This window comes from Pseudomonas sp. FEN (genome assembly GCF_904067045.1).
GTDB lineage: Bacteria > Pseudomonadota > Gammaproteobacteria > Pseudomonadales > Pseudomonadaceae > Aquipseudomonas.
On sequence record NZ_CAJFDC010000015.1, the window covers coordinates 115,343 to 159,643 of the forward strand.

Consider the following 44,301-nt stretch of genomic DNA (forward strand, 5'->3'; position numbering starts at 1 on the left):
CCCGCCTGGAACAACTGGCGCCGCAGCGGCACCAGTTCACCCGTCAGTTCCAGTTGCAGGAACAGCTGGCGCCACTGGCCGCGCAGATCCAACGGCATACCGATCAACAGACCGATCTGCTGGCTCGTCAGCAGCAGTTGCAACAGAACCGCTCGAGTGCCCACGATCACTTGAATGCGGCCCTGGTCCGGCAAAGCGACAGCGCCCCACTGCTGCGCCAGGCGTTCGATGAACAGGCCACGCTGACCCACCTGGGCAAGGACCTGGGCGCCGCCGAACAACAGCAACAGGCCGCCGAACGGGCCAGCGCCGAAGGCCACGCGCAGCTCAGCACCCTGCTCGAACAACAACAGCAGGTTGCCACGCGCCTGGAGCAGATCGCCGAACAGTTGCAGCACAGTGCCGCCCTCGCGCCGCTGAGCGATGCCTGGCATGCCTATCGCGATCGGTTGCAGCAGGTGATGCTGATCGGCAATCGACTGAACCAGGGCCAGCGCGAGCTGGCACAGCTGCAAGCACGAGCCGGCCAGGCCGACCAGCAACTGGCCGAGCAACGCGGCGCCCTCGAAGTGCTGTACAGCGAAGCCGGGGCGGAGCCGGCCGCCGTCGGCGAACAGATCCAGATTCTCGGCAGCCTGCTGCAGGACAACCGCAAGCAACTGCGCGCCTTCGAGGAACTGCAACGGCTGTGGACTCGCCAGTGCGAGTTGGAGCTACGCGCGCAACAGTTGCAGGAGCGGCAGCAGAGCACCCAGCAGCAACGCGACGAGCTCAATCGCGAGGGTCTGCAAGCCCGGGACGCACTCAAGGTCGCCGAGCAGACCCTGAGCGTTACCCGGCAATTGCTCGAACGTCAGCGCCTGGCCCGCAGTGCCAGCGTCGAAGAACTGCGCGGACAGTTGCAGGACGACCAACCCTGCCCGGTGTGCGGCAGCCAGGAACATCCCTACCATCAACCCGAGGCGCTGCTGCAGAGCCTGGGCCGCCATGACGAGAGCGAAGAAGCCGCGGCACGGCAGGTGGTCGACACGCTGACGGAAAAACTCAACCAGCTTCGGGAAAAGGTCGGCGGGCTGATTGCCCAGCAGAAAGAACTGCTCGCCCAGCAGGAGCAATTGGCCCAGCAGCATCGGGAACTGGCGCCAAGCCTGCAAGCGCATCCGCTGCACGGCGCGCTGCAGGAGCAGGACAGTGCCCGCCGCGAGGCCTGGCTCAGCCAGCAGTTGAACCAATTGCAGCAGAACATCAGCCAGGATGAGCAACGGCAGACCGCCCTGCTCACCCTGCAACAGGACGCCGCGCGACTCCAGCAACAGTTACAAGCGGCCGTCGAAGCCAGCCAGGCCGCGCACCAGCAGTTACTCGATCAGCAGCGCCAGATGGGTACCGATCAAGAACGCCTGGAACAGGAACTGGGGGCCTTCGCCAGCCTGTTGCCGAACGAGACCCTGCAAGGCCTGCGCAATGATCCGGCGGCGACCTTCATGCACCTCGATCAACAGGTGACGCAACGCCTCGGCCAGCTGGAACAACAGCGCGAGGAACAACAGGAACAGCGCGAGCGCCAGGAACGGATCGAACTGGAACAGGTGCGCCAGCAAACCCGCGAGCAGCAATGCGCGCAGTTGAAACAACGCTGCGCGGTATTGCTTGAGCAGCAGCAGGCCAGCCAGCACAAGCTGGTCGGTTTGATTGGCGAACACACCAGCGTCGAAGCCTGGCAGCAACAGCTGGAACAGGCGGTGGAACAGGCGCGGCAGGCCGATGCTGCGGCCAACCAGCAGTTGCAGGCGCTGGGCAGCCAACTGATCCAGCTCGGCGCCGACCTCAAAGCCCTCCAGGAGCGCCGCCAGGCCCTGGAACAGGAAAGCCTGGAACTGGCGCGGCTGGTCGCGGACTGGCGCGCCCGTCACCCCGAACTGGACGACGCCGGCCTTGAACAGCTGCTGGCTTGCGACGATGCGCAGGTCAGCCAGCTGCGCCAGCAATTGCAGCTCAGCGAAAAAGCCGTCGAGCAAGCCCAGGTGTTGGTGCAAGAGCGGGAAAAACATCTGCAACAACATCAAGCCCAACACAATGGCAATCTCGACGCCCCGGCGCTGGACGCGGCCTTGAGCGAACTGCAGGCACTACGGGTGGCCAGCGAACAGCATTGCGCGGAACTGCGCGCGCAACAGAGCGAAGACCAGCGGCGCCAGGACGCCAACCAGACGCTGCAGCAACGGATCACCGAGGCTTACGGCGAATATCAGCGTTGGGCGCGCCTCGATGCCCTGATCGGCTCGGCCACCGGTGACCGCTTCCGCAAACTGGCCCAGGCCTACAACCTCGACCTGCTGGTGCACCATGCCAATACGCAATTGCGCCAGTTGGTGCGGCGCTATCGCCTCAAACGCGGCGGCAGCATGCTCGGGTTGTTGGTGATGGACACCGAGATGGGCGACGAACTGCGTTCGGTGCATTCGCTGTCCGGTGGCGAAACCTTCCTGGTCTCGCTGGCCCTGGCATTGGGATTGGCATCGATGGCCTCGAGCACGCTGAAGATCGAATCGCTGTTTATCGACGAAGGCTTCGGCAGCCTCGACCCCGAGTCCCTGCAACTGGCGATGGATGCGCTGGACGGCCTGCAAGCCCAGGGGCGCAAGGTCGCGGTGATTTCCCATGTGCAGGAAATGCACGAGCGGATACCGGTGCAGATCCAGGTGCGGCGCCAGGGCAACGGGCTGAGCACCCTGGAGGTGAAATGACCTCCGCCACCCTGTATTCGTTCCGCCGCTGCCCCTACGCCATGCGCGCGCGTATGGCGCTGCGTTATTCGGGCGTGGCGGTGCATATCGAAGAAGTCAGTCTCAAGGACAAGCCCGCGCAGATGCTCGCGCTGTCGAGCAAGGGCACGGTGCCGGTGCTGGCCTGTGCCGATGGGCGGGTGATCGAAGAAAGTCTGGAGATCATGCACTGGGCCCTGGCCCAACACGACCCGCAGGATTGGCTGCTTGGCCGCGATCCGCCGGCGGCGCGGGCCACGGCGTTGCTGATCGAGGAAAATGACACGGTTTTCAAACAGTGGCTGGACCGCTACAAGTACGCGGTGCGCTACCCGGAGTTTGCCATGGAGCATTATCGGCAACAGGGTTCGCAGTTCCTCTTGAAGCTGGACGGTCTGCTTGCGCGTAACGGCCATCTGTTGGCCGAACACCTGAGCCTGGCGGACATTGCGGTCGCCCCTTTCGTGCGCCAATTTGCCCATGTGGATCAGGTGTGGTTTGCGCAAGCGCCGTACAAACATCTACAGGCTTGGCTGGAACAGTTCCTGGCTTCGGAACTGTTCAATGCGGTCATGGCCAGGCGCTGATGTGGGCTTGCTCACTTAATCGCATTCAATCCGAAACGTGCAACTTAACCTGAGCCAGGACGCATACCTTGTGGGAGTGGTGTGAGAGCGGTGCCTGCCGGCGAAGCTTTTGGTGGCCTCAAAGGCCTCTTCGCAGCGGTCCAACTCCCACAAGGTATGCGTCCCGGCCTAATGCTCAGTGCTGGGCTTTGTGATCCAGCGCGGCGTAGAAGTTGGCGCTCTGTTGCAGGTATTTCTGGGTGTAGCTCTGGGTGTGGCTTTTCGGGCTGTTGATTTCCACGTTGGCGCTGGCAGGCAGGGCTACGGTGGCGGAAACAGCGGAAGCGGCGATGATGGAGAAAAGATTGAAGTTCATGCGGGTAACCCTCGATGTCAGTTGGCTTGCTTGCCCTTTCAGGCCGTGAGTCAAAAGTACATCCGAGGGCTGGCATCGTTGAAATTCATTGCAGCAGTAGCGGATATCAGCGTCATTAATAGAAACGCAAGTGCCTGATTCATCAGGAGACGTGGTCTATTGTCGCAGCTCGCGCACCTTGGCCAACGAAGTGAAGCAATGTGGCAAACAGCTTATTCTTCTTCGTCGCGACCGGTGAAGGCACTCATGCAGACCAGGCGATGCTCACTGTAATCGTCGCTCAGGATCCAGCTTTGCAGCGCCGCGTCGAAAGTGGCCGCCTCGAGCTGGGCACGGGTGAAACTCCAGCGCTTCTCGGCCCGGCCATCCATGCATTCGATCAGCAGGCGGCTGTCGTCGAGGGTGAAATCGAAGGCGTGCAGGCCGTCGACTTCGAGCATGTTGCAGGTTTCCAGGGCACTGAGCAGGGTGTCGGTTGCAGCGGTCATGATGTTCTATCGTGTTTGGGGAAGTGCTCATGATAGGCGATATTGCCCCGCAGCGGCGCCATAACCTGTGGCGAGCGGGCTTGTCGGAACGCCGCACCGCCGCGTTCGGCTGCGAAGCAGCCGTAAATCGGCTACCGCGTTCTGCCTGATAGCTTGCTGTAGCCGGTTTTGGGGGCGCTTCGCGCCCCAGCGCGGGCAAGCCCGCTCGCCACAATGGATCTGCGTTCGATCACTCAATGGGAAAACAACGACCCGCCGACCTTGCCCGCCAGCTTCTCAGGCTTGATCAGGAACCGCGCCAGCGCCGGCAACAGCCACAGCGCACCGAACATGTTCCACAGCAACATGAAGGTCAGCATCAGACCCATGTCGGCCTGGAACTTGATCGCCGAGAAGATCCAGGTGCAGACCCCGATCGCCAGGCACAGGCCGGTGAACAACACCGCCTTGCCGGTGGATTTCAGCGTCTGGTAATAGGCTTCCTGCAACGGCAGCCCGGCACGCAGGAAGCTTTCCAGGCGACTGTAGATGTAGATGCCGTAGTCCACGCCGATCCCCACGCCCAGCGCCACCACCGGCAAGGTCGCGACCTTCACGCCGATACCCATGAACGCCATCAACGCGTTCCCCAGCACCGAGGTCAGCACCAGCGGCAGGACGATACACAAGGTCGCCGCCCAGGAACGGAAGGTGATCATGCACATGGTCGCCACGCAGATATACACCAGGACCAGGATCGTCAGCTCCGATGCCTTGATCACTTCGTTGGTGGCGGCCTCGATCCCGGCGTTACCGGCGGCAAGGAGGAATTCCAGGCCGTTCTTGTTGTTCTCCTTGGCGAAGTCCTGCACCGCATGCACCGCGCGATCCAGGGTCGCGGCCTTGTGGTCGTTGAGGAACACCAGTACCGGTGCCAGGGAGCAATCGGTGTTGTACAGGCCATCGGCCCGGGCGATGGAGTTGTTCAGCACATCGGGGTTGCGCGACAGGGTTTCCCACTTCAAGTTGCCCTCGTTCATGCCCTTGATCATCTGCTTGGACACGGTCACCAGCGAGATCGCCGACTGCACGCCCTCGGTGTTCTGCATCTTCCACATCAGCTCGTCGATGGGCGCCATGGCCTCATAGTGCGAACAGCCCTCGGGTGGGGTCTTGACCATCACCACCAACACGTCGGAACTGGTGGAGTAGTTGTTGATGATAAAGCGGTTGTCCTTGTTGTAGCGCGAATCGGGACGCAGCTCCGGCGCGCCCTGGTCGAGATCGCCGATCTTCAGGTTGTGTCCGTACCAGAGGCCGCCCCCCAGGGCCAACAGGGCCAGGACGATGGACACCGGCGCGACCTTGGGACTGGCGAAGTTTGCCAACAGGCGCCAGAACGAGTGCTCGCGGGTCGCATCCTTCTTGCTGCGCTCGACGGCCTTCTTGCTGATGCCGACATAGGAGATCGCCACTGGCAGCAGGATCAGGTTGGTGAATACGATCACCGCCACGCCGATGGACGCACCGATGGCCAGTTCGCGAATCACGCCGATGTCGATGATCAGCAGGGTGATAAAGCCCACGGCGTCAGCGAGGATCGCAATCATCCCCGGCAGGAACAATTGCCGGAAGGTCCGTCGGGCCGCCGTCAGGGCGTTGTCGGCGTCGCTGGACTGCAAGGCGATGCCGTTGATCTTCTGCACGCCATGGGAGATACCGATGGCGAAGATCAGGAACGGCACCAGCATCGAGTACGGGTCCAGGCCAAAGCCGAACGCGTGCATCAGCCCCAGTTGCCAGACCACCGCCACCAGGGTGGTGACCAGCACGGCGATGGTGCTGCGGATGCACCAGGTGAACCAGTACAACAGCACCAGGGTGATGATGAAGGCGATACCGAAGAACAGCACCACCATGACCAGGCCATCGATCAGGTCACCGACCTTCTTGGCGAAACCGACAATGTGCACCTTCACATTCGGGTTCTGCGCTTCGAACTTGTCGCGGATCTTCTCTTCGAGCTGGTGGGAGAACTTCTGGTAGTCCAGCGCCAACAACTTGCCCTGGTCCTGCGGGTCCGGGTAGGACTCCAGCAGCGGGATATCGACGATGCTCGACTTGAAGTCGTTGGCCACCAGGCGTCCGACCTGGCCGGACTTGAGCACGTTGTTGCGCAACTTGTCGAGGCTGTCGGCCGAGCCGTTGTAGCTCTGCGGGATCACTTCGCCGCCAGCAAAGCCCTCCTCCGTCACTTCGGTCCAGCGCACGCTGGGGCTCCACAGCGACTTGAGGCCGGAGCGGTCGACGCCGGGAATGTAGAACACCTCGTCGTTGATCTGCCTTAGGGTCTCCATGTATGACGGGGTGAAGATATCGCCGTCCTTGGCCTCTACGGAAATCCGCACGGTGTTGCCCAGGTTGGCGAGGTCGTTGCGGTGCTCCATCATCTTTTCAATGAACGGATGCTTGAGCGGAATCATTTTCTCGAAGCTGGTGGACGGGCGGATCAGCGTGGCCTGCCAGAACAGGAAGGCGCTGACCAGCAGGCAGATAACGATCACTGCCGGACGGTTGTTGAAAATCAGGCGCTCGAGAAACGTCGCCTTGTCCTGATGATGACTTTGATGACTGCTCATGAAGATTCCCGCCTTTCTTGTTATTGGCCCAGCTCAGCGCCGGTCGGCGTGGTGGTGTGGGCGCCGCCCTGGCCGACGAGGATCAGCTTGCCGTTGCCGGCCGCCGTCACCGCCGACAGGGAAATCCGGTCGGGACGGTTGAACACACTGAAGGTCACGCCATCGTCGCTACTGCGGATCACGCTGCCGCCGTTGCCGACGATCACCAGCGAACCGTCGCCCAGCAAGGTCGCGCCGGACAGACCGAACTCCAGGGCACCACGGGTGGCCTTGAGTTCGACCGGTGCCCAGCTGCTGCCGAAGTCAGTCGAGCGGTAGAGATTGCCGCGCAAGCCGTAGGCCAGCAGCGTCGAGGGTTGGGCGGTGCCGATCACGCCGAACAGCGAACCCTGGTACGGGCCTTCGACGCGCTCCCAGGTCTGGCCCCAATCGACGGAGCGGAACATGCTGCCCTGCTCGCCGACCACGAACAGCCCGGCATCCTTGACCGCGGCGATAGCGTTGAGGTGGAACTGGTCGGGGTTGTCGAGGCGCTCGCTGACGTTTTCCCAGTGCTGGCCGCCGTCGCTGGTTGCCAGCAGGGCCCCGTAGGCGCCCACGGCAAAGCCTGTGCTGGCGTCCTTGAACCAGACGTCGAGCAACGGTGCTTCGCGCTTGAGGTCTTCGAACTGGCGGGTCCAGGTGGCGCCGCCGTCCTCGCTGGCGAGGATCTGCGCATCGTGGCCGACGGCCCAGCCGTGGCGCTCATCGACGAAATAGACCGCCGTGAGCATCTGCCGGGTCGGAACCCGGGCCTGGGTCCAGTGGCCGCCCTGGTCGTCGGAAAAGAGGATGTGTCCGCGATCGCCGACGGCCACCAGGCGGTTGCCGGCATGGGCCACGTCGAGCAGCAGGCTCTTGCTGGCCTTGGACGATTCGATGGAGTAGACCGTGTCGGCAGTGCCGGGTGCCGCCGCGTAGGCGCTGGCCGGCAGTGCGGCGAGTCCCGACAGCGCAAGCGCCGTCACCAGCAATGCCGTGCCGCGCCATGTCGGCGGACAGCAAGAACCCGTAGGCCTCACAGGCTCATTCATAGACCTTTCTCCCCATTTATTATTGTCAGGTCGTCCAACCTTTCAGGGTGCCTTCGAGGGCGTTTCATGACTGCCTGGTCGTCTGAAACCAGCAATCTAGAGCCCCTTCTAAAGCTGGAGCTATCCTATAGGGCTTTGGAATCGTCTGACAATCGACGCCACGTTATCTTTTGTTAACCCGGGGCGTTAAGGGCAGGCCTGAATGATGGGGCATCAGGTGAGGTGATGAACAAAGGCCATGTGGCGAGCGGGCTTGCCCGCGTTCGGCTGCGAAGCAGTCGCAAAACCAGAGCACTCGGTTTAACTGACCCATCGTGGCCGCTGGTTTTGGGAGCGCTTCGCGCTCCAGCGGGGGCAAGCCCCCTCGCCACAGGCAAGCCCTCTCGCCACAGGCAAGCCCCCTCGCCACAGGCAAGCTCCTTCGCCACAGGAAAGCCCCCTCGCCACAGGCAAGCTCCTTCGCCACAGGAAAGCCCCCTCGCCACAAGGAGGCCCGCGATCCCGCCAAGTCAGGCCAGGCTTTTGCTGACGACCTCATACACATCGGCCGACAACTCACCCGAACCGCGAATCCGCTCCAGCTCAGCCTTCATCAGCGCTTGGCGGGCGCCGTCGTATTTGCGCCAGCGGGTCAGCGGCGCCAACTGCCGGGAAGCAATCTGCGGATTCAGGGCATTGAGCTGGATCACGATGTCCGCCAGGAAGCGGTAACCGGAACCATCCGCCGCGTGGAAGTTGATCAGGTTTTGCCCGGCAAAGGCCCCGATCAACGCCCGCACCTTGTTCGGGTTCCTGATGGTGAACGCCGGGTGTTCCATCAAGGCCTTGACCCGCTGCAAACCACCGGGCAACACGCTGCCGGCCTGGACACTGAACCACTGGTCCATGACCAGCGGATTGTCCTTGAAGTGCTCGGCGAAACTGGCCAGCGCCAGGGCCTTCTCGGCCTCGAACGGCGAGTTCACCAACACCGCCAGGGCGGTCAGGCGCTCGGTCATGTTGTCGCTGTTCTCGAACTGTTCCAAGGTCGCCGCCAACACTTGCGGCTTGCCGCTGAGCATCAGGTAGGACAGCGCGATGTTCTGCAAGGCACGCCGGGCGAAATGCTCGTTCTCGGCCACATAAGGCGTGGCTTTCGACAACGCGCGGTTGGCCTGGTAACGCTGCCACAAGCCGTCGAACAGCTGCTCGGCCAACTGCCGACGGACGAACTCGCGAGCCGTATGGATCGCTTCGACATCGGCCACTTCGCTGATTTCGGTAAGGTAGGCCTCACCCGGCAGCGAGAGCATTTCGGCGACCATTGCCTGGTCCAGTTGCTCGTTGGCCAGCACGCTGCGCAAGGCCGTGACCAGGCGCGGGTCGAGCACCAGCGCCACGCCCTTCCGATGCTGGGCGATCAGTTCCTGCAACACCTGCACCGACAATTGCTGGCCGGCATCCCAACGGTTGAAACCGTCGCTGTCGTGCTGCATCAGGAACATCAACTGGTCGCGACTGTACGGGAAGCTCAGCTTCACCGGCGCCGAGAACCTTCGCAGCAGCGATGGCAACGGCTTGGCGTCGAGCCCCACGAAGGTGAAGGTCTGTTCGGCCTCGATCACCGAGAGCACGCGACTGGTGCTGCCAGCGCTCGCTTCGCCCGCCAGTTGCAAGGCGATTTCAGCGCCCTGGGCATCCAGCAGGCCGATTTCCAGCGGAATCACGAATGGCAGTTTTTCCTGCTTGTCCGGCGTCTGCGGGCAGCTCTGGCGGAAGGTCAGGCTGTAGGTTTTCGCGGCGGCGTCATAGTCCTCGCTGACCGCCAGGCGTGGCGTACCGGCCTGGCTGTACCAGCGCTTGAACTGGCTGAAGTCGACGCCGTTGGCATCTTCCATGGCCTTGACGAAATCGTCGCAGGTCACGGCCTGGCCGTCATGGCGCTGGAAGTACAGGTCGCTGCCCTTGCGGAAGCCTTCGGCGCCAAGCAGGGTGTGGATCATGCCGACCACTTCCGAGCCCTTCTCATAGACAGTCAGGGTGTAGAAGTTGGAGATCTCGATAAAGCTGTCCGGGCGCACGGCATGAGCCATGGGGCCGGCGTCCTCGGCGAACTGGTGGGTGCGCAGGTAGGCGACATCCTGGATACGCTTGACCGTAGGCGAGTTCATGTCGGCGGAGAAGCCGGCATCGCGGAACACCGTGAAGCCTTCCTTGAGCGACAGCTGGAACCAGTCGCGACAGGTCACGCGATTGCCCGACCAGTTGTGGAAATATTCGTGGGCGACGATGGCCTCGACCCGCTGGTGCGCGGCGTCGGTGGCGGTTTCGGCACGGGCCAGCACGGCACTGGAGTTGAAGATATTGAGGCCCTTGTTCTCCATGGCGCCCATGTTGAAGTCGTTGACCGCGACGATCATGAAGATGTCCAGGTCGTACTCGCGACCGTAGACTTCCTCGTCCCAGCGCATGGACTTCTTCAGGCTGTTCATGGCGTGCTGGCACTTGTCGATGTTTTCCGGCTCGACATAGATGCGCAGCGCCACGTTACGCCCGCTCATGGTGGCGAAGCTGTCTTCGACACACCACAGGTCACCGGCCACCAGGGCGAACAGGTAGGCCGGCTTCATGAACGGGTCTTCCCAGGTCGCCCAGTGCCGACCGTCGTCCTGGGGACCGTTGCCCACCGGGTTGCCGTTGGACAGCAGCACCGGGTAGCGATGCTGCTCGGCGATGACCGTGGTGGTGAACTTGCTCATCACGTCCGGGCGGTCGAGGTAATAGGTGATCTTGCGAAAGCCTTCGGCCTCGCACTGGGTGCAGAACATCGCGCCGGACTTGTACAGGCCTTCCAGGGCGGTATTGGTTTCCGGGTGGATCTTCACGCTGGTGTCGACACTGAAGCGCTCGCTGCCCGGGTGCAGGGTCAGGTGGCTGTCGTCGATCTGGTAATCGGAATTCGCCAGTACCCGGTCGTCGAGTTGCACCGAGAGCAGCTCCAGCAACTGGCCGTCGAGCACCAACGGTGGCAGGCCCGGGCCGCGAGCCGGGTTGCGGCGCATCACCAGTTGCGCATGGACCAGGGTATGGTCCTCGAACAACTCGAAGGTCAGGTGCGTCTCGTCGATCAGGTAGTCCGGTGCCTGATAGTCCTTCAGATAGATCATCTTCGGCTGTTCGGTGCGCATGAGGGCGTCCTTTTACTGATGCACGGCGAGTTGGTAGGCCGTGTATTTACGGATATTGATCACGCCGGTGTCAAAGATCAGGTACTGGCCCTTGATCCCCATCAGCGTGCCTTCGGCAATCGGATCCTTGTCCAGGTTGAAGCTGACCACCTTGGTCGGGTAATGCTCGATCGGGTAACGGATTTCCAACGGCTCGACATCGCGCAACGGCTGGATGGCTTGCAGGCCGAACCGCGTCTGCAAGGCGGTGAAGCCCTCGGCACAGGATTCGAACAACTGCTCGCGCACCGCCTTGAGGTCCACCGCTGGCGCATCGCCCTTGAGCAAGGCGCGCCAGTTGGTCTTGTCGGCCACCTGGCTGCGAAACAGGTCCTCGACAAAGCCGGACTGCTGGCGGGTGGCAACCCGCACGATAGGCAACGCCTGGCTGGCGCCCTGGTCGAGCCAACGGGTCGGCAACTGGGTGGCGCGGGTGATACCGACCTTGATCCCCGACGAGTTGGCCAGGTAGACCACGTGCTCGGTCATGCAGAATTTCTCGCCCCAGGCCGGCTCGCGGCAGGTACCGGCGTCGTAATGGCAGCGCTCGGGGCTCATGATGCAGGTGTCGCACTGGGCCAGCTTGGTCATGCACGGGTAGCAATAGCCCTGGCTGAAGCTGGTCTTGGTCTTGCGTCCACAATGGGTGCAATGAATCGCCCCGAGAAATTCCAGGCGCAGCTTCTGGCCGATCAACGGGTTGACCGGCACCTCGCTGTCACCCAGGCGAAAGGCGTACTGCACGGCCGCGCCCTCAAGGCGCGCCGACATCTTGCTGATTGCACCGCGGCCAAGCTCGATCAATGGATGGCGTCCGACTTGAACAGGATATTGGGCACCGGTTCCGACTTCGAGCCGCACTCCTGCGTGCCCATGTAGCCGGTACGCTGGTCTTCCGGCAGGTTCTGGGTTTCCCAGGCGATCATCGCCTGCAACGACAGCTCGCGCTGTTCGGCGCTGAGCTTGCGCCCGTCGGGCCATTTGCCGATTTCCACCGCCAGTTTCAGGCTCTGGTAGATGTCGGGGGTGATGTTTTCGATCATTTCGATAAAAGAGGACATGCGCGCTCCACGCTTGAAAAAAAGGCGACTAGACGGCCAGTTTACGACGAGCCCAGAGGCCGCCCAACAAACCGGTGAAACATCCGATGAGCAGTCCGCCGACATGGGCTCCGTTGGCGATTTCGCCGAAGCCGATCATCGACACCAGGCCCGACAGGCACAACAGCAGCCAGACCAGCATCATCACCAGCACGCCACGCGGCAGGCGATAGGCCGGGTTCGGCGCCAGCCACTGGTAGATCCAGCAATGTCCGAGCAAACCGTAGAGCACCCCGGACAGGCCGCCGAACAGGGTCGGACCACTGACGTAATACTGCGTGTAGTTGGAGACCAGGCTGAACAGCAGCGTCAGCCCCAGCAGGTTGATACTGCCCTGGCGCCGCTCGATGCGCCGCCCCAGCTCCCAGTACCACATGCCATTCATGGCGATATGCAGGATGCCGAAGTGGATCAGCATCGGCGTCACCAGCCGCCACCACTGCCCCGCCGCCAAGCCATCGGCCAGGGGTGTGAACTGGACGTAGTTGCCGCTCACCCGGAAGTCGAGGAAGGTGAACCAGTGCATGACCTGGAGATTGTCACCCAGCAAGGTCACGGCGGCGACGATCAGGCTCAGCAACAGGATCGTGGCGGTGGCCGGAGTCTGGCGCACCTGAGTGAGAAAGTTCGGTCGGCTCATGGCGACCGGCGGGGCCTCGACTTCCAGGTGGTTGTCCGGATCGCCGCCGGGGAAACGCTGGTACAAGGACAGCACGTCGGCACTGATCGACTCGGGCACCCACAGCACCTGCTCGCCGGCCTCTTCATTGACCCGGTGCGGCACCTGCATGCGCTCCAGCAGTTTGACGAAACCACTCAAGTCAGTGCTCAGCGGCAGGCGTAAGACAGCAGTGGCACTCATCGCAAAGCCTCGGGACGTTCAACATCGACCCAGACGAACTTCTGTGGGTCGAGCGTGGTTTCCTGGTCCAGCCGGTAGGCCGCCAGCTTGCCGTAGAGCACGGCGCTGTAATCCAGGCAGGCCAGGTTGGGACGGATCGGCGCCGGCTTGCCGCTGCGCCAGTAGTGACCGACGAACAGCATCGGCTCTTCGAGGCCATAGCGCAGCAAGGCATTTTTTTCGATCGGCGACAGCGGCTTGGTCGCCACCTGCTCAGGCAAGGCGTCCGGCTGGAAGACGATATCGCCGTAGGTCTGCGGGTCGTCTTCCCAGAATTTGGTGCGGAAGAACGCCCGGGTCAGGCCGTCGCCACCGGTCAGCGTCAGGCCATCCGGCAGGCGCATGTCGGTGCCGCGCAGCAGGCGGTCGAACACCGTGGCGGCAAAGCTGCCGGACAACGCCGAAGCTTTCAGGAACGCTTCGTCGATCCGCCCGTCGGGGTACTGCGCCCGCAGCGGCGCGATCAAGCCGCCATCCCAGCAGGCATGCACCACGCGGAAACGTCCGGCATCGACGAACAACGGCAGTTCGTAGAACCAGGCGAGGAAGTCATGCCAGTCGGCCGGGTGCTGCTCGAACTGGCTCAGGGTCTCCTGGAGCAAGCGGGCATGGCGCGGCGTGTGTTCGCGCACGAACTGCTTGCCGCTGCCCGCGGCTGCCGGGGTGCTCCAGCCCAGGGCGTTGAACTCGTGGTTGCCCATGATGCACAGCGCCTGCCCGGCCTCGACCATGTCATGGACGATATGCAGCGCCTCGCGGATGCGCGGGCCGCGGTCGATGATATCGCCGAGGAACACCGCCATGCGCGACGGATGCCGCCAGACGCCCGCCAGCTTCTGGTAGCCGAGCATGTCCAGCAGATGTTCGAGGGTCTGGGCGCAACCGTGCACATCGCCGATCAGATCGTAGCCACGCGCGGGATCGAGCATCAGTCGCCTCCACTACCGAGCCGACTGCCCCAGCCGAGCTTGGTGCGGCAGACTTCGTAATAGTTGTGATCGAGCGGGTGAATCAGCCGCAGCTTCTGCGGTTTCTTGCTGATGGTCACCGTATCGCCGGGGGCACAGGTGAAATGGTTCTGTCCGTCACAGGAAACCTGCGGGTAGATCTGCATGTCCTTGGACACCACGATTTTCAACTCACTGTTGCCATCCACCACAATGGGGCGGCTGGACAAGGTATGGGGGTACATGGGCACGATCACAATGGCATCGAGCTTGGGATGCATGATCGGACCACCGGCGGACAGCGCATAGGCGGTGGAGCCGGTGGGCGTGGCGACGATCAGGCCGTCGGCCTTCTGGCTGCAGACGAACTGACCGTCGATATACAGCTCGAACTCGATCATCCGCGTCGACTTGCCGGGGTGCAGGACCACGTCGTTGAGCGCGTCGCCCTGGCCGATGGCTTCGGCATGGCGGCGCACTTCGGCTTGCAGCAGAAAGCGGTTCTCCACCAGGTAGTGGCCGTCAAGGACCTTGGCTACTTCGACTTCCAGGTCATCCGGACGGATATCGGTGAGAAAACCCAGGTTGCCGCGGTTGATCCCCAGCACCGGGATATTGTGCCGGGCCAGCGCGCGGGCGGCGCCGAGCAGACTGCCGTCGCCACCGACGACAATCACCATGTCGCAGACTTCGCCGAGCATCTTGCGCGACGAGGTTTGCAGGCCGTGCCCCGGCAGGACCTCGGCGATGGTGTCTTCGAGGATGACGTGCAAGTGCCGCGCCAGCAGAAATTTCTTCAGGCGGCGAACGGTATCCAGCACCTGCGAACTGCCCAGGCGGCCAATGATGCCGATATTGCGAAATTGCTCCATGGGGCTCCTGCGGGGTCTGGGACGGGCAAAGGGGAGATTATGGGCGAAAGCCGGCCCGAGACAAAACCCTTTCAGCTATGCTCGCAGGATGATCCTCTTCCCCGACTTGCTCAACCTGCCCCGACAGTTGCGCCATCCCGAAGTGCGCGACCTGGCCTGGGTCATCCTCGCGCCACCGATGCTGGAAGAGACGCCATGGCCGCAACGCCACCCCTTGGCCGGCAGCGACTGGGTGCGGGCGCCGGAGCGGCTGGAGCACTGGTTGCACGAACTGGACCGCGATCCCGTCGCGCTGCAGGACTGGCTGGTCCGCGGGGCGAGCCGGCGCCTGGGGCTGTATTACGAGCGGTTGTGGCAGTTCGCCGTGCAACAGGCGCCCGGGATCGAGTTGATCGGCGCCAACCTGCCGATCCGCCGCGCGGGCCACACCCTCGGCGAACTGGACCTGCTGTTGCGCGATCGCGATGGCGTGCATCACCTGGAACTGGCGATCAAGCTGTACCTCGGTCCGCAGCAAGGCGGTGGCGAAGATCCGGCGCAATGGCTGGGCCCGGGTTGCCATGACCGGCTCGACCGCAAACTGGCGCACCTGAGCCAGCACCAATTGCCGATTTCCGCCCGACCGGAGAGCCGCGAGGCCCTGGCGGCGCTGGATATCCATCAGTTCAGCGCGCAGTTGTGGCTGGGTGGTTACCTGCTGTATCCGTGGCCCGGAACCGCGTGTCCGCCGCGTGGCGCTCACCCACGACACCTGCATGGACGTTGGCTGCATCAGCGCGACTGGCCGGACTTTATCAAGCGCAGCCCGGCGGGACGCTGGCAACCCCTGCCCCGCCATGCCTGGCTGGCGCCGGCGCACTACACCGAAGCGGATGCCTGGCCGCGGGAACGCCTGGACCAATGGCTGGAAGAACTGGACCCGCATGCGCCGGCACAGTTGCTGGTGCGTTTGACCCGGAATGAGCAAGGCGACTGGGAAGAGGCCGAGCGCTTGTTCCTGGTGGCCGATCTCTGGCCGAATGTGCCGGGTACCGGTTAACCCTGTGTGGGACAGATCTACAATTGACCGATCCGCTGCAAATGCGCGGCATCGATCTCCGCCGGCGACAACGCCAGCAATGCCCGACAGCGCCGTTCGATCTGCGTCACCGTGGCCCTGAACGCCGCCATCACCGCCGCTTCATCGCCCGCCACATGGGACGGATCCTCCAACCCCCAGTGCGCCTTGAGCGCCGGACCGAAATACACCGGGCACGGCTCCCCCGCCGCCTTGTCGCATACCGTGATAACGATATCCGGCACCGCCTCGGCAAACACCTCGGAACCTTTGCTGGAAAGCCCTTCGCTGGCGATCCCCAGCTGTTCCAGCGTTTTCAGGCTCAGCGGATGCACCTGGCCGGACGGAAAACTGCCGGCGCTCACCGCGCGCCAGCCGGCTGGCGCCAGGTGGTTGAACACCGCCTCGGAGAGAATGCTGCGGCAACTGTTGGCCGTGCACATGAACAGGACTTTCATCACAACGCTCCTCGTCAAACCAGCGACAAACGCAAGGCCAGGGCCGCCAGGGTCACCAGCAGCACCGGCAGGGTCAGGACAATCCCGACCTTGAAGTAATAGCCCCAGCCGATGCGGATATCCTTGCGCTCCAGCACGTGCAGCCAGAGCAAGGTGGCCAGGCTGCCGATGGGGGTGATTTTCGGGCCCAGGTCGCTGCCGATGACGTTGGCGTAGATCATCGCGTCCTTCACTACACCGCTGGCCTGGCTGGCGTCGATCGACAAGGCGCCGATCAGCACCGTCGGCAGGTTGTTCATCACCGAGGACAGGAACGCGCTCAGCAGCCCGGCGCCCATGGCCGCGCCCCAGATCCCGTAGCGGGCGAAATGGTCCAGCCAACCGGCCAGGTAAGTGGTCAGCCCGGCATTGCGCAGGCCGTAGACCACCAGGTACATACCCAGGGAGAAAATCACGATCTGCCACGGCGCCTCTCGCAGCACCCTGCGGGTCGAGATCTTGTGACCCCGGGCGGCGATCCCCAGCAACAATGCGGCGCAGGCCGCCGAAATCGCGCTGATGGGAATCCCCAGCGGCTCCAGGGCAAAGCAGCCCACCAGCAGGATGACCAGCACCCACCAGCCGGCGATGAAGGTGGCCTTGTCGTGGATCGCGCTGGCGGGCAGTTCCAACTGCTGCGGGTCGTAGTCACGGGGAATGTCCCGGCGGAAGAACCACAGCAGCACCAACAGGGTCGCGGCCACGCTGACCAGGTTCACCGGCAGCATCACCGAGGCATAGGCATTGAAGCCGATCTTGAAATAGTCGGCCGAGACGATGTTCACCAGGTTCGAGACCACCAGCGGCAGGCTCGCGGTGTCGGCGATAAAACCGGCGGCCATGACGAACGCCAGGGTCGCCGCCTTGGAAAAGCGCAGGGCCAGGAGCATGGCGATGACAATCGGCGTGAGGATCAGCGCCGCGCCATCGTTGGCGAACAATGCCGAGACCAGCGCCCCCAGCAGCACGAAAGCGGCAAACAGTTTGCGACCGCTGCCGCGCCCCCAACGCGCCACATGCAACGCCGCCCAGGCAAAGAAGCCGGCCTCGTCAAGCAACAGGCTGATGATGATCAGGGCGATAAAGGTGCCGGTGGCATTCCAGATGATATCCCAGACCAGCGGGATATCAGCCAGATGGACCACGCCGCAGAGCAAGGCCAGCAGCGCGCCCAGGCAGGCGCTCCAGCCGACGCCCAGGCCCTTGGGCTGCCAGATCACCAGGGTAATGGTCAGTAGGAAAATCAACGCGGCAATCAACATGCACAACAACCTTCAAGGTTAGCAAGAGGGACGGCAAAGGCTCAGCAGCAACGCGCCGGCCGCTCGTTCATGGCCAGCAGCCGCTGGATATCGGCGGCCAGCCAGGGTTCGTTGGCCCGCAGGGTACCCTGCAACAACGTCAAGACCCATTCGGGCAGCCCAGGGTGCAGGCGATAAAACACCCACTGCCCCTGGCGCCGATCGGCCAGCAGCCCGCCCTGGCGCAACTGCGCCAGGTGGCGGGAGATTTTTGGTTGGCTCAACTCCAGGGCGACGGTCAATTCGCACACGCAGAGTTCACCTTCACGCGCCACCAGCAGCACGATCTGGCTACGGGTTTCGTCCGCCAGACATTTGAAGAGTTCCACGGGGGAGGAAAAACCGGACATCACGACGCACCAGAACATATGGAAATCCAAATATATGGATAGTCATATATGAAAGCAAGTCCCAGTCACGAACAACAGGAAGAGAAACCCTGACTTGCGGCAGACAAACCGCTGAAAAAAACATTAAAGTGTTGGCACTCCGTCGCTCAAGAATGGAGGTTCCAGCCCTGATGACCCGAGGAACACGTTATGCCCTGGAAGAACACCGACAGCCGCTATAGCAGCATGTCGATCGCATTGCACTGGTTGATGCTCGTATTGCTGGCGGTGGTCTACGCCTGCATCGAGTTTCGCGGAATTTTCCCCAAAGGCAGCGGTGGTCGCACCTTGATCGTCGAGGCGCACTACATGTTCGGCCTGACCGTGTTCGTGCTCGTCTGGCTGCGTTTGCTCGCGCGCACTCTCGGCGTGGCGCCGAAGATCACCCCCGCGCCGCCGGCCTGGCAGATGCTGGTCTCGAAGCTGATGCACTGGGCACTGTACCTGTTCATGATCGCTACGCCGATCCTCGGCTGGCTGCTCGTCAGCGCGCAAGGGCATTCGGTGATGTTCTACGGCATTGAACTGCCGGCGCTGATGGGCGAGGACGCAGCGTATGCCAAACAGGTCAAGGAGTGGCATGAACTGATCGCCAGCACCGGATACTGGCTGATCGGCCTGCATGCCCTGGCCGGGCTGTTTCATCACTACTTCGTGCGGGATAACACCCTGTTGCGCATGTTGCCCAAGCGTAATGCCTGAACCCGGCCCCTGTAGGAGCAGTAAATGGGGTTACGGGGCAAAACCCCGGCGCCCCTGCAAACCGCCGGTATGCACGAACACCAGTCGCGTGCCCGGCGCGAACCGCCCGGCGCTCACCCGCTCCCATAGCGCCAGCAAGGCCTTGCCGGTATACAGCGGCTCCAGCGGCACGCCACCTTGCTGCTCGCTGCGGGCGATAAAATCCTGCAACTGCGGATCGACCTTGGCAAAACCGCCACGGCTGGCGTCGATCAGTTCAAAAGCCGAACCAACCGCCCCACCCTCCTCCAGGATCGTCGCGACCAGGGACGCCACGCCATGATCGGCCGGCACCGCCAGGGCACCGTACACCGGTCGCTGTCCGGCCTCGGCCAAGACCAGCCCGGCCAGGGTCGTGCCGGTTCCGGCAGCCAGCCACCAGCCGTGATAGTCATCCCAGCCGAGTGCCGGCAACTGCTCGCGCACACTGCCCGGCAAGACCGCGCAACCGCGCGCGCCCTTCAGGCCACCACCACCCTCCGGCACACCGTGCAGATGCGGGTAACGCCGGCGCCATGGCGCCCAGAAGTCCGGCGCATGGCGCGCCCGATAACCGCCATAGCCAAGCCAGTGCAGTTCCATCCCGAAATCCAGGAGGTCACGAACGGTAGGGGTTTGCACCGGATGGCCGCGCAACAGGCCGACGCAGGGGAAGCCGAAACGCTTGCCCGCCGCCGCCAGGGCGTGAAGATGATTGGAATGTGCGCCACCCAGGCTGATCAGGCCCTCGGCCCCGAGCTGCCGGGCCGCCGCCAGATGCTCGGTGAGCTTGAACCACTTGTTGCCGCTGATCAGCGGATCGATCAGGTCGAGACGTAGCACGGCCACCTCGACTCCGGCCCGGGCCAGCCAGTCCAGGTTCAGCGGTTCGAGGGGGGCGTGAGGGTGCCAGTCGATACAGGCCAGCATCGCGGAGCGATCCGTTTGGAGGGGGCCGGCAGTTTATCAGCTCAAGCCCTGTAGCGTTTTCAAGAGCCCCCCCCAGAAAACTACAACTCAGCCGCCAACCGCGAGCCCTGGTTGATCGCCCGCTTGGCATCCAGCTCCGCCGCCACGTCCGCGCCACCGATCAGGTGCACCGTCTGCCCAGCCGCGAGCAGCCCGTCCTGCAACTCACGCAGCGGGTCCTGCCCGGCGCAGATCACCACGTTGTCCACCGCCAGCAACTGCGGCTCGCCAGCGCCGATACGGATGTGCAGGCCCGCATCGTCGATCTTCAGATATTCGACGCTGTTGAGCATCTGCACCCGCTTGTTCTTCAACCCGGTGCGATGAATCCAGCCAGTGGTCTTGCCCAGGCCATCGCCAACCTTGGAGGCCTTGCGCTGCAACAGGAACACTTCACGGGCCGGCGCATGGGGCTCGGCCTTGATCCCGGCCACCCCACCCCGCGCCTCCAGACGGGGATCGATGCCCCACTCCTTCCAGAACGCCTCGCGATCCAGGCTGGTAGCCACGCCTTCATGCACCAGGAACTCGGAAACGTCGAAGCCGATGCCACCAGCACCGATCACCGCGACCTTGTGACCCACCGCCTTGCGCTCCAGCAACACATCCAGGTAACTCAGCACCTTGGGGTGGTCGATGCCGGGAATCGCCGGCAGCCGAGGCGCGATGCCCGTGGCGAGGATGATCGTGTCATAGCCGCCGGCCACCAGTTGCGCTACATCCACTCGCGTCTCGAGGCAGACCTCGACATGGCTGGTTTGCAGCTTGCGCTTGAAGTAACGCAGGGTCTCGAAGAACTCCTCCTTGCCCGGCACGCGCTTGGCGACATTGAACTGGCCACCGATTTCACTGGCCGAATCGAACAACGTCACCTGGTGCCCGCGCTCGGCCGCCACGGTGGCCGCCGACAGACCGGCGGGGCCGGCGCCGACCACGGCGATTTTCTTCACCTGTGTGACCGGCAGATAATTCAGCTCGGTCTCGTGGCAGGCCCGCGGGTTGACCAGGCAGGAGGTCAACTTGCCGCCAAAAGTATGGTCCAGGCAGGCCTGGTTGCAGCCGATGCAGGTATTGATTTCGTCGGCACGCCCCTCTGCCGCCTTGTTGACGAACTCCGGGTCGGCCAGGAACGGTCGCGCCATGGAGACCATGTCGGCATCGCCGGCGGCGAGGATCTGCTCGGCCACTTCCGGGGTGTTGATCCGGTTGGTGGTGATCAGCGGAATGCCCACCGAGCCACGCAACTTGGCGGTAACCTTGCTGAACGCGGCACGTGGCACCTTGGTGGCAATCGTCGGGATACGCGCCTCGTGCCAGCCAATGCCGGTATTGATGATCGTCGCGCCAGCCTGCTCTATGGCCTTGGCCAATTGCACGATTTCTTCCCAGGAGCTGCCGCCCTCCACCAGGTCGAGCATCGACAGGCGGAAAATGATGATGAAGTCCGGGCCCACCGCCTCGCGCACCCGGCTTACGATCTCCACCGGCAAACGCATGCGGTTCGCGTAGCTGCCGCCCCAACGGTCGGTGCGATGGTTGGTGTGGGCCGCGAGGAACTGGTTGATGAAGTAACCTTCCGAACCCATGATTTCGACGCCGTCATACCCGGCACTCCGGGCCAGGGTCGAGCAGGTCACGAAGTCGGCAATCTGTTTCTCGATACCGGCCTCATCCAGCTCCTTGGGTTTGAACGGGTTGATCGGGGCCTGGATCGCACTGGGCGCCACTTGTTTCGGACTGTAGGCATAACGCCCGGCGTGCAGGATCTGCAAGCAGATCTTGCCGCCGGCCGCATGCACCGCTTGGGTGACGATACGATGCTGATCAGCCTCGGCCTGGGTGGTCAGCCGAGCCGCGCCGGAATACACGCCACCCTCTTCGTTGGGAGCGATACCGCCGGTCACCATCAGGCCGACACCGCCACGGGCGCGCTCGGCGAAGTAGGCGGCCATGCGCTCGAAACCGCCGGTTTTTTCTTCAAGACCGGTGTGCATCGAGCCCATCAGGGTACGGTTGCGCAACGTGGTGAAACCCAGGTCGAGCGGGGCCAGCAGATGCGGGTATCGGGCGGCGGTCATAGAAACTCCACAATGGGCAAGATCACGGAATGCGGGAAGCTCTGCGGCTCCCGTCAATGGTATGACTGGCACATTAAAGAGGCCCTGGGCGGGGCTCAATGACCGAAACTTACAACTTATTGATCCAAATGTGCAGCGTCCCCGTTCAGGGGACGCTGCAGTTGCGCTCACTCACCACGATCAGGCGAACAATACCTGCACATTTTTCATGGCGTCATCGGCAAAACCCTGCAGGAATGCCTCAAAGGCCGGGACGTCCTCCTTGCCTCCGGTGTAAGGCTCGCCAATGATGGTCCAGGTCGCCTGGCTCTGATTAGCGCCGTGGGGGACTACCTCCATCACGGCCCAGAGGTTGCCAATGTTCAGTGAGGTGTAAATAAGCGACCAGGTCATGGTCATGCGCTCATCATCGTGGGTATTGAGTTGCTCAATGACCACATTGCCGTCCTTGAAAAGCTTCTTGCGCACCGATCGCACGCCCACGCCAGTCATTTCGATATGGGACAAGGCTGGGATAAATTTCGCGAAACCGCCAAAATCACCCACGACGCTCCACACGCTGCGAGGATCGGCATTGACGGTAACGCTCGCGACGATGGGGTTGCCGACTGGGTTGCGGACCAGGGTATCGGGTTCAAAGTGTTGCATGAAGGAGCTCCTTATGGGATCAGATAAAATCGATTTGCTTGAGGTAATCACAGCCTTTTTGTAGCAGCGCACTGTTCTTCGCCGGGTAATCCTCACCCATGCTCCGAATGCCCGAGAGCGCATTGCGGTACTCGATCATCGAGATGTCTCCGATGTCTTCCTCGAAACCGTTGAGGTAGAAACCCACCACGCCGAATAACGCGTTGTCACTGTCGATGCACGACAGCCGTTGTTGCCATTGAGTGACCGGTACCATCTCGAAGTCGTGGCCGGCTGCGCGGAAGGCTTCCAGGTAGTGGGTCCACGTCAGCGGCAGCGGATTGTGCAGGTTGAACACCGCTCTGGACTGGTTATGGCGACTGGCGTGAAAGGCGATAAAGCGCGCGAGGAAATCCACCGGCATCAAGTCGAAGTTGAGAGCCAGCTCAGGCACTTCCTTCAGCTGTAAAGAGCCCTTGAGCATCAGCATCAAACGGTTCTGATGAGGCTGACAGACCCCGGTGCGGGTGTTGAACGCAATGTTTCCCGGGCGATAGAGATTGACCCAGACACCCGACTCACTCGCATTCCACAAGATGCGCTCGGCCACCCATTTCGAGAGGTTATAGCCATTGCGAATGTAGATCGGGGGCGTGAATGCGGGAGGCTGCTCCAGCACCCGCCCCTCTTCATCCACCGTGCTCGATGCCGACAATGTGGAAATGAAGTTGAAAATCTTCTTGCTGCGGCCCTCGCACAATTGCAGGCATTCCAGCACGGGAGCGACGTTGTCCTTGACCAACGACTCGTAGTCGAGCACGTGGTTCACGTTGGCCGCGTTGTAGATCAACACACCATACTCACGATCGAGCCAGTCATAGTCGGCGTCGGACAAACCAAGGCGTGGCTTGCTGATATCAGCTGCCAGCACCTTGACCCGGCTCAGGTCAAGGTTTTCAAGACGGTTCTCGATAAGGGCATGCTCAAAGCGCTGCTGGGCACTCATCCCCCCCGACTCGCGGACCAGGCAGGCCACCTCGGTGCTGCCCAGCTCCAACAGTGCCTCGACAATGTGCACGCCGAGAAAGCCGTTGGAACCGGTCACGATCACTTTGTGTACATTCCCCAGGCGGCTGATGGGCAGTACATCCAGCTCGGGCCGAATCTTCGCATCCTGCAGAGCCTGCGGGCTGACCGTGGCAGTGGCCTCAATATCCTGATCGACCAGGTTAGCCAGGTTTATCAGGGTCGGTTGTTCGATAAACCGGTTGATCGATACCCCTTTGCCAAAGGCCTCGCGAATCCCCATGAGCATTTGCGACAGCAGAATGGAATGGCCGCCCAAGTTGAAGAAGCTGTCATCCACGGAGATATCCAGCGCCGGCAAATCCAGCAGTTGGGCCCATAGCGCCAGCAGTTGCTGTTGTGTAGGGTTCTGCGGTTCTTTTCGTGGCCCCTGGGTCTTGTAGCTGACCGGCATGTCTTTCAAGACCTTACGGTCGACTTTGCCATTCGTCGTAGCCGGCAACTGGTCCAGTAAACAGTAGGCGCTGGGGCGCATGTAATCGGGAAGATGATTGAGCGCGTAGGCCTGCAACTGTTCACTGGCCTGCTGAGCATCGCCGTGGTGAGGCTGGGCGAAAAATGCCAGGATGCGTCGTTGGCTATCAATCACCACCGCCAACTGACGGAACAGTTGACTGGCCTGCAAAAGATGCTCGATCTCTTCAGGCTCCACGCGAAAGCCGCGGATTTTCACCTGATTATCGATGCGGCCAATGATCTGGATACCTTCATCCGTCCAACGCGCCAGATCGCCTGTACGGTAAAGACGCACGGGCTGACCATCAGGCAGCTCATGCTGGCGATAGCGCTCCGCGCTCATCTGCTCGGCGTTGAGATAACCGGCACCCACGCCAGGGCCAGCGATATGGATCTCGCCGCTGTCGCTTTGTCGTACCGGCTGACCCTGCTCGTCCAACAGATAAATCGCCGTATTGGCGATGGGCACACCGAGGTTGCGGTTGCTGTCGCCGTGTTGGAAGGTACGGCAAGTGGCCAGGATCGTGGTCTCGGTAGGACCATAGATATTGTGCAGCGCACAGTTCCCGACCAATTGCTCAATCACGTGGGGCTCACAGACATCACCACCCGTGACCAAATGCTGCATGCCAAACAGCGACTCGAGCTGGATGATACTCAGCAACGCCGGAGGCAAGAACGCATGGGTGACCTGCTCTTGCCTGATCAGCTCGGCCAGCGCGACCGGATCGCGGCGCTGATCTTCGGTTGGCACTATCAGCTCGGCGCCTTGGATCAAGGTCGGGAAGATATCCAGCAACGATGCATCAAAGTTGATGGTGGAAAACTGCAACGCGCGGCTGTGTTCATCCAGTTGCACATAACGGGCATACCAGGCGCAGAAGTGGCTCAGGTTGTCGACCGTCAGCAACACGCCTTTGGGTTGCCCGGTGGTACCCGATGTATAGATCGCGACACAGGGTGCCGTGCCCATCACCTCCGTCCGCAGCAAGCTCTGGTGGGGGGCCAGTGCAACACGGTTGTAACCCTGCGCACCATGGTGAAAGAAATCCAGGTGACTGATGTCCAGGGTAGCCAACCCCGGCAGCGGGCTGCCAGCTTCTGAATCCTGGATCAGCAGGCTGGCACCAGCGTGTTTCAGTATCGCCGCGCGCCGCTCGGCAGGATGAGTCGGATCCAAGGGCAAATAAACCGCGCCACAGCCGATCACGGCCAGAATAGCGGCATACAGCGCGGTACTTTTGGGCAACGAGATGCCGACCACCGCAGGCCCGGAAGTGGGTACCTGAAGCAGAGGCTGCAGGCGCTCTTGAATGGCCACGCTATAGGCATGCAACTGCGCATACGACATGCCACGCCCATCCACCTTCAAGGCGTTGCGTTCGGCATTGGCCAGCAGGCTTTCGGCCAGGCGCTGGACGAATGGCCGCTTGGCCTCTTCCAATACCACCGCGCTGAAGGTCGCATTATGTCGATGCTGCCACGCCAGACGATCAAGCTGGCTCAAGCTCGACAACGTATCGGGAGCACTGGCCGGGGTGTGCTGCTCATCAAAGTAGCTGATGCTGCGAGAGTAGCGGCCGATGTGCAGGCTGGCCATTTCCACAATCTGCTCGATGGCCTGGTGGCTTGAATCGGCACCGTTGCCGGCGGCATCGCCGACGACTTCGACACACCTCAAGGCCATCCAGTCGCGAGGGTCTGTACGCCCCAGGCAGTGCAGGTGCAAGGGTGCGGCGAGATCACTGAAATCGTCGGACTGCACGCGCAAAGACAGCTGCGGACAAGACGGGTAATGCAGGGAGCACGCCAGGCTGGCGTCATCCACCAGCAAGTCAGGCGTCGGTAACTGGCAATGATCAATAGCTTCTACACTGGTCAGCAGGTGCGCCGTGTGACCCATCTGCTCCAGCTCTTGCGTCAAGCGGGCGAGCGCATGGCTGCGCCCGCACAGAATGATTTCAAGATGTCTCATTGAAGTTCTCCTCTAGCGCAGATAATCGGCAAGCGCTTCCTGCATGCAGGGGGCATCAAGCATGCCGCTGTGTTTGAAGAATCGGATGATGTTGCCTACCAGCGGATGGCTGGGCGTGATCGGAAAACTCATGCCCTCAACCTCCTCTCGCAGCGCCGCCTTGACGGACGAGCTAACCGGCAGTTGATTGATCAATGCGAAATCAAACCCTTGCTGGATCTCGTTCGTCAGATACTCGCCCAGGAATACCGGCATGATCGAGGCCAGTGAGCGCCGGTCCTGCTCACTCGCAGCGCTCCAGTAGATACGCGTCAACTTGGCCCAGAAACCCGAGTGACGACCTTCGTCAGCCAAGTGATCGGCCATCAAGCCCTTGACCGAAGCTTTGACCGAATCATCCCTGGCAAAGGCCGCGACATCATTGGTCAGGGTGTTTTCCGCGACGGCGACGCAGATCAGTTCGACGGCCGCCTTGAGATGATCGGGCGCCAACGCCAGCGCCTTGGGAATCGAGCGACTGAGCTCGATCTCCGTCGGCAGTTCAATGGGCTCGATGGCGGTCAACTCGATGGTCTGCTGCATATAGTCCATCGCCACCAGCGCGTGATAATCTTCATCGACAACTACGGTCATTGCGTCATACCGACAGGCAAACGGGAAGCGGATCGCAAAGTTATCCTTTGCGATACTTCTGGCCGTCTTATCGACAATTTCAGTTTCGAAAATCACCACATCGTTGATAAATTTGTACAGGCTCTGGACCAACACAAAATGCTGCAAGTGGGCACATTCGCGAATAAACGTCGCGCACATCACCAGCGGTTGACGGCTGATTGGAAATATCAGCCGCCCATCATCTTCCAATCGTCGCCTAGGGCGGGTACGGATAGTCGCCCGCTCCTCCCACACTTCCGAAAAAGATTGATACTCTTCGGCTCTCATGAATCATTCCCTTTCTTCATGCAGGTTAGTAATAATGCACTTCAAACAAAAGACAGCCATTTTCCGAACTAAAGGGACCATGTTCGGTATGCGCCGCCCTGAAGAAGTAACTGCCGTCACGGTAGGTTCTCTCGGCACGGTCCTTACTGGCTAATTCCGTTTGATCGCCCTCAATCAAATACACTTCTTCATGGTAGTCATGGGTATAGATCTCACGGGTGCCGCCTCCTGGGTTAAAACGCACCAAGCGTGTACGAATACCGGTCTTGGTGGTCGCGTCCAGGGTGTCCTTGAACACCGTGAGGGTGATACTCCGCTCGGATTCAACCTTCAGCCACTGGGCCTGGTCGGCTTCGATTATTTCGAACTTCATGCCACACACTCACTGACCTTCTCCTGCATGGCTTGACGCAGGTTGTCCCACAACGCCAAACGGCTTTGCACGGCGGCGATGGCCGCGGTGTAGACCTCTTGCTGACGCTGGGCATCGCCATTGACCAAGCGAGCAAGCAGACTTTCCGCCGCCGGGCCGTGGTCTTCGGAATCGACTTCGATATGGCGTTGCAAGTAGTAACGGAACGTCGGCGCATCGCCGGCAGTGATGCCCCAGTCATCAAGAATTCGCTGAAACATCTCTGGAATAACGCTTTCACGCCCGTGCAGGAAGGCTGCGGCCACGCCGTGTGTCGAGGCATTCAGCGCGGTTTCGATGGTATCGGTGACGAATGCGGAGGCCGCCAAACCAGCTCCGCAGCGCGTCAGCGCAGTTTGCAAATCAACACCTTCACGCATCAACTTGACGAAAAACTCGATCTTGTCGGTGCTGGCCCCAACTTCCCGCATGGCATGCAAGTACAGTTCGAAATGGCTGTAGTGACCCCCTTGCAGATTCTGATCCGACTCCTCACCGAGGATGATTTCATTGATCAGATGCGCGGCGGCTGGGTCCATCGGCGGCAGCCAGGGCAAGCGCGTACAGGTCAGGTCCTGTTGCAGGCGCTTGGCCAGGGACATGAAATCCCATACGGCAAATACGTGGGTCTCCATAAAGGCCTGCAATACCGGCAGGGAGTTTATTTCAGAAAAAATTCGGTGCCTGCCAAGTTCAGCTTTCTTCTTATCCAATAACGCCTTCATATCTTCCATCTTGCTCTCCCTATCAAGCTTAAGTTATACCCTGCGTTTCCGGCCCGTGCGCCTGATCCAGGCACAAGCAGACCCCGCTCGCCAATTCCGGCCAGGGCTGAATGATGCATTAGTTGATTACACGGATACGCCCTACCAACTCCAGAGGTAAGTTGGCAAAGCGAGAGGAAACTTAGAGCAAAAGGCGCTGGCCAAGCAAGTGCTTTTTAGAAAATTAATACTAAATATTTTTCAGATTAAAAAACAAAACACAAAAAAGCCCGAACAAAGTTAATTCCATTAACTTCATCAGGCAATAGCCGTCCGCCACCCTTAACAAGGATGCAGACGACCCAGTATGTAGTTGCTTAAAAAAGCAATTTAATAAAGACAGATGTGGGCGGCTTCCCCTTTCACCATGCAAGATCCCTCTTATTGATTGACGATTAACCGCGAGCCACCCGCGGCGTTCCTGACTTTTTAGCCCTTCGATTGCTGACGTAACGCCAGGGCGGCCAATCCGCACACAATCAAGGCGACACACGAAAGGTAAAACGCATCGCTGTAAGCCATCAGATACGCCTCGCGGCGCACGGTGTGGATAAGCCCCTCAAGTACTTGCTGTTGAGCAGGCAGCAATTGGTTGAAAACAAACGCTTCGCTGTCCGCCATGCTGCTACGCAGGCGCTCCTGGAGCGACGGAGAAAACAAGGTGATGGATTCCCCTACTCGCTCGGAATGAAAGCGTTCGCGTATGGCGACGATCTGCGTCAGGCCAGCAGTGCCTACGGCACCGCCGAGGTTGCGCAGCATGGAGAACAGCGCAGAGGCAGAACCCGCCTCATTTTTAGCCAGTCCGGAAACCGCCAGCACCGAGAGCGCCACCATGATCAGCGGTTGTCCGATGCCTCGAACCACGGTGGATGGAATGATCACGTTGGCCGCACTGTCGACGTCCAGGTGCGCGCCGAGATAGCAACCCAGCGCCATGATGAAAAAGCCGCAGGCAACCATGACTTTCGGGTTGAGCCACTTCATCAGGCGCGGCATGAACGGCGCCAGGACCAACTGCACCATGCCGTAGGCAATCAGGCTGATCCCGATCTCTCGGGCGTTATACCCCTGTAGCTGGGAGAGGTAATTGGGGACCAGGAACACCAGGCCGAAGGTGGCCCCGCCGAAAATGAACATGGCAACGCTGGCGACACCAAAATTGTAGCTTTTAAGCAAGCGCAAATTGATGAAGGAACGACTGCCATAAAGCTGTGACAGCACGAAATACACCAGGGCCACGGCGGCGGCCAGCGACATCCCGACGATGAAGTCAGAGCCAAACCAATCCTTGCGCCCGCCTTCTTCGAGCACGATCTGCAAGCCGCCCAGGCCGACAATCATGGCGGCAATACCGCCCCAGTCCCCGCGTTTGAGCAAGTTCAATTGCATGGGTTTGGCATCAATCGACCACGCGACGGCCATCAGCAAAAGCACGCCTGGCGCCAGTTGCAGATAGAAGATCCAGCGCCAGGAATAGGCATCGGTCAACCAACCGCCAATGGACGGCCCCGCGGCCTGGGCCACGCTGTTGGACAGGGAGAACAGTGCCATGCCCATGGCGATCTTGCTGGGAGGCAGCTCGGTGATAATCAATTGGAACGACAAGGGGATCAACACCGCGCCGGCGGCGCCCTGGATGACCCGGATAATGATCATCACCTCCAGGTTCGGCGCCCAGGAGCAGGCGATGGAGGCCAGCAAAAATACAAAGGACCCCACCAGCATCACGCGGCGCAGGGAGAACACCTGTACCAACCAGGCGGTCAGCGGGATCATGACGATTTCAGCCACCAGATAAGCAGTCGATATCCATGATCCCTCCTCGAAGGTCGCGCCCAACGATCCTTCGATTTCCGGCAGCGCGGCGCTCGTCACGTGAACGTTCATGCCCGCCATGAAACAGCCGAACAGCCCCCCGATCACCGCAACCCATGCGCGAAAGGAGACCGTCTTTTCATCGGCGTCAGTCATGCGTATCGCCCTGTCCATTGCGACGGGTATCGACCGTCGTGAGCACGGACATGCCCGGCAAAACAGGAGCACCCTCATCGTGTTGATCAATCATGATCTTCACCGGAAAACGCTGCACGATCTTGGTGAAGTTGCCCGTGGCATTGTCCGAAGGCAGCAAGGCGAACACCGCGCCGGAACCTGGCGAGAAACTGACCACATGACCTTTGAGCTTGCGCCCCGAATAGCTGTCGACACTGATAGCCACCGCCTGACCGGCACGCATATCCCGCAGTTGGGTTTCCTTGTAGTTGGCCACTACGTAGGCCTGCTGCAGCGGCACCACCGCGAGCAGCGGCAACCCCGGGGCCACATATTGCCGGGTACGCACCTTGCGCTGGCCTACGACCCCGTCAATGGGAGCGCGGATCAGCGTGTCCTCCAGGGCATTGCTGGCCAGTGCCAATTGGGCCCGGGCCCGATCGCGCTGGGCAATCTGTTGCTTGAGGGAGGCTTCGGCCAATTGCCGACGGGACAAGGCTACGTTCAGCCGGGTGTCCTGCTGACGCTGCATGGCCTGGGAAATTTCCACTGCCGCATTGGCCTGGGTGTAACTGGCGGTGGCGCTTTCCAGGCGCTGGGCACTGGCGGCGTGCTCGCGGGCCAGGCCTTCGTAACGTTGCCGGTCGAGGCCGGCGCGACGCAGCTCGGCACGCGCACTACGGGTCTGTGCGTCAGCCTGGGCGAGGCCCGCCCGCTGTTGGGCAATCAGACTGTCGGTGACCTGCAGGTTGACCTGTTGTGCAACCACCGCGGCCTCGGTCTCGGCCAGTTCGGCGCGAGCCTGATCCAGTCGGGCCTGATAGTCACGGTCCTCGATGCGTACCAGCACGTCCCCCGCCTTCACCGGCTGGTCATCCTCCACCAGCACCTGAGCAACATAGCCGGACACCCGCGCACTGATGGGAATCCAATCCGCGCGCACATAGGCATCATCGGTCTGTTCCAGATATCGACCGACGCTCATCCAGTAAACCCCGAACGCCAAGGCGCCGACCAACAGCACGCCGCCGCCCAACAGGATCAGATTCCTTTTACGGCGCTGCTTGCGATCATGCATGAGCTGCTGGACCACGCTCTCCTGCTCGCTCTGGAACGCGGTTTTTTCATCAACGGCAATATTCATGGCTGGGTACCGGAAAAGGTGACAGAAGCATGCGAGGACGCATCGACAGAGGTCTCGGAGGAGGCAGACTGCCAACCACCGCCGAGGGCTCGAAACAGGGCGATCTGGCGCTGCAACAATTGGCCATCCGCGTCGGCGCGGGTGGCTTGCAGGCGAATCAGTTGACGCTCGCTGTCCAGCACATCAAGGAAGTCGATCGAGCCGGCGTCGTAATTGAGCTGGGCCAGCTTGAAGGCCTTGCGGCTACCGTCCAGGGCCTGACTCAAGGCCGCGTGGCGCTGACGCTCACCGTCATACAAGGCCAGGGCCTGCCGCACTTCCTTGAGCGCCTTGAGCACGCTGGCTTCAAATTGCGCCACTTCGCCCCGCTCCAGCGCCTGGGCTTGGTTGACCCGTGCGCGATTGGCTTGCCAATTGGGAAATTGCCAGGTGATCAACGGGCCGATGCCGAACATCACCGCACTACTGTGCCCCAGCTCATTCAGCGCATGACTGGACGAGGACAGCGAACCGCCAAAGGTCACCTTCGGGTACAAATCCGCCTGAACGATATCCACCTGCAGCGAGGCCGCCTGCAATACCCGCTCGGCTTGGCGAATATCCGGGCGACGCGCCAACAACCGCCAGCCATCCCCCACCGGCAACTCGGCATTGAGCTGCGGTACGGCTTCACAGGCCGCGGCCGCGGGGTCCTGCTTCAGGTCGGTAACACCGGTCAACATCGCCAGCTCGTACAACGCTACCTGCCGACGCGCTTCGAGCATCGGCAACAAGGCCAGGGTTTCCCCCTGCAGCACCTGCATCCGGGTGTATTCCAGATCAGTCACCAACCCGGCCCGGCGCTGTCGGTCGATCAGCGCAAGGCTTTGCGCAACGACGTCCAGAGAGTCGCGCTGGACCTTGGCTCGCGCGCCCAAGGCACAGGCATTCACATAGGCGCGGGTGGTTTGTGCGGCGACGGTGACGCGCAGCAGATCTTCCGCATCCTGCGCGGCGGCGGCCTGGACCCGGGCGCGTTCGATGCTGTGCTGAACCTGGCCCCAGATATCCACCTGATAGGCCAGTTCAAAGCCGGGATTGAACTGCCACTGCGAGGGGGCATGGCTATCGGTAGCCTTGGCCAGCGTCTGGTCATCGGCAGATTTGCCGTAAGTGGCGCCGAGTGATGCCTGAGTGGATGGCCAGCGCTCGGCGTCGGCCTGCGTGATCCCGGCCAGCATCGATTGGACATGGGCCTGGGCCGTCGCCAGATCCCGGTTATGGAGCAATGCCTGCTCCACCAGGCGGTCAAGTCTGGGGTCGTTGTACAACCGCCACCATCGTTCGGGCAGCGCTTGGGCGGACACGCCTTGAGGCAAGCTGCTCAGGGGGTTGATGCGCGCCAGATGCGGTTGTGCCGGCTGATGGGTGATCCATGTGGAGCAGCCGGTCAAAAGAATGGCCGCCATGCCCAAGAGCGGAATATGGCCGTGCCACGCGGTAAAAAAGGGCGAGCGCATCGCAAGCATCCAGAGTTCTGAGTAGAGACGCAGGTTATGGGAGCGGCCACTCCCGCTTCTCCTGAGTTCCAGACAACCATCGTTTCGATTAGGACAACTGAACAATCTGCCTTTGAAAACCGTGGGGCTCAGCCTCCAAGCCGCCAAACCACAGACATGCCGAGGCATGGTCGCCCGTAAGGGTCGACCATGCTCGGCAAGGACTATTGGATTTCAAGGAAGGAGCTAGACCGAACGGCAATTGCTCGGGGTGTAACCCATGGTGCGCTTGAACATCGCGGTGAATGCACTGGGGCTTTGGTAACCATGCTCCAGCGCCACTTCCAGAATCGACGCGCCAGAAGCCAATCGCTGCAGACTGAGCAGCAACCGCGTGCGTTTGCGCCACTCGCTGTAGCTCATGCCCAGTTCTTTCTGGAACAAGCGAGCCAGGGTCCGTGAACTCATGTTCAGTTGCCCTGCCCAACTTTCCAGCTTCGACTCCTGGGAGGGATTGTCGATAAAGTCGGCACAGAGCGACTTCAGTCGAGGCTCGGCAGGGATAGGTACATGAGCCATTACCGGCTGCGCCCTGGCGAGCTCCGAGAAAATCAGATCGACGATCTGTGCATGGCGCAATCGAGCACCTTCATCATTGAGCTCACCCGCGGCCGCCACGATCAACTCACGCAACAGTGGCGACACCTTGATAACCTGGCATTCTTCCGCCAGGGCGCTGTGGGCACCCGGGGTAATCAGTAACGTGCGCATACGGACGTCGCCCGTCATACGGACCTGATGTTCCCTACCCGAAGGTACCCAGAGCGCATGCCCGGAAGGCACGATCCAGGTCGTGCCAGCTACCGAGACCAGCATCACGCCGTCAATGGCATGCACCAGTTGCCCCTCGGTATGCCGATGCGAAGCAACTATGTCGCCATGACAGTAGTTACCGGCCAGCGCGGCCAGGGCTGTGTGCGCGTTCATCTCAGGACGGCACCGCTGTGCTCAGCACGTTCAACAGCCCAAGGCGCGACGCGCGATTGACTGCGCTGGTCAGCGCCTTGAGGGAAGCCAGCAAGCTGCTGCCGTCACGCGCCGCACCAAACAGCAACTGGTTGCCCACGCGAATCTCGACATAGGCCAGTGCCTCCGCTTGCGCGCCATCGCGGGTAGAGTGCTCGTGATAATCCGCGATATCGAAGATCAGGCCACGATGGGCAAAGGCATCGACCAGCGCCGCCAACGGACCGTTGCCCTCACCGCTCAGGTCGATCCTGTCCCTGCCGGCATGCAGCGTTCCCTCCAGGTAGGTCACATCACCTTCGCTGACCAATTTAGGCTGCGCCAGCGTGTAGGGATTCCCCTGATCCAGGTAGTGCTGGGTAAAACACGCCAGTATCATCTCGCCACTGATCTCCTGACCCGAACCGTCCGCCTCCTGCTGGACCAAGCTGCTGAACTCCATCTGCAACCGGCGCGGCATGACAATACCCTGCTGCTCAAGCAGATAGGCAACCCCGCCTTTACCCGATTGGCTGTTGACGCGTATCACCGCCTCGTAGCTGCGCCCCATATCGGCGGGGTCAATCGGCAGGTAAGGAACTTCCCAGAAGCCGTCAGGGTTGGCCTGGCGCGCGGCAAAACCTTTCTTGATCGCATCTTGGTGCGAACCTGAAAATGCGGTGAACACCAGCTCACCCGCATAGGGATGACGAGGATGAGTAGGCAGTTGATTACAGTGCTCTACTTCGCGCTGTACGTGAATGATGTCCGAAAAATCAAGCTGCGGGTCTATGCCGCTGGTGTAGAGATTCATCGCCAAGGTCAGGATATCGACGTTGCCGGTTCGCTCGCCATTACCGAACAGGGTGCCTTCCACGCGCTCGGCACCGGCCAGGCACGCTTGCTCGGCGGTGGCGACACCGGTGCCCCGGTCATTATGCGGATGAACACTGATGACAACGCTGTCACGGCGACTGAAATGTCGACAGAACCATTCAATCTGATCGGCAAAGACATTCGCGGTAGACACTTCGACCGTGGTCGGCAGATTCAGGATCATCTTGTTGTCCGGGGTAGGCGCAAAGACGTCCGTCACCGCCTCACAGATTTCCAGGCCGAAATCCAACTCGGTGAAGCAAAAGGTTTCAGGGGAATACTGGAAGGTCCACTGCGTGCCTGGATTGTTCTCCATGTGACGCTTGATCTCTCGAGTCGCCTGCGTGGCGATCTCGATGCAACCCGCACGGTCGACGCCAAACACCACATCACGAAACACCGGCGCCGTGGCGTTGTAGACATGCACAATGGCACGCGGAACCCCTTTTAGCGCTTCGAAAGTCCGCTCGATGAGATGGCTGCGAGCCTGAGTCATGACCTGAATGGTGACATCGTCGGGAATCGCGTTACTGTCAATCAGCTCGCGAACGTAGTCGAAATCGGTTTGCGATGCGGCCGGAAAGCCCACTTCTATTTCCTTGAAACCGACCTTGACCAACAGCTCGAAGAACCGGCGCTTGCGCTCCGCATTCATGGGCTCAATCAACGCCTGATTGCCATCACGCATATCAACGCTACACCAGGTAGGCGCCGCTTTCTGGACAAGATTGGGCCATTGGCGGTCCGCCAGGTCCACGGTGGCGAAGTGTCGATATTTGCTGGAAGGATCCTTGAGCATCATGGTGTTTCTCCTTTTTATTTAGAACCGTTTCGTCCGCGGCCGGCCAAGGGGGCTTTGCACCACCGACCTTTGGATCCAATGCTAGTCGAACATAGCTTGATACAAATTGCGAAATCAGATCCGAAAGATAAAAAAAAACACTGAAAACACCAATTACAGGCGATTTTTTGGTTTTTACTCCTACTGGAGTCCGATCAAGACCATCTTGGACGCGTGGCAAGCGGACTTACCTACCTTGGCTAAACCTTCCAGTCCATCGTCAACAGACACACCCTCGGCAATGGGCGCGAAAACGGCTGTGGATCATCAGCCCCTCGCATCTTTTGCCTGAACCCAAGAACGTACAAGCAAATCCCTGGGCGGCTGATTATCGTTACTAAACGGGCTAGGGCCCCACTAGCAGGTAGGGGTCCCAAGCGAGGTAACGGTAAAGGATGTCAGGTCAGGAGCCAGCGAAAATGGAATCAGCAATGCCTCGCAAACGCGCCGCGATCATCGGATCGGGAAGCATAGGGATAGATTTGATGTACAAGGCGATGCGTTCTCATCATCTCGATCTGAGAATGGTGATAGGGCGCAGTCCCAATAGCGACGGTCTGGCCAGGGCCCGCGAATTGGGCATTGCAACCTCAGCCGAGGGGATTGAGTTTTTGGCCGAGCACGGCGATGAGCTCGACATTGTTTTCGATGCGACCTCCGCGCAATCTCACCGGATCAACGACCAGGTGTTTCGCAAGGCCAACCTGTTTGCGATAGACATGACGCCCGCGAAGATCGGGGCGATCTGCGTACCGTCGATCAATCTGGACAGCATGGCCAACGAGCGCAACGTGAATCTGATCACTTGTGGCGGCCAGGCAAGCATCCCATTGGCCTATGCGATCGCTCAGTCTTTCCAGTCCCTGGAATATATCGAAGTCGCCTCGACCATCGCGTCAAACAGCGCCGGTCTGGCGACCCGAGAAAACATCAATCAGTACATTTTGACCACCGAACAAGCCTTGCGGCATTTCAGCGGCGCTGGCATGACCAAGGCGGTTCTGAATATCAACCCGGCCAAACCTGGCATCGACATGCAGACGACAGTGTTCGCCAAGGGCAACTATGAATGCATCGAGAAAGTTCGGGCGAGTGTCAGGCAGATGGTTGCTCGCGTTCAACAATATGTTCCCGGCTACCAGATGGTCCTGGAGCCCATCGAATCGAAGGGCCACCTGACCATGAGCGTGACTGTGCGAGGTAGCGGTGATTACCTGCCGGCCTACGCTGGCAACCTGGACATTATCAATTGTGCCGCCATTGCTGTCGCCGAACTCCATTCTGCTTGCTGGGAGCGGACCGCCGCATGATTACCATTACTGACTGCACTTTGCGCGATGGCAACCATGCCGTGCGACACCAGCTTTCAATAGACCAGATCCGTCAATATGCCGAGCAGGCGGATGCCGCCGGCATCGACATCATTGAAGTGGGCCATGGCAACGGACTCGGCGGCTCTTCGGCGCTGTTGGGGATCAGCAGCGTTAATGACCAGAAAATGCTCGAGACAGCCAGATCAGCGATCCGGCATGGGCGGCTGGGTGTTCATTTCATTCCCGGCTTGGGCAAATCGACAGACCTCGAGCTTGCCATCGATATGGGTGTCGATGTCTTCCGGATCGCCTCTCATTGCACCGAAGCCAACATCACCGCGCCTTATATCGAGTCCGTCAAAAACCAGGGCAAGACCGTTTATGGCGTCCTGATGATGAGCCACATGGCCGAACCGGAAGTGCTCGCCGAACAAGCCTCGCTCATGGCGAGCTACGGCGCCGATGCAATCATTCTCATGGATAGCGCAGGTTACCTTACCCCTGACGATGTGCGCTGGCGGATCCAGGCGATTCAGCAGTTGACCGATACGAAACTGGGTTTTCATGCCCACAATAATCTGGGCATGGCTGTGGCGAACTCAATCGCCGCGGTTGAGGAAGGCGCCGAACTGCTGGACGCCTGCATCAAAGGCTTTGGCGCGGGCGCCGGTAATACTCAACTCGAGACCCTGATTGCAGTGCTCAATCGCCTGGGGTATCGGACGCAGTGTTCATTTGAAGCGGCCGCCAGCCTGGCGCGCTCCTCGGAACACTATCTGGATTGCCTGACTCCGCACATTGGGGCTGCCAATATCGCCAGTGGCATTCATGGCCTGTTCTCCGGTTTTGCACCGCATATAAAACGCGCGGCGGAGCAATTCAAAGTGGACGAATTTCAACTCTATCAACTACTGGGTCAACGCAAGTTAGTGGCTGGACAGGAAGACATCATCATCGAGACCGCGGCCAGACTCTCCACCACCAACTGACTCCACTTCAGGAAGTAAATCGATGTCTTTTATTGATAAGCAGGGCATTCGCGCGCCCATGATTCATGAAAAAGTGGCTTATTGGGCGGCACAAACGCCTGATGCTGTCGCCGTACGCAACGTATATGAAACATTGACCTACTCCCAACTTGATCGTGAATCCTCCGCTCTGGCAGCTTATCTGAGAGCCCAAGGTATTCAGGCGGGAGACCTGGTCGGGATTTTTTTCCAGCCGTCTGTGTCGACCCTGGTCTGCATCATCGGGATTCTCAAATGCGGCGCGGCTTATGTACCGCTGGATATTGCCAATCCAGCCTCTCGACTGATGCTGATGATTCAACAACTGGCGAATCTCAAACTCATCTTCGCCACCGCGCAGACCGCCGAGATCCTCAAGGAAGTACCGCTCGCGGTCGCCGAGATCGAATCCTTGCGCCGGCAACTGGCGCAAGCCCCCATGGCTGAAGCATTTGTCTCGCCGGCCCGGGAGAACGACCTTTGCTACACCGTATTCACTTCGGGTACTACTGGCATTCCCAAGGCTGTCGCCATTACTCATCGCAGCTGGGCGAATCTGATCAACTGGCATGTCAATGAATATGGCCTCGACCAGGAAGCCAACGGCATTTTGGTATCGGCATTCGGCTTCGACATTTCCCAGCGCAGCCTGGTAACACCACTGTATTGCGGCGCGGCAATTTCACTCACCAGCAGTAGCGTGTTTGATGGCTACGAGATTGTCGATCTCATTGAACGTCACCGAATCCGCAGCATTCACCTGGCACCCAGCTCCCTCTATCTGATCATCCAGGCCGGCCAGGCCGGGGACCGCCTGGGGACGCTACGGCATCTGTTTATCGGCGGTGAGGCACTGGCAACCGCCCGGGTGATGGATTGGGCCCGGAAAAAAGGCTCCGCATGCAATTTGATCCACCAGTACGGCGTTGCTGAATGCACGGACGTGGCGACGTCTTACACCATGTCTGACTACCAGACCTATCTGGCCGAAGGCATTCCCATGGGCAACCCTGTTGGTAATTGCCGCGTGGACATTCTTGATGACGAGGATCGTCCGGTTGCCGTGGGAGACATTGGTCAGATCGTGATCTCCGGCATGGGTGTCGGCAGAGGCTATCTGAACAACCCTTCTCTGCAGGCGGAACGTTTCAGGCACGTATCCATCGATGACGTCGTGCGTCTCGTCTACTTCACCGGGGATTACGCTCGGCGCGTGTCGGACGACAAGTCGATCTGCCTGGGGCGACGAGATAACCAGATCAAGATCCGCGGCATGCTCGTGAATCTGTCCGAGATCGAGAATGGGGTTCGCAATGCCTTGCCGGCGATTGAGGATGCCATTGTCTTGAACACCCAGGCCCTCCCTGACCAGGAACCGGAGCTCACCGCCTTCGTGACCACGGCGGACGAACTGCCTGCGCTTCGCGACATCGGTCATCGGCTCGGAACGCTCCTGCCCCGCCATATGCACCCGCGGCGTTACGTGGCCTGCAAGCAGTTCCCACTGACCCAGAACGGCAAAATCGATCGCAAGGCCCTGTTGGGCATGGCCTGAAGAACGCGTACCGCATCATCCCAAAAAGGAAGTATCCAATGACACAGATGGACCAAAAAATTTCTGCCACGACCGGATTACCTGCAAACGCAGTAATCACTGATGACATTCAGAAGGATATCGAGTTCTTCGAGAAGAATGGTTTCATCGGTCCGATCAAACTTTATGAACCGGATGAAGCGGCAGAAATCCTGCGTGCATTACGCGCCGCCAACCATGACCGCTCGCACATTCTGTATGACAACAACATGAACTATGACCGACATTTCGATATTCCCGAATTGTCCCGGCACATCATGCACCCGACCATTCTGAAATACCTTCGCGGTATTCTCGGCGCCGATCTGCTTTGCTGGCGCTCGGAGTGGTTCGCCAAGTTTCCAGGCGGCCGGGGTACTGAATGGCACCAGGTGCGTGACTACAGTTACACCGACGGCAATCCACTGATCGTGCCGACGCAGACCGATTGGAACGCTTACATCGACTTGACGGTGTGGACCGCGTTCACACCCGCGACCAAGGAAACCGCCTGCATGCGCTTTCTGCCGGGTTCGCACAAGAAGTATTACTACGACGAAAAGAAAAGCGTCTCTACTGGCCGCAATGGCGACTACCAGCACACTCAAACCGATACGGGCTTCTTCGGCTACGACTTTTCCGAGTTCAAGGTTGATCCTTCCTGGGATCCGGAAAGTGCAAACCCGGTGGACATGGAACTGCAGGCAGGTGAGTGCGTGATTTTCACCGCATCCTGTGCTCACGCTTCTCACAACAACTCCACCGAGCGGCAGACCCGACTGGCCATTTCCGGCCGTTACGTCCCCACTCACGTGCGAGTTTATCCGGATCTCGAGAAGTACAACGCGCACGGCGAAACATTCGACCTGACTAACTATGCGACGGTGCTGGTGTCCGGTACGGACACTTACGATCACAACAAGATCCGCACGACCAACAACCGCGACCAACTGTTCTCGTTCTCGCAGGCAGAGGAGAAAAAACCATGCTGAACGCCATCCACAAAATCTGCGCCGACGTGCTGAATTACCCGGAACTGAAAATGGACGAGGATTTCTTCGACGTCGGTGGGCACTCACTGATGATGGCGGAGATCCAGCGTCAACTGCATGATGATTTGAAAGTTCACATCAACATGGAGTCGCTGTTCCGCAACTCTTCGGTGATCAAACTCAGTAAGGCTATTCAACCGACTTTGACCGCACAAATGGGCTAACCCCGGGCCGGCCCACGTCAACTGCGTGGGCCGGCCAAACTGGAGACAAGATCATGAAAACTTTCGCGTTGCTGGAGCAGCCGCAAACCGGTGAGGCTGTCGACCTGACCTTCAAACGAGGCTCGCTGTTTGCGGCTTTCATGAGCCGCGCCACCCAATGCGCGGCGGTCAGTGCCGACAAGATCGAGGCGGCCTTGCACCTGAATCGGCTCCTGGAAAATGGCCAGGTGCACTTCAATGCCCTCGAGGATGGTACGGCGTTTGAAGCGTTCTACGGCCCCTCTTGCGATGCCACGGCGCAGATATCGACCCAGATTCCGTTTTGGTCGGAAAAGATCGTCTCTAAAATCCGAAAGACCGTGCGCCAGTCCCAGGGGGCAATCTGTTCGTTGAAGCTGTTCGATTCGCAAGAGTCCATCGACGTTTTCGTTACGGACTGGAGTTCCTGTACGGCAGCCTGTGCCATCGCGGTGCACAAATACCACTGGTTCACACGGCGTCTGGCCGATCGTCCCGCCACTGACAATTACTTCACCGGTGCTTATGTCCGCAATCCGCTGACAGGCGACTTGATGTCCGTCTGGGTTGCGGACTGGGTCAAGCCCGACTTCGGCACGGGTGCCGTGCTGGTGAATCCGGCCCACAACAAGACCGATCTTGATTTCGCCAGAAAAGTCGGCCTGCCGATTCGCTTCAGCCTCTCCCTCGACGCACAGGTGGATGAGCACTCGATGCCGATCCCGCCAGTGCTCAAGACTGGCTATGCCATCCGCACCGGTTGGCTCGATGGCAAACCGGCATCGCAAGTCCACAACGATACGATCAACGCCTTGCTGCGCAAAGGCAGTGCCCGTCTGCATGAAGACAAGCGCATTCCCGGTGAAGCGATTGCGCGAATAGAACAGACCTCGCCAGACCGCGCGCAGCTGTATTGGAGTCCGCAATACGGGACATTCCATCAGGAAGCCAGCCAGGGCCTGCCGGTACGTGTCGACTTCAGTCCAAGCTTCCAGGCGGCCGTGACGACTGTCACGCATCGCCCGAATCATCTACAGGTCGATGCATCGATCCAGAAAAAGAACATCGGTGTGCTTGCCGGACTCATCTTCGACATGGGTGGCATGGAGGCGTTTGTCCCACTGACACTGCTCGAATCCGTCGAATATGCCGGCAGCCGCGGTGAAGGCGATCCAGCGGTGGACCTTGCGCTGCTGGTCGGCGAAGAGCCTGAAAAGGTGCTGGTGATCCGGAAGGCCTTGATTGATCAGATCGACAGTTTCCTCAACGGCTGCCAGAAACTTTCTGCACGCCTGGGGGAAAACGGGACGCTGCCACCGGCGCAAGTGACCGCTGCATTGGTCCAAGGAGATCCCGTCTCCGCCTTCCGTACCTTTTACCAATGGCAGAAGCAGATGGTCGCCAACGACGAAGTAATTGATCAGTCTGCCTACACCTCGATTCTTTCGACGTTGGCCTGCAGTCGGCCTGAACAGGAGTTACAACATGGAAATTTTCCTCTACGCCTTCAGCGTTATGTACAGCCCCGGCCCGGTCATGTGATGGGTTGAACGCCGGACTCACCGGGCAGTTTCGCCGCACGGTCGGTTTCTTCATCGGGGTCGGTTGCGCGATGTTCGCGCTGTTCCTGATTTTTGGTTATACCGGCGAGGCGTTGATTTCGCGTTCCGTGCTGCCTTACCTGGCGCTCATCGGTGGTTGTATACCCTTTACCTGGCCTTCAAGGTCTTTACCTCCAAAGTTGTCCTGCCCGGCAAGGTCGAGGCAAGTCAGCCGACGGACAAACCTCTGACATTCTGGAATGGCTTCCTCATCCAGGCATTGAATCCAAAAGGGATGATGGTGGTACTGCCCATCACGACCGTGATGTTCCCCGCCGCTCACGTCACGGGCACGAACATCGCGCTGGTTTCCATCATGATCGCCCTGGGCGGCGCCGGTGCTCCGGGTATCTATTCATTTCTCGGCGCGGCGCTCGGCAAGCGAATCACCAAGGAGTCGTACTTCAACTTCTTCAATCGGTTGATGGGCATCGCGCTGGCGGTCTGCGCCGCCTTCATGCTCTACGACTTCTACATTCACACTCAAGGACTCTGAGATGCTCAAGCAACAACAGGCGATTAATTGGGATACAGTCCCGCGAGAGCAGTTGGGCGACTCAATAGTGCGGCAGATCATCAGCGGCGATGAATTGATGATGGTGAAGCTGACCATGAAAGCCGGTTCCGTGGTCAAACATCACAGCCATCCCAACGAACAGATGACCTATATCCTCAAGGGCAAGATCCGCTTTACTCACGGCCTGGAGATGGAACAGAGCACAACACTGTGCGCCGGGGACGTTCTCCACTTTCCAGCCAATGTCCCGCATGCCGCCGAATGCCTGGAGGATACCGTCGACCTTGATGTGTTTACGCCTCCGCGACGTGACTGGTTCGCAGCCAATGGCAATGCGTATTTCGAACAGCCAGCAGAGGCTTGCGATGAGTAACCCGCAATCGAGTAAATGGCTTCAGCGAAAAGTTCAACCGGCGGCGCGCAGTCGCCTGTTGTGCTTTCCGTTCGGTGGCGGCAGCGCCTCGTTCTATCGAGACTGGCAAGCGATGCTGGGCCCGCGGATCGAGGTTTGCGCCGTCCAGTTGCCGGGACGAGAATCGCGCTTTGATGAATCATTCATCACCGACATCAACGATCTCCTACCGCCCCTGGTGCATGCGGCCAGCGATTTGTTTCGACCTGCCTCTGCACCTGTTCGGATACAGCCTGGTGCCGGTATAGCGCAAAAATTTGCGACTTACTGCGACACGCTTTATCCCAACTTGCAGATCGTCTCACTCACTGCCTGTGCCAGCTCCGCCTCTCCCGCGCATCGCCTGAGCGCGTCAACCATGAGCGACGAGCAGTTCATGGACTACATCATGGGTTGGGCGGACTTTCCAGCGAAATCGCAGCCAACCCGGGCCTGCGCGCCATTGCCTTGAGAACCTTGCGCAGCGACTTCGCCCTTTCCGAAAGCATCAATCTGGCTGATGCCGATCCGGTTGCAAACCGATTCTCGCCATTGGCGGCGATGGCGATCCTTCCGTACCGATCTCCGGATTGCAGCATGGTCGGACAAGACCACTGGCAACTTTGTCCACCAGGTTTTCCCTGGGGACCACTTTTCGTTCGTCAAAACTTGCCAAAAGTTTGGATGCCCTGCGAGATTCATCGCCTTGTAACTATGACTGGATCATCTTTGAAATGGATTTCATTAACGTATTTCTCAACATCGCCTCGGCGCATCGTTGATTCTGCTGCTGCCAGGTCCCACCAATACCTTGCTGATGACGTCCGGTTATACCTGCGGCCCGGCTCGGACATTGCCATTGATCGCCACCGAAGCGCTCGGCTACAGCATCGCAATCAGTGCTGGGGCTTCGTACTCATTGCATTGTCCGCACGCTACCCAGGCATAGGTACGGCAATGAAGTTGCTGTGCGCCGCCTACCTGACGTTCATTGCTTACCGCATTGCCTCGATGAAACAGTTGACGAGCGAATCCCAGCGCTCGGCCGTAAGCTCCAGGTCACTATTGACCGCAACGCTACTCAACCCCAAGGCGCTGTTATTCGCCTCCATGGTATTTCCTCGGGAAGTTTATGGTACGG

At 60.2% G+C, this 44,301-nt stretch carries 39 protein-coding genes (1 of these 39 running past the window's edge); 14 read left to right on the forward strand and 25 right to left on the reverse strand.

Annotation, left to right across the window (positions count from 1 at the left end; genetic code table 11):
* Both PFEN_RS18780 and PFEN_RS18785 read left to right on the forward strand, forming a co-directional pair.
* Positions 1-2,747 carry the 3' portion of an AAA family ATPase gene (locus tag PFEN_RS18780; RefSeq protein WP_191488304.1) on the forward strand. 895 nt of this gene lie to the left of the window's left edge, so 2,747 of the gene's 3,642 nt are visible here — the last part of the coding sequence; the start codon falls outside the window, past its left edge; the stop codon is at positions 2,745-2,747.
* A complete protein-coding gene (locus tag PFEN_RS18785; protein WP_191488305.1) occupies positions 2,744-3,352 on the forward strand; it encodes a glutathione S-transferase in 609 nt (202 codons plus the stop codon). Before PFEN_RS18780 ends, PFEN_RS18785 begins: the two co-directional genes overlap by 4 nt.
* A gap of 175 nt (positions 3,353-3,527) precedes the next feature.
* Here PFEN_RS18785 and PFEN_RS18790 read toward each other — a convergent pair whose 3' ends face one another.
* From PFEN_RS18790 to PFEN_RS18835, 10 genes are all read right to left on the reverse strand, one after another.
* On the reverse strand, positions 3,528-3,707 hold the full coding sequence (locus PFEN_RS18790; RefSeq protein ID WP_103495784.1) for a hypothetical protein: 180 nt from the start codon (positions 3,705-3,707) through the stop codon (positions 3,528-3,530).
* A 212-nt stretch (positions 3,708-3,919) separates the two neighbouring features.
* On the reverse strand, positions 3,920-4,195 hold the full coding sequence (locus PFEN_RS18795; RefSeq protein ID WP_191488306.1) for a DUF5629 family protein: 276 nt from the start codon (positions 4,193-4,195) through the stop codon (positions 3,920-3,922).
* A 233-nt stretch (positions 4,196-4,428) separates the two neighbouring features.
* Positions 4,429-6,813 carry an efflux RND transporter permease subunit gene (locus PFEN_RS18800; protein ID WP_191488141.1) on the reverse strand — a complete coding sequence of 795 codons (2,385 nt, stop codon included), beginning with the start codon at positions 6,811-6,813 and terminating at the stop codon, positions 4,429-4,431.
* Positions 6,814-6,833: 20 nt separating this feature from the next.
* Positions 6,834-7,886: a WD40/YVTN/BNR-like repeat-containing protein gene (locus PFEN_RS18805; protein WP_191488307.1), complete on the reverse strand. Its 1,053-nt coding sequence runs from the start codon at positions 7,884-7,886 to the stop codon at positions 6,834-6,836.
* A gap of 509 nt (positions 7,887-8,395) precedes the next feature.
* Positions 8,396-11,053 carry an aminopeptidase N gene (gene pepN, locus PFEN_RS18810; protein WP_191488308.1) on the reverse strand — a complete coding sequence of 886 codons (2,658 nt, stop codon included), beginning with the start codon at positions 11,051-11,053 and terminating at the stop codon, positions 8,396-8,398.
* Between the two features lie 12 nt (positions 11,054-11,065).
* Positions 11,066-11,896 (reverse strand): DUF2797 domain-containing protein, encoded by an 831-nt coding sequence (locus tag PFEN_RS18815; RefSeq protein ID WP_191488309.1) that lies wholly within the window; start codon positions 11,894-11,896, stop codon positions 11,066-11,068.
* The gene (locus PFEN_RS18820; RefSeq protein WP_191488310.1) at positions 11,893-12,153 is read right to left on the reverse strand and encodes a YeaC family protein; all 261 of its coding nucleotides are present in this window, start codon (positions 12,151-12,153) and stop codon (positions 11,893-11,895) included. Before PFEN_RS18820 ends, PFEN_RS18815 begins: the two co-directional genes overlap by 4 nt.
* A gap of 28 nt (positions 12,154-12,181) precedes the next feature.
* Positions 12,182-13,054, reverse strand: coding sequence for a rhomboid family intramembrane serine protease (locus tag PFEN_RS18825; protein ID WP_191488311.1), 873 nt, complete (start codon positions 13,052-13,054; stop codon positions 12,182-12,184).
* The gene (locus tag PFEN_RS18830; protein ID WP_191488338.1) at positions 13,051-14,025 is read right to left on the reverse strand and encodes a metallophosphoesterase; all 975 of its coding nucleotides are present in this window, start codon (positions 14,023-14,025) and stop codon (positions 13,051-13,053) included. Before PFEN_RS18830 ends, PFEN_RS18825 begins: the two co-directional genes overlap by 4 nt.
* On the reverse strand, positions 14,022-14,912 hold the full coding sequence (locus PFEN_RS18835) for an NAD(+) kinase (RefSeq protein ID WP_191488312.1): 891 nt from the start codon (positions 14,910-14,912) through the stop codon (positions 14,022-14,024). Before PFEN_RS18835 ends, PFEN_RS18830 begins: the two co-directional genes overlap by 4 nt.
* Before the next feature lie 88 nt (positions 14,913-15,000).
* Between PFEN_RS18835 and PFEN_RS18840 the strand changes: the two genes are divergently transcribed.
* A complete protein-coding gene (locus tag PFEN_RS18840) occupies positions 15,001-15,951 on the forward strand; it encodes a DUF1853 family protein (protein ID WP_191488313.1) in 951 nt (316 codons plus the stop codon).
* Positions 15,952-15,968: 17 nt separating this feature from the next.
* Here the strand turns inward: PFEN_RS18840 and PFEN_RS18845 are convergent, their stop codons facing one another.
* Genes PFEN_RS18845 through PFEN_RS18855 form a run of 3 tightly spaced genes read right to left on the reverse strand, consistent with a single transcriptional unit; the run spans position 15,969 to position 18,117 of the window.
* Positions 15,969-16,427 carry an arsenate reductase ArsC gene (locus tag PFEN_RS18845; protein WP_191488314.1) on the reverse strand — a complete coding sequence of 153 codons (459 nt, stop codon included), beginning with the start codon at positions 16,425-16,427 and terminating at the stop codon, positions 15,969-15,971.
* Between the two features lie 14 nt (positions 16,428-16,441).
* A complete protein-coding gene (locus tag PFEN_RS18850) occupies positions 16,442-17,728 on the reverse strand; it encodes an arsenic transporter (protein WP_191488315.1) in 1,287 nt (428 codons plus the stop codon).
* Positions 17,729-17,769: 41 nt separating this feature from the next.
* On the reverse strand, positions 17,770-18,117 hold the full coding sequence (locus tag PFEN_RS18855) for a metalloregulator ArsR/SmtB family transcription factor (RefSeq protein WP_191488339.1): 348 nt from the start codon (positions 18,115-18,117) through the stop codon (positions 17,770-17,772).
* A gap of 189 nt (positions 18,118-18,306) precedes the next feature.
* On the opposite strand from PFEN_RS18855, the gene PFEN_RS18860 reads away from it, so the two are divergent.
* Positions 18,307-18,858 carry a cytochrome b gene (locus PFEN_RS18860; protein ID WP_191488316.1) on the forward strand — a complete coding sequence of 184 codons (552 nt, stop codon included), beginning with the start codon at positions 18,307-18,309 and terminating at the stop codon, positions 18,856-18,858.
* Between the two features lie 30 nt (positions 18,859-18,888).
* Here the strand turns inward: PFEN_RS18860 and PFEN_RS18865 are convergent, their stop codons facing one another.
* The 12 genes from PFEN_RS18865 to leuA all read right to left on the reverse strand — a co-directional run bounded on the left by PFEN_RS18865 (position 18,889) and on the right by leuA (position 35,485).
* Positions 18,889-19,806, reverse strand: a complete 918-nt coding sequence (locus PFEN_RS18865; protein ID WP_191488317.1) for a 1-aminocyclopropane-1-carboxylate deaminase/D-cysteine desulfhydrase — start codon at positions 19,804-19,806, stop codon at positions 18,889-18,891.
* An 80-nt stretch (positions 19,807-19,886) separates the two neighbouring features.
* Positions 19,887-21,923, reverse strand: a complete 2,037-nt coding sequence (locus tag PFEN_RS18870; RefSeq protein ID WP_191488318.1) for an NADPH-dependent 2,4-dienoyl-CoA reductase — start codon at positions 21,921-21,923, stop codon at positions 19,887-19,889.
* Positions 21,924-22,103: 180 nt separating this feature from the next.
* Positions 22,104-22,571 (reverse strand): SRPBCC family protein, encoded by a 468-nt coding sequence (locus tag PFEN_RS18875; RefSeq protein ID WP_191488319.1) that lies wholly within the window; start codon positions 22,569-22,571, stop codon positions 22,104-22,106.
* Between the two features lie 19 nt (positions 22,572-22,590).
* Positions 22,591-26,067 (reverse strand): amino acid adenylation domain-containing protein, encoded by a 3,477-nt coding sequence (locus tag PFEN_RS18880; RefSeq protein WP_191488320.1) that lies wholly within the window; start codon positions 26,065-26,067, stop codon positions 22,591-22,593.
* Between the two features lie 12 nt (positions 26,068-26,079).
* Positions 26,080-27,009, reverse strand: a complete 930-nt coding sequence (locus PFEN_RS18885) for a diiron oxygenase (protein ID WP_191488321.1) — start codon at positions 27,007-27,009, stop codon at positions 26,080-26,082.
* 25 nt (positions 27,010-27,034) lie between these two features.
* A complete protein-coding gene (locus PFEN_RS18890) occupies positions 27,035-27,382 on the reverse strand; it encodes a DUF4437 domain-containing protein (RefSeq protein ID WP_191488322.1) in 348 nt (115 codons plus the stop codon).
* Positions 27,379-28,155, reverse strand: coding sequence for a DUF3050 domain-containing protein (locus PFEN_RS18895; RefSeq protein WP_191488323.1), 777 nt, complete (start codon positions 28,153-28,155; stop codon positions 27,379-27,381). Before PFEN_RS18895 ends, PFEN_RS18890 begins: the two co-directional genes overlap by 4 nt.
* A gap of 459 nt (positions 28,156-28,614) precedes the next feature.
* On the reverse strand, positions 28,615-30,159 hold the full coding sequence (locus tag PFEN_RS18900) for an MDR family MFS transporter (RefSeq protein ID WP_191488340.1): 1,545 nt from the start codon (positions 30,157-30,159) through the stop codon (positions 28,615-28,617).
* A complete protein-coding gene (locus PFEN_RS18905) occupies positions 30,152-31,324 on the reverse strand; it encodes an HlyD family secretion protein (RefSeq protein WP_191488324.1) in 1,173 nt (390 codons plus the stop codon). The genes PFEN_RS18900 and PFEN_RS18905 overlap by 8 nt, the downstream gene beginning before the upstream one ends.
* Complete coding sequence (locus PFEN_RS18910; RefSeq protein ID WP_191488325.1) at positions 31,321-32,823, reverse strand: efflux transporter outer membrane subunit; 1,503 nt, start codon at positions 32,821-32,823, stop codon at positions 31,321-31,323. Before PFEN_RS18910 ends, PFEN_RS18905 begins: the two co-directional genes overlap by 4 nt.
* 225 nt (positions 32,824-33,048) lie before the next feature.
* Positions 33,049-33,789, reverse strand: coding sequence for an AraC family transcriptional regulator (locus PFEN_RS18915; protein WP_191488326.1), 741 nt, complete (start codon positions 33,787-33,789; stop codon positions 33,049-33,051).
* 1 nt (position 33,790) lies between these two features.
* Complete coding sequence (gene leuA, locus PFEN_RS18920) at positions 33,791-35,485, reverse strand: 2-isopropylmalate synthase (RefSeq protein ID WP_191488327.1); 1,695 nt, start codon at positions 35,483-35,485, stop codon at positions 33,791-33,793.
* Positions 35,486-35,955: 470 nt separating this feature from the next.
* Here leuA and PFEN_RS18925 point away from each other — a divergent pair, with 470 nt between their 5' ends.
* The 10 genes from PFEN_RS18925 to PFEN_RS18970 all read left to right on the forward strand — a co-directional run.
* Positions 35,956-36,834 carry an acetaldehyde dehydrogenase (acetylating) gene (locus tag PFEN_RS18925; protein ID WP_224771006.1) on the forward strand — a complete coding sequence of 293 codons (879 nt, stop codon included), beginning with the start codon at positions 35,956-35,958 and terminating at the stop codon, positions 36,832-36,834.
* Positions 36,831-37,826, forward strand: a complete 996-nt coding sequence (dmpG, locus tag PFEN_RS18930) for a 4-hydroxy-2-oxovalerate aldolase (RefSeq protein WP_191488329.1) — start codon at positions 36,831-36,833, stop codon at positions 37,824-37,826. Before PFEN_RS18925 ends, dmpG begins: the two co-directional genes overlap by 4 nt.
* A gap of 22 nt (positions 37,827-37,848) precedes the next feature.
* Complete coding sequence (locus PFEN_RS18935; RefSeq protein ID WP_191488330.1) at positions 37,849-39,399, forward strand: amino acid adenylation domain-containing protein; 1,551 nt, start codon at positions 37,849-37,851, stop codon at positions 39,397-39,399.
* Positions 39,400-39,437: 38 nt separating this feature from the next.
* The gene (locus PFEN_RS18940) at positions 39,438-40,409 is read left to right on the forward strand and encodes a chlorinating enzyme (RefSeq protein ID WP_224771007.1); all 972 of its coding nucleotides are present in this window, start codon (positions 39,438-39,440) and stop codon (positions 40,407-40,409) included.
* A complete protein-coding gene (locus PFEN_RS18945; RefSeq protein WP_191488331.1) occupies positions 40,403-40,633 on the forward strand; it encodes an acyl carrier protein in 231 nt (76 codons plus the stop codon). Before PFEN_RS18940 ends, PFEN_RS18945 begins: the two co-directional genes overlap by 7 nt.
* Positions 40,634-40,686: 53 nt before the next feature.
* Positions 40,687-42,201, forward strand: coding sequence for a class I tRNA ligase family protein (locus tag PFEN_RS31205; RefSeq protein WP_318192846.1), 1,515 nt, complete (start codon positions 40,687-40,689; stop codon positions 42,199-42,201).
* Positions 42,202-42,256: 55 nt separating this feature from the next.
* Positions 42,257-42,748: a hypothetical protein gene (locus tag PFEN_RS18955; protein WP_318192847.1), complete on the forward strand. Its 492-nt coding sequence runs from the start codon at positions 42,257-42,259 to the stop codon at positions 42,746-42,748.
* Position 42,749: 1 nt separating this feature from the next.
* Positions 42,750-43,142 carry a cupin domain-containing protein gene (locus PFEN_RS18960; RefSeq protein WP_191488332.1) on the forward strand — a complete coding sequence of 131 codons (393 nt, stop codon included), beginning with the start codon at positions 42,750-42,752 and terminating at the stop codon, positions 43,140-43,142.
* A complete protein-coding gene (locus PFEN_RS18965) occupies positions 43,135-43,632 on the forward strand; it encodes a thioesterase II family protein (RefSeq protein ID WP_224771008.1) in 498 nt (165 codons plus the stop codon). The genes PFEN_RS18960 and PFEN_RS18965 overlap by 8 nt, the downstream gene beginning before the upstream one ends.
* On the forward strand, positions 43,575-44,301 hold a 727-nt coding region (locus PFEN_RS18970; protein WP_263596615.1), incomplete at its 3' end, for a hypothetical protein. The genes PFEN_RS18965 and PFEN_RS18970, both read left to right, overlap by 58 nt.

Excerpts from the sequence above, each read along its gene's own strand:
- PFEN_RS18910 (WP_191488325.1), bottom strand. The coding sequence starts at position 32,823 with ATGCGCTCGCCCTTTTTTACCGCGTGGCACGGCCATATTCCGCTCTTG.
- PFEN_RS31205 (WP_318192846.1), top strand. The coding sequence starts at position 40,687 with ATGAAAACTTTCGCGTTGCTGGAGCAGCCGCAAACCGGTGAGGCTGTC.
- PFEN_RS18855 (WP_191488339.1), bottom strand. The coding sequence starts at position 18,117 with ATGTCCGGTTTTTCCTCCCCCGTGGAACTCTTCAAATGTCTGGCGGAC.
- PFEN_RS18945 (WP_191488331.1), top strand. The coding sequence starts at position 40,403 with ATGCTGAACGCCATCCACAAAATCTGCGCCGACGTGCTGAATTACCCG.
- PFEN_RS18865 (WP_191488317.1), bottom strand. The coding sequence starts at position 19,806 with ATGCTGGCCTGTATCGACTGGCACCCTCACGCCCCCCTCGAACCGCTG.
- PFEN_RS18965 (WP_224771008.1), top strand. The coding sequence starts at position 43,135 with ATGAGTAACCCGCAATCGAGTAAATGGCTTCAGCGAAAAGTTCAACCG.
- PFEN_RS18795 (WP_191488306.1), bottom strand. The coding sequence starts at position 4,195 with ATGACCGCTGCAACCGACACCCTGCTCAGTGCCCTGGAAACCTGCAAC.
- PFEN_RS18845 (WP_191488314.1), bottom strand. The coding sequence starts at position 16,427 with ATGAAAGTCCTGTTCATGTGCACGGCCAACAGTTGCCGCAGCATTCTC.
- PFEN_RS18915 (WP_191488326.1), bottom strand. The coding sequence starts at position 33,789 with ATGAACGCGCACACAGCCCTGGCCGCGCTGGCCGGTAACTACTGTCAT.
- PFEN_RS18800 (WP_191488141.1), bottom strand. The coding sequence starts at position 6,813 with ATGAGCAGTCATCAAAGTCATCATCAGGACAAGGCGACGTTTCTCGAG.
- PFEN_RS18960 (WP_191488332.1), top strand. The coding sequence starts at position 42,750 with ATGCTCAAGCAACAACAGGCGATTAATTGGGATACAGTCCCGCGAGAG.
- PFEN_RS18880 (WP_191488320.1), bottom strand. The coding sequence starts at position 26,067 with ATGAGACATCTTGAAATCATTCTGTGCGGGCGCAGCCATGCGCTCGCC.
- PFEN_RS18885 (WP_191488321.1), bottom strand. The coding sequence starts at position 27,009 with ATGAGAGCCGAAGAGTATCAATCTTTTTCGGAAGTGTGGGAGGAGCGG.
- PFEN_RS18935 (WP_191488330.1), top strand. The coding sequence starts at position 37,849 with ATGTCTTTTATTGATAAGCAGGGCATTCGCGCGCCCATGATTCATGAA.
- PFEN_RS18890 (WP_191488322.1), bottom strand. The coding sequence starts at position 27,382 with ATGAAGTTCGAAATAATCGAAGCCGACCAGGCCCAGTGGCTGAAGGTT.
- PFEN_RS18850 (WP_191488315.1), bottom strand. The coding sequence starts at position 17,728 with ATGTTGATTGCCGCGTTGATTTTCCTACTGACCATTACCCTGGTGATC.
- PFEN_RS18925 (WP_224771006.1), top strand. The coding sequence starts at position 35,956 with ATGCCTCGCAAACGCGCCGCGATCATCGGATCGGGAAGCATAGGGATA.
- pepN (WP_191488308.1), bottom strand. The coding sequence starts at position 11,053 with ATGCGCACCGAACAGCCGAAGATGATCTATCTGAAGGACTATCAGGCA.
- PFEN_RS18790 (WP_103495784.1), bottom strand. The coding sequence starts at position 3,707 with ATGAACTTCAATCTTTTCTCCATCATCGCCGCTTCCGCTGTTTCCGCC.
- PFEN_RS18895 (WP_191488323.1), bottom strand. The coding sequence starts at position 28,155 with ATGGAAGATATGAAGGCGTTATTGGATAAGAAGAAAGCTGAACTTGGC.
- leuA (WP_191488327.1), bottom strand. The coding sequence starts at position 35,485 with ATGATGCTCAAGGATCCTTCCAGCAAATATCGACACTTCGCCACCGTG.
- PFEN_RS18835 (WP_191488312.1), bottom strand. The coding sequence starts at position 14,912 with ATGGAGCAATTTCGCAATATCGGCATCATTGGCCGCCTGGGCAGTTCG.
- PFEN_RS18940 (WP_224771007.1), top strand. The coding sequence starts at position 39,438 with ATGACACAGATGGACCAAAAAATTTCTGCCACGACCGGATTACCTGCA.
- dmpG (WP_191488329.1), top strand. The coding sequence starts at position 36,831 with ATGATTACCATTACTGACTGCACTTTGCGCGATGGCAACCATGCCGTG.
- PFEN_RS18840 (WP_191488313.1), top strand. The coding sequence starts at position 15,001 with ATGATCCTCTTCCCCGACTTGCTCAACCTGCCCCGACAGTTGCGCCAT.
- PFEN_RS18820 (WP_191488310.1), bottom strand. The coding sequence starts at position 12,153 with ATGTCCTCTTTTATCGAAATGATCGAAAACATCACCCCCGACATCTAC.
- PFEN_RS18875 (WP_191488319.1), bottom strand. The coding sequence starts at position 22,571 with ATGCAACACTTTGAACCCGATACCCTGGTCCGCAACCCAGTCGGCAAC.
- PFEN_RS18785 (WP_191488305.1), top strand. The coding sequence starts at position 2,744 with ATGACCTCCGCCACCCTGTATTCGTTCCGCCGCTGCCCCTACGCCATG.
- PFEN_RS18805 (WP_191488307.1), bottom strand. The coding sequence starts at position 7,886 with ATGAATGAGCCTGTGAGGCCTACGGGTTCTTGCTGTCCGCCGACATGG.
- PFEN_RS18825 (WP_191488311.1), bottom strand. The coding sequence starts at position 13,054 with ATGAGTGCCACTGCTGTCTTACGCCTGCCGCTGAGCACTGACTTGAGT.
- PFEN_RS18905 (WP_191488324.1), bottom strand. The coding sequence starts at position 31,324 with ATGAATATTGCCGTTGATGAAAAAACCGCGTTCCAGAGCGAGCAGGAG.
- PFEN_RS18860 (WP_191488316.1), top strand. The coding sequence starts at position 18,307 with ATGCCCTGGAAGAACACCGACAGCCGCTATAGCAGCATGTCGATCGCA.
- PFEN_RS18870 (WP_191488318.1), bottom strand. The coding sequence starts at position 21,923 with ATGACCGCCGCCCGATACCCGCATCTGCTGGCCCCGCTCGACCTGGGT.
- PFEN_RS18900 (WP_191488340.1), bottom strand. The coding sequence starts at position 30,159 with ATGACTGACGCCGATGAAAAGACGGTCTCCTTTCGCGCATGGGTTGCG.